Below are 56,152 nucleotides of genomic sequence, written 5' to 3'. Positions count from 1 at the left end.
CTCACCGCGGCGTCCGGCGGCCCATCGGCGCATGCCCGGACGGCAGACCCGAAGAACCGGAATCCGGTCGGCCGACCGATCGGGCACCGCGAGCCCTTCCGTCACTGCCCCCGCACCACCACGGGGACGTAACGTGTGCCCCAACCACACGGAAAGTGAGGCAGCAGCGATGCCCGACCCCCACGAGCACACCCCGCTCGACCGTCCCCAGGGCGACCCCCTCGACCTCGCCGCGGGTGACCCCTTCGGTCCGCACAACCTTCCGTACGGTGTCTTCTCCCCGCCCGCGTCACCCGCCTCCCCCACCGCCCCGGAAGGCGCCGGCGCCCCGGACGAACGCCGGGTCGGCGTGCGCCTCGGGAACCACGTGCTCGACGCCGGGGCGGTCGCCGCCGCGCTCGGTTCGCCCTACGTGTCGCTGCTCGCGCGGCCCACCCTCAACCCGCTGCTCGCGGCCGGACGCACCGCCTGGAGCGACGTCCGGCGCGCGCTGACCGCGTGGGTGACCGTGCCGGCGCACCGGGAGACCGTACGACCGCTGCTGTACCCGCTGTCCGAGGTGACGCTGCACCTGCCGTTCGAGGTGGCGGACTACGTCGACTTCTACGCGTCCGAGAACCACGCGCGCAACGTCGGACGGATCTTCCGCCCCGACGCCGAGGACTCCCTGACGCCCAACTGGAAGCACCTCCCGATCGGTTACCACGGCAGGTCGGGCACCGTGGTGGTGTCCGGGACCGACGTGGTCCGGCCGCAGGGGCAGCGCAAGGGTCCCGACGATCCGGCGCCGGTGTTCGGGCCCTCGGTGAAGCTCGACATCGAGGCCGAGGTCGGGTTCGTGGTCGGCGTCCCCTCCGCACAGGGTTCCCCGGTCGCCCTCGGGGACTTCCGCGAGCACGTCTTCGGACTGTGCCTGCTCAACGACTGGTCGGCGCGGGACCTCCAGGCATGGGAGTACGTGCCGCTCGGCCCGTTCCTGGGCAAGTCCTTCGCCACCTCGGTCGCCGCCTGGATCACCCCCCTCGACGCCCTCGACGACGCCCGGACCGCCCCGCCGCCGCGCACCCACGCACTGCTGCCCTACCTCGACGACTCCCCCGAGGCGTCCGGCGAGCCGGGCGGTCAGGAGCCCGGCGGCTACGACCTGCGCATCAGCGTCGCGATCAACGGCCGGACCGTCGCCGAACCGCCCTTCGCCACGATGTACTGGACGGCCGCGCAGCAACTCGCCCACATGACGGTGAACGGCGCCTCGCTGCGCACCGGCGACCTCTACGGTTCCGGGACCGTCAGCGGCCCGCGGCCCGACCAGCGCGGCTCCCTGCTGGAGCTCACCTGGAACGGGCGGGACGCGCTGGACCTCCCCGACGGCCCGCGCACCTTCCTGCGGGACGCGGACGAGGTGACCCTCACCGCCTGGGCCCCGGGTCCGGACGGCGTCCGGGTCGGCCTCGGCGAAGTGCACGGACGGGTCGTCGCGGGCGGCTGAACGGCTCCCACCGGCTCGGCCGCGCGGCGGACGGGAGCAGCGCGCCCCGCCGGGCGGCCGACCGGGCGGTCAGCCGGGCGGTCACCAGCCGAGGTCGTCCGGCTCCTCCGGCTCGGCGCTCCAGTCGAACGCGTCGTCCGCGGCGGAGGACGCGACGGCTTCCCGGGCGGGGGCCCGGGTGGCGGCCCGCGCGCCCGACGGCGCTCCACCGGCGTCCGGAGCCGGTCCGGCGGGGGCTGCCGGGGCCGACGGACCCCCGCCGTCCGGCGCGCCCGCGCCGGTGGACGCGCCCGCGCCGGCTGAGCCGCCCGCGCCCGCCGCCGCCAGGACACCGAGCACGCCCTCGCCGTAGGTCGCGAGCTTCTTCTCGCCCACGCCGCCCACGCCGCCCAGCTCCGCGACGGTCGTGGGGGCGAGCGCAGCGATCTCCCGCAGGGTCGCGTCGTGGAAGATGACGTACGCCGGCACGCCCTGCTCCCGCGCCTGCTCGGCCCGCCAGGCGCGCAGCGCCTCGAAGACCGGCAACAGCTCCGGGGCGAGGTCGACGGGGGCCTTCGCCTTGCGTTCGCCGGCCGGCGCCCGGGCCGCCCGGGAGGTGGGCCGCTCGGACTCCTTGCGCAGGGGCACCTTGCGCTCCCCGCGCAGGACCGGCCCGCTCCCCTCGGTGAGCACCAGGGTGCTGTACTCGCCCTCGACCCCGATGAGTTCCATGGCGAGCAGCTGCCGCATGACCCCGCGCCACTCGGCCTCGCTCAGGTCCTCGCCGATGCCGAACACCGAGAGCTGGTCGTGGTCGAACTGGATGACCTTGGCCGTCCGGCGCCCCCGCAGGATGTCGACCAGATGGACCGCCCCGAACTTCTGTCGCCGCTCGCGGTCCAGCCGGACGATGGTCGACAGCACCTTCTGCGCGGCCACCGTGCCGTCCCAGGTCTCGGCCGGGGTCTGGCAGGTGTCGCAGTTGCCGCAGCTCTCCTGCTCGGGTTCCTGGCCGAAGTACCGCAACAGCCGCGCCCGGCGGCACTCCACGGTCTCGCACAGGGCCAGCATCGCGTCCAGATGGGCCCCGGCCCGGCGGCGGAACGCCTCGTCGCCGTCGCCGGACTGGATCATCCGGCGCTGCTGGACCACGTCGTTGAGCCCGTACGCCATCCAGGCCGTGGACGGCAGCCCGTCCCGGCCCGCGCGTCCCGTCTCCTGGTAGTAGCCCTCGACGGACTTCGGCAGGTCGAGGTGGGCGACGAACCGGACGTCGGGCTTGTCGATGCCCATGCCGAAGGCGATCGTCGCCACGACGACCAGGCCGTCCTCGCGCAGGAAGCGGGACTGGTGCTCGGCGCGGGTACGGGCGTCGAGACCCGCGTGGTACGGGACGGCGGCGATGCCGTTGCGCACCAGGAACTCCGCCGTCTTCTCCACCGAGGCGCGCGACAGGCAGTACACGATGCCCGCGTCGCCCGCGTGCTCCCGCTGGAGGAAGGACAGCAACTGCTTGCGCTGTTCGGCCTTCGGCACGATCCGGTACTGGATGTTGGGCCGGTCGAAACTCGCCTCGAAGTGCTTGGCCCGGGGCATGCCGAGCCGTGCGGTGATCTCCTGGTGCGTGGCGGCGGTCGCCGTGGCCGTGAGGGCGACCCGGGGGACGTCGGGCCAGCGCTCGCCGAGCACGGAGAGCGCCAGGTAGTCGGGCCGGAAGTCGTGGCCCCACTGGGCGACGCAGTGCGCCTCGTCGATCGCGAAGACCGAGACCTCGCCGCGGGACAGCAGATCGAGGCTGGACTCCAGCCGCAGCCGCTCGGGAGCGAGGTACAACAGGTCCAGCTCGCCCGCGACGAACTGGGCCTCGACCGTCCGCCGCTCGTCGAAGTCCTGCGTGGAGTTGATGAAGCCGGCGCTGACCCCGAGGGCGCGCAGCGCGTCCACCTGGTCCTGCATCAGCGCGATCAGGGGCGACACCACCACGCCCGTACCCCGTCTGACCAGGGCCGGGATCTGGTAGCAGAGGGACTTGCCGCCACCGGTGGGCATGAGGACCACGGCGTCGCCACCGGCGACCACGTGCTCGATGACCTCTTCCTGGTCCCCGCGGAACGCCTCGTACCCGAACACCCGCCGCAGCGTGTCCAGCGCAGCACTGCGCTCACGCTCGGCCACGGCCGTCGTCTGTGCCCCCACCGTCTCCGTCACCCCGGTCACCTGATCCCCGTCCACCTCGTCCACCGCGTCCACCTCGACCACGCACCCCACGATAGGCGCACCCGCCGACAGCGTGACGAGTTATCCACAACCCGGCCGAAGCACGCGGTCCCCGACCACCGACCGATCACCGACCGATCACCGAGCAGCAATAATTGACCGATCGTTCCTGATACCCCTATGGTCATGCCGTGGCCAGGACCAAGGAATTCGATCCGGACGCCGCCCTCCAGTCGGCCCTAGAGCTGTTCTGGCAGCGCGGCTACGAGGCGACCTCGATGACGGACCTCGTCGAGCACCTGGGCATCGGCCGCGCCAGCATCTACGCGACCTTCGGCAACAAGCACGAGCTGTACCTGAAGGCGATGGACCGGTACGTCGAGCTGCGCGACCCGCCACTGCTCGCCGAACTGTCCCAGCCGGGCCCCGTCCTCCCGGCGGTACGGGCGGTGGTGCGGCGCTTCGCCGCGGAGGCCGCCGCCCCCGAGACCCGACGGAACGGCTGTTTCATCACCAACACCGCCGCCGAGCTGGCGTCGCACGACGCCGCGGCGGCCCACCGGGTCGAGCTCAGCTGGGAACACGTCGAGACCCCGCTGCACTCCGCACTGGTGCGGGCCCAGGCCCAGGGCGAGCTGCCCGCGGACCGCGATCCGCGGGCACTGGCCCGGCTGCTCTTCGTGATGCTCCAGGGCGTGCGGATCGTCGGCAAGGCGTCACAGGACCCGGCCCGGGTACGGGACGCGGCCGAGCAGGCGCTGACCCTGCTGGACTGAAACACGCCCCCCACCACCACCGCCCCACCTCACCCCGCCTCGACCACCCCACACCCACGCCACCCACGGAGACCCCGCACCCTGCCCGAATAATGGACTGATCGGTCAAAAATAGGGGGAGGACATGACCGTCACGGGCACCGCCCACCACGCCACCCACCAGAAGCAGAAGCAGAAGCAGAAGCAGAAGCAGCGATACGCCTTCGTCCTGCTCGGCAGCGTCCAGGCCACCCTGATCTTCACCTTCACCTCGATCTCCGTACCGTTACCCCTCATCGAGCGCGAACTCGACCTGCGCCACGCCGACTTGATCCTGCTCAACGCCGCCTACGGGCTGACCTTCGCCGGGCTCCTGCTCTGCGGCGGACGCCTCGCCGACCGCTACGGCGGGCGGCCCGCCCTCACCGCGGGCCTGGTCCTCTTCGGTGCCGCCTCGGCCGCCGCCCTCATCGCCCCCGGCCCGGGAACCCTGCTCGCCGCGCGCTTCGCGCAGGGCACGGGAGCGGCCCTGATCGCCCCCGCCGCCATGGCCGTGCTGCGCACCGTCTTCCCCTCCGCCGCCGCGTACGGCAGGGCGATGGCCGTCTGGGGCGGGCTCTCGGTGCTCGGCGCGACCGCCGGCAACCTGCTCTCCGGCGTCATCGCGACCCTGCTGTCCTGGCGCGGGACCTTCGCCGTACCGCTCGTGGTGGCGGTGGCCGCCCTCGTCCTCGCCCCCCGATTGCCGCTCGCCACCGCCCCGAGCCGGGGCCGGGCGCTCGACCTGACGGGCGCCCTGCTCGCCACCGCGGGCATCACCTCCACCAGTTACGGGCTCGTCGTCACCCACGCCCTCCCCTGGACGTCCGGCAGCGTGCTCGTACCGCTGCTCGGCGGGACCGCGCTCCTGGTCGCCTTCTGGTACGTCGAGCGCCGCGCCCGCGACCCGCTGCTGCCGCCCCGCTTCCTGCTCGACCGGCGCCGGGGCGCCGCGCTCGGGGCCATCGCCCTGAGCGCCTGCGGAACCTCACTGACCTTCCTGGTCTTCTCGCTCCACCTCCAGCAGGAGCGGGACTGGTCACCGCTGCGCACCTCGGCCGCGTTCGTGCCGTTCGCCGTCGTCCTGCTCGCCGCGGGCCGCGCGGCGAGGCCGCTCGTCGACCGGTACGGGGCCCGGACCGTCACCGCCGCCGGGCTGGGCACCGGCGCGGTCGGCCTCGCCCTCCTCGCCCTCACCGGGACCGACGCCCACGTCCCCTACGGCTACGGACTGCTGCCGGGCCTCGTCCTGCTGTCGGCCGGCGCGGCGGCCTCCTTCGCGGGGGCCGCGGTGCTCGCCACCGAAGGCGTGTCGGAGCAGCAGAGCGGGCTGGCGGGCGGCGTGCTGAACACCGCGATGGAGTTCGGCCCGACCGTCCTGTTCGCGCTCCTGCTCGCGCTCGGCGACGACGCCGCGTCCTTGGCCGCGACGGGGGCCGCGCTCGCCGCCGTCGCCCTCCTGAACCACCGCACCCGCTCGTCCACCACTTCCAAGGAGTCACCGCAATGAACCGTTTCCCCGGCAAGACCGTCCTCGTCACCGGCGCGGGGTCCGGCATCGGCCGCGCCGTCGCGCTCGCCTTCGCCGCGGAGGGCGCGTCCGTGGTCGTCGCCGGACGCACCGCGGCGCCCCTGGACGCGACGGTCGCCCTGATCGAGGCGGCCGGCGGCACGGCCGCCGCCGTCACCGTCGACGTCACCGACTCCGACCGGCTCCGCAACCTCGTGCGGGAGGGCGTCGCCCGCTTCGGCTCCCTGGACGTCGCGGTCAACAACGCGGGGATACTCCGCGGCGCCGTGCCCGTCGCGGAGGTGAGCGAGGAGGACTGGGACGCGGTGCTGCGGACCAACGTCACCGGCGTCTGGTTGGCCATGAAGCACGAGATCGCGCACATGCGGGAGAACGGCGGCGGCACCATCGTCAACGTCTCCTCCAACCTGGGCGCCCACCAGCGCATCCCGAACGCCGCCGCGTACCTCACCTCGAAGGCGGCGGTCTCCGCGCTGACCCGGGCCGCCGCGCTGGACCACATCCACCAGGGCGTCCGCATCGTCGCGGTCAGCCCCGGGGCCGTGGACGCCCCGATGTCGCTGCGGCCCGGCGAGACGGCGGCGGACCGTGCCGAGCGGATGAAGACGGAGAACCCGCTGGGCCGGGTCGCCCAGGCGGCGGAGGTGGCGGAGGCGGTGCTGTACCTCGCCTCGCCCGCGGCGGGTTCGGTGGTCGGCGCCGACCTGGTCATCGACAGCGGCGCCTCGGCCTGACCGTCCCCGGCGCCGTACCGGGCGGGGAACACGTCGACGGCCCGCCGGGGGGCGGGCCGTCGAGGTGTCGAGCCGGTGCGGGCCGGGCGGGTCAGCGCACGAACACCCCCGCCTGACCTGCGAGGTCGAGGAAGTACTGGGGGGCGACGCCCAGCACCAGGGTCACCGCGACGCCCACGGCGATCGCCGTGGAGGTCAGCACGGAGGGCACCGCCACGGTCGGCCCCTCGGGGTTCGGCTCGCTGAAGAACATCAGCACGATCACCCGGATGTAGAAGAACGCGGCGATCGCGGACGACAGCACACCGACCACGACCAGCGCCCCGGCGCCCCCTTCGGCGGCCGCCTTGAACACGGCGAACTTGCCCGAGAAGCCGGAGGTCAGCGGAATGCCGGCGAAGGCCAGCAGGAACACCGCGAACACCGCCGCGACCAGGGGCGAGCGCCGGCCGAGCCCCGCCCATTTGGACAGGTGCGTGGCCTCGCCGCCGGCGTCGCGCACCAGGGTGACCACGGCGAAGGCGCCGACGGTCACGAAGGAGTACGCGCCCAGGTAGAAGAGCACCGAGGAGACGCCCTCCGGGGACGCCGCGATGACACCCGCGAGGATGAATCCCGCGTGCGCGATGGACGAGTAGGCGAGCAGTCGCTTGATGTCCGTCTGGGTGATCGCGACGATCGCACCGCCCAGCATGGTGAGGATGGCGATGCCCCACATCACCGGTCGCCAGTCCCAGCGCAGCCCGGGCAGCACCACGTACAGCACGCGCAGCAGCGCGCCGAAGGCGGCGACCTTGGTGGCCGCGGCCATGAACCCGGTGACGGGGGTCGGCGCGCCCTGGTAGACGTCCGGGGTCCACATGTGGAACGGCACCGCGCCGACCTTGAAGAGCAGGCCCATGATCAGCATGGCCGCGCCGACGAGCAGCAGCGCGTCGTTGCCCATGGTCTCGGCGAGCGCGGGGGTGACCTCGGCGACGGTGCCGTCGACGACCTGGGCGATGGTGGCGTACGAGACGGAGCCCGCGTACCCGTACAGCAGGGCGATGCCGAAGAGGGTGAAGGCGGAGGCGAAGGCGCCGAGCAGGAAGTACTTGACGGCCGCTTCCTGGGAGATGAGCCGCTTGCGGCGGGCCAACGCGCACAGCAGGTACAGCGGCAGCGAGAAGACCTCCAGGGCGATGAAGAGCGTCAGGAGGTCGTTCGCGGCGGGGAAGACGAGCATCCCGCCGATCGCGAACAGGGCGAGCGGGAACACCTCGGTGGTGGTGAACCCGGCGCGGACCGCGGCCTTCTCGTTGTCGCTGCCGGGGGTGGCGGCCCCCTGCGCGGCGAAGGAGTCGACGCGGTTGCCGTGGGCGGCCGGGTCCAGGCGCCGTTCGGCGAAGGTGAAGACCGCGACGATCCCGGTCAGCAGGATGACGCCCTGGAGGAACAGGGCGGGGCCGTCGACCGCGATGGCGCCCATGGCGGCGATGCCCGCCTTGGTGGTGGCGTACCCGCTCGCGGCGAGCGCCACCACCGCGGCGAAGGCGGCGGCCAGGGCACCCACCGACAGCAGGAGTTGGGCGTGGTAGCGCGCTTTGCGCGGGACCGCGGCTTCCACGAGGATGCCGAGGACCGCCGCGACGATCACGATCAGGACGGGCGAGAGCTGCCCGTACTCGATCTTGGGTGCGTCGATCTTGTTGAGGGGATCGGCCGCTGTTGTCCACAGGCTGTGGACGGCTGATGCGTTCACTTGGCCGCCTCCACCTCGGGCTGGGGGTCCTTCTTCTGGACGTCGGACATGGTGTGCTCGACCGCCGGGTTGACGATGTCCGTGAGCGGCTTCGGGAAGACGCCCAGGAAGAGCAGCAGGGCGATCAGCGGGGTCACCACCACGAGTTCCCGCACTCGTAGGTCGGGCATGGACGCGACTTCCGGCTTGACCGGGCCGGTCATCGTCCGCTGGTAGAGGACGAGCACGTACAGCGCGGCCAGGACGATGCCGAGGGTCGCGACGATCCCGGCGGCCGGATAGCGCGAGAAGGTGCCGACCAGGACCAGGAACTCACTGACGAACGGGGCCAGTCCGGGCAGCGAGAGGGTGGCGAGACCGCCGATCAGGAAAGTCCCGGCGAGCACCGGGGCGACCTTCTGGACGCCCCCGTAGTCGGCGATGAGCCGGGAGCCGCGCCGAGTGATCAGGAACCCGGCGACGAGCATCAGGGCCGCCGTCGAGATGCCGTGGTTGACCATGTAGAGCGTGGCGCCGCTCTGGCCCTGGGAGGTCATCGCGAAGATGCCGAGCACGATGAACCCGAAGTGCGAGATCGACGCGTACGCGATCAGCCGCTTGATGTCGCGCTGGCCGACCGCGAGCAGCGCCCCGTAGACGATGCTGATCAGGGCGAGGACGATCACCACCGGGGTGGCCCACTGGGACGCCTCGGGGAACAGGCCCAGGCAGAAGCGGAGCATCGCGAAGGTGCCGACCTTGTCGACGACGGCGGTGATCAGCACGGCGACCGGTGCCGTGGACTCGCCCATCGCGTTGGGCAGCCAGGTGTGCAGCGGCCACAGGGGCGCCTTCACCGCGAAGGCGAAGAAGAAGCCGAGGAACAGCCAGCGTTCGGTGCTGGTCGCCATCTCCAGCGAACCGTTGGCGCGGGCCTCGGCGATCTCCTGGAGCGAGAAGCTCCCGGCGACCACGTAGAGGCCGATCACCGCGGCGAGCATGATGAGGCCGCCGGCGAGGTTGTAGAGCAGGAACTTGACCGCGGCGTAGGAGCGTTGGGTGGCCGCGGCCTTGTCGCCGCCCTCGTGGGCCCGGTCCCCGAAGCCGCCGATGAGGAAGTACATCGGGATGAGCATGGCTTCGAAGAAGATGTAGAAGAGGAAGACGTCGGTGGCCTCGAAGGAGAGGATCACCATCGCCTCGACGGCGAGGATCAGGGCGAAGAAGCCCTGTGTCGGGCGCCAGCGGGAGTTGTGGGTCTCCAGGGGGTCGGCGTCGTGCCAGCCCGCGAGGATGATGAACGGGATCAGCAGCGCGGTGAGCGCGATGAGGACCACGGCGATGCCGTCGACCCCGAGTTCGTAGCGCACCCCGAAGTCGCTGATCCAGGCGTGCGATTCGGTGAGTTGGTAGCGGTCGCCGCCCGGTTCGAAGCGGACCAGTACGGCGACCGCGAGGGCCAGGGTGGCCAGCGAGACGAGCAGCGCCAGCCACTTGGCGGCGGTGCGGCGCGCGGCGGGGACGGCGGCGGTGGCGATCGCACCGAGCGCCGGGAGCACCGCCGTCGCGGTGAGCAGGGGAAAGGACATGGCTTCAGACCGCCCTCATGAGCAGGGTCGCGGCGATGAGGACAGCCGCGCCGCCGAACATCGAGACCGCGTACGAGCGCGCGTAACCGTTCTGGAGTCGGCGCAGCCGCCCCGACAGTCCGCCGACGGAGGCGGCGGTGCCGTTGACGACCCCGTCGACCAGGGTGTGGTCGACGTACACCAGGGACCGGGTGAGGTGCTCGCCGCCGCGGACCAGGACGACGTGGTTGAAGTCGTCCTGGAGGAGGTCGCGACGGGCGGCGCGGGTGAGCAGGGAGCCGCGCGGGGCGACCACCGGAACGGGGCGGCGACCGTACATGACGTAGGCGACGCCGGCGCCGAGGACCAGTGCGACGACCGTGGCCAGGGTGACGGTCAGGGCGCTGAGCGGCGGGTTGCCGTGCTCGGTGTGGCCGATGACGGGCTCCAGCCAGTGCTGGAAGCGGTCGCCGATGCTGAACAGGGCGCCCGCGAACACCGAACCGAAGGCCAGGATGATCATGGGGATGGTCATCGAGCGGGGCGACTCGTGCGGGTGCGGCGGGTTGCCGTCCGCATCGGGCTGCCAGCGCTTCTCGCCGAAGAACGTCATGATCATCACGCGGGTCATGTAGAACGCGGTGATGACCGCGCCCAGCAGGGCCGCACCGCCGAAGATCCAGCCCTCGACGCCGCCCTTGGCGAACGCCGCTTCGATGATCTTGTCCTTGGAGAAGAAGCCGGACAGACCGGGGAAGCCGATGATCGCGAGGTAGCCGAGGCCGAAGGTGACGAAGGTGACCGGCATGTACTTCCGCAGGCCGCCGTACTTGCGCATGTCGACCTCGTCGTTCATGCCGTGCATCACGGACCCGGCCCCCAGGAACAGCCCGGCCTTGAAGAAGCCGTGCGTCACCAGGTGCATGATCGCGAAGGCGTAGCCCAGCGGGCCGAGCCCCGCGGCGAGCACCATGTAGCCGATCTGCGACATGGTCGAACCGGCGAGCGCCTTCTTGATGTCGTCCTTGGCGCAACCGACGATCGCACCGAACAGCAGCGTGACCGTGCCGACGATGGCGACGACCAGCTGCGCGTCCGGAGCCGCGTTGAAGATGGCGCCGGAGCGCACGATCAGATAGACGCCGGCGGTCACCATGGTCGCCGCGTGGATCAGCGCGGAGACCGGGGTGGGGCCCTCCATCGCGTCCCCCAGCCAAGACTGGAGCGGCACCTGCGCGGACTTGCCGCAGGCCGCCAGCAGCAGCATCAGGCCGATCGCGGTGAGCGTGCCCTCGGAGACCTCCCCGGTGGACGCCAGGACCGGCCCGAAGGCGAAGGTCCCGAAGGTGGTGAACATCAGCATGATCGCGATGGACAGGCCGATGTCACCGACCCGGTTGACCAGGAACGCCTTCTTGGCGGCGGTCGCCGCGCTGGGCTTGTGCTGCCAGAAGCCGATCAGCAGGTACGAGGCGAGGCCCACGCCCTCCCAACCGAAGTACAGCAGGAGGTAGTTGTCGGCGAGCACCAGCAGGAGCATCGCCGCGAGGAACAGGTTGAGGTAGCCGAAGAAGCGGCGGCGCCGCTCGTCGTGCTCCATGTAGCCGATCGAGTAGACGTGGATCAGGGTGCCCACACCGGTGATCAGCAGGACGAAGGTCATCGACAGCGGGTCGAGCTGGAAGGCGATGTCCGCCTGGAAGCCCTCGACGGGGATCCAGCTGAACAGGTGCTGGTGCAGCGTGCGGTCGTCGGCGCTCCGGCCGAGGAGGTCCGCGAACAGCACCGCACCGATGACGAACGACGCACCGGCGAGGGCCGTGCCGAGCAGATGGCCGGTGCGGTCGAGCCGACGGCCGCCGCAGAGCAGGACCGCCGCTCCGAGCAGGGGCGCCGCGACCAGCAGCGCGATCAGGTTCTCCACGATTCAGGGTCCCCTTACAGCTTCATCAGGCTGGCGTCGTCGACCGAGGCCGAATGCCGGGAACGGAACAGCGACACGATGATCGCGAGTCCCACCACGACCTCGGCGGCGGCGACGACCATCGTGAAGAACGCGATGATCTGCCCGTCGAGGTTGCCGTGCATCCGGGAGAAGGCGACGAGCGCGAGGTTGCAGGCGTTCAGCATCAGCTCGATGCACATGAACACCACGATCGCGTTGCGTCGGATCAGTACGCCGGTGGCCCCGATGGTGAACAACAGGGCGGCGAGGTACAGGTAGTTGATCGGGTTCACTTCGACGCCTCCTCGGGCCGGGTCCGCTCCAGCCGGTCCTCGGAGCTCCGCTCGATGGCCTTCAGGTCGTCGAGCGCGTCCCGGGACACGTCACGGATCTGGCCCCGCGCGCGCAGCGTCTGGTTGACGGTCAGTTCGGACGGGGTGCCGTCCGGCAGCAGACCGGCGATGTCGACGGCGTTGTGCCGGGCGTAGACGCCCGGCGCGGGCAGCGGCGGCACGTGCGTGTTCGCGCGCACCCGCTGCTCGGCCAGCTCGCGCTGGGTCTTCGCCCGCTCGGTGCGCTCCCGGTGGGTGAGCACCATGGCGCCGACGGTCGCCGTGATCAGCAGCGCGCCGGTGATCTCGAAGGCGAAGACGTACTTGGTGAAGATGAGGGCGGCCAGCCCCTCGACGTTGCCGCCGGCGTTGGCCTGGGCGAGGCCCTGCGACTCGGTGATCGCGGCGTTGCCGATGCCCCCGATCAGCAGGGCGCCGAAGCCGAGGCCGCAGGCCACGGCCAACCAGCGCTGGCCCTTGATGGTCTCCTTGAGGGAGTCCGCGGCGGTCACGCCGACGAGCATGACCACGAAGAGGAACAGCATCATGATCGCGCCGGTGTAGACGACGATCTGGACGATCCCGAGGAAGTACGCGCCGTTGGCGAGGTAGAACACCGCCAGGATGATCATGGTCCCGGCGAGGCAGAGCGCGCTGTGCACCGCCTTGCGCATCAGGATCGTGCACAGCGCGCCGATGACGGCGACCGTTCCGAGGATCCAGAACTGGATCGCCTCACCCGTCGACGTGGCGGCGGCGAGCTGGTTCACTCCTGGCTCCCTTCCGCCCGCCGGGCCGCCGAAGCGCGCTGTGCCGACGGCTCGGGCACACCGCCCCCCGCGGCCTGGGCGGACTCGTCGCCCTCGGGCTTCTCGCCCTTGGAGACGGCCGCTTGGGGCACCGTCCCCGGAGCCGCACGGGTGATCAGGCCCTGGTAGTAGTCCTGTTCGTCGGCGCCCGGGAAGATCGAGTGCGGGCTGTCGACCATGCCCTCGTCCAGACCGGCGAGCAGCTGTTCCTTGGTGTAGATCAGGTTCTCGCGGCTGCTGTCCGCCAACTCGAACTCGTTGGTCATCGTCAGCGCCCGGGTGGGGCACGCCTCGATGCAGAGCCCGCACAGGATGCAGCGGGCGTAGTTGATCTGGTAGACGCGGCCGTAGCGCTCACCGGGCGAGTAGCGCTCCTCCTCGGTGTTGTCGGCGCCCTCCACGTAGATGGCGTCGGCCGGGCACGCCCAGGCGCACAGCTCGCAGCCCACGCACTTCTCCAGGCCGTCCGGGTGCCGGTTCAGCTGGTGACGGCCGTGGAAGCGGGGCGCCGTGGTCTTCGGCTGCTCCGGGTACTGCTCGGTCAGCCGCTTCTTGAACATCGCCTTGAACGTCACGCCGAAGCCCGCCACGGGGTTCTGGAACCCCTGCTTGGCCGCCCGGGTGTCGTCCGGCTCGGGGGATCGCTCAGCCATCGGACGCCTCCTTTCCGTCGGTGGTCCCGCCCACGGGTTGCTCGCTCGTCGGGTCCGGCCCGCCGCTGGTGACGAGCTCCCGCTCCCGCCGCGAACGCCTGCGCGGCACGGCCGGCAGCTCCTGGCCGGGCAGCGGGGGCACCGGGAACCCGCCCGCCAACGGGTCGAACGGCGGCGGTTCCACGGCCTGTTCGGCGGCGGTCCGGGCCCGGCCGCGGTCGCGGAAGATGTCCACCACGATCGACAGCAACAACAGGGCGAGGATGCCGCCGCCGACGTAGAGCGCGATGTCGGCGAAGTCGTAGTTCTCGTTGCGCAGGGTCCGCACGGTGGCGACGAGCATCAGCCACACCACGGAGACCGGGATCAGGACCTTCCAGCCGAGCTTCATCAACTGGTCGTAGCGGACGCGGGGCAGGGTGCCGCGCAGCCAGATGAAGAAGAACAACAGCAGCTGGACCTTGACGATGAACCAGAGCATCGGCCACCAGCCCTGGTTGGCGCCCTCCCAGAAGGTGCTGATCGGGTACGGGGCCCGCCAACCGCCCAGGAACAGCGTCACCGACACCGCGGAGACCGTCACCATGTTCACGTACTCGGCGAGCATGAACATCGCGAACTTGATCGACGAGTACTCGGTGTTGAAGCCGCCGACCAGGTCGCCCTCGGACTCCGGCATGTCGAACGGCGCCCGGTTGGTCTCGCCGACCATGGTGACCACGTAGATCAGGAACGACACCGGCAGCAGCACCACGAACCAGCGGTCCGCCTGCGCGTCCACGATCGCCGAGGTGGACATCGAGCCGGAGTACAGGAACACCGAGGCGAACGCGGCGCCCATGGCGATCTCGTACGAGATCATCTGCGCGCAGGAGCGCAGGCCGCCGAGGAGCGGGTACGTCGATCCGGAGCTCCAGCCGGCCAGCACGATGCCGTAGATGCCGACCGAGGCGACCGCGAGCACGTACAGCATCGCGATCGGCAGGTCGGTGAGCTGCATCGTGGTGCGCTGCCCGAAGATGGACACCTGGTTGTCGGCGGGGCCGAACGGGATCACCGCGATCGCCATGAACGCGGGCACCGCCGCGACGATCGGCGCGAGGACGTAGACCACCTTGTCCGCGCGCTTGACGATGACGTCCTCCTTCAGCATCAGCTTGATGCCGTCGGCGAGCGACTGGAGCATGCCCCACGGACCGTGCCGGTTGGGGCCGATCCGCAACTGCATCCAGGCGACGACCTTGCGCTCCCAGACGATGGACACCAGCACGGTCACCATCAGGAAGGCGAAGCAGAACACCGCCTTGATGACCACCAGCCACCACGGGTCGCGGCCGAACATGGACAGGTCTTCCAGGGCGAGCGACGTCAGCGCCGGGGGCGTCATGACTCCACCTCCGTACCCTCCTGTGACGCCGACGCCGGCGGGGCCGCCGGGCCGATCCGGACCAGGGCGCCGGGCAGCGCCCCGGTGTCGGCGGCGACGCCCGCGCCCGCCGAGTTGAGCGGCAGCCACACGACCCGGTCGGGCATCGGGGTCACCTGCAACGGCAGCGCGGTGCTGCCCGCGGGCCCGGTGACGGTGAGGACCTCGCCGTTCGCGACGCCCGCCTCGGCCGCGGTGGCCGCCGAGAGCCGGGCGACCGCGGCGTGCCGGGTCCCGGCGAGCGCGTCGTCGCCGTCCTGGAGCCGGCCCCGGTCGAGCAGCATCCGGTGGCCCGCGAGCACGGCCTCACCGGCGGCCGGGCGGGGCAGCGCGCCGCCGGCGGTCACCGGGTCGTCGGCCCGCGGACCGCTCCAACCGCCGAGCCGGTCCACCTCCCGGCGCAGGGTGACGAGGTCCGGCAGGCCCAGGTGGACGTCCATCGCGTCGGCGAGCATCTGGAGGACGCGCGCATCGGTGGGCGCCACCCGGCGGGACATCTGGTCGGGCTTGAGCGCGGCCTCGAACGGCCGGGCGCGGCCCTCCCAGTTGAGGAAGGTGCCGGCCTTCTCGGCGACCGCCGCGACCGGGAACACCACGTCCGCGCGGTCGGTGACCTCGCTGGGCCGCAGTTCCAGGCTGACCACGAACGCGGCCCCGTCGAGCGCGGCACGGGCGCGCGCCGGGTCCGGGAGGTCCTCGACCTCGACCCCGCCGACCAGCAGGGCGCCGAGCACTCCGTCCGCGGCGGCCGCCACCATCTCGGCGGTGTCCCGCCCCCGGCGGAGCGGGAGTTCGGCGAGGCCCCAGGCCGCGGCGACCTCGCCACGGGCCCGCGGGTCGGTGGCCGGCCGGCCGCCCGGCAGCAGCGTCGGCAGGACGCCCGCCTCGACCGCGCCGCGTTCGCCGGCCCGGCGCGGGATCCACACCAGTCGGGCGCCGGTCGCGGTGGCGGCCCGTGCGGCGGCCGTCAGACCGCCCTTGACCCCGGCGAGGCGTTCGCCGACGACCAGCACGGCCCCCTCGGTGCGCAGCGCCTCGGCGGCCCCGGTGCCCCCGGCCTCCAGACCGATCCCGGTGGCCAGGGCGTCCAGCCACTCGGTCTCGGTGCCGGGGGCGGCCGGCAGCAGGGTGCCGCCCGCCTTCTCCAGTCCCCGGCTGGCGTGGGTGGCGAGCGCGAACACCCGCTGTCCGTGGGTGCGCCACGCCTTGCGCAGCCGCAGGAAGACCCCGGGGGCCTCCTCCTCGGACTCGAAGCCGACGAGGAGCACGGCGGGCGCCCGCTCCAGCGTGCGGTACGTGAGTCCGCTGCCGTCGAGGTCCCGGCCGCGGCCGGCGACCCGGGCGGCCAGGAAGTCGGCCTCCTCGGCGCTGTGCACCCGGGCCCGGAAGTCGACGTCGTTGGTGTCGAGGGCCACCCGCGCGAACTTGCCGTACGCGTAGGCGTCCTCCACGGTCAGTCGCCCGCCGGTCAGCACCCCGGCCCGGCCGCGGGCCGCGGCCAGTCCGCGGGCCGCCGCGTCCAGCGCCTCCGGCCAGCTCGCGGGCTCCAGCTCACCGGTGTCGGCGTTGCGGACCAGCGGGTGGGTGAGCCGGTCGGGCCGCTGGGCGTAGCGGAACCCGAAGCGGCCCTTGTCGCACATCCACTCCTCGTTGACCTCGGGGTCGTCGGCCGCGAGGCGGCGCATGACCTTGCCGCGCCGGTGGTCGGTGCGGGTGGCGCAGCCGCCGGAGCAGTGTTCGCACACGCTGGGCGAGGACACCAGGTCGAAGGGGCGGGAGCGGAACCGGTAGGCGGCCGAGGTGAGCGCGCCGACCGGGCAGATCTGGATGGTGTTGCCGGAGAAGTACGACTCGAAGGGGTCGCCCTCGCCGGTGCCGACCTGCTGCAGGGCGCCCCGCTCGACGAGTTCGATCATCGGGTCGCCGGCGATCTGGTTGCTGAAGCGGGTGCAGCGGGCGCACAGCACGCAGCGTTCGCGGTCGAGGAGCACCTGGGTGGAGATGGGGACGGGCTTCTCGTAGGTGCGCTTCCTGCCCTCGAAGCGGGTGTCCGGGGCACCGACCGACATGGCCTGGTTCTGGAGCGGGCACTCACCGCCCTTGTCGCAGACGGGACAGTCCAGCGGGTGGTTGATGAGCAGCAGTTCCATCACCCCGCGCTGCGCCTTCTCGGCGACCGGGGAGGTGACCTGGGTGCGGACGACCATCCCGTCGGTGCAGGTGATGGTGCAGGAGGCCATGGGCTTGCGCTGGCCCTCCACCTCGACGATGCACTGGCGGCAGGCGCCCGCGGGGTCGAGCAGGGGGTGGTCGCAGAAGCGGGGGATCTCGATCCCGAGGAGTTCGGCGGCGCGGATCACCAGGGTGCCCTTGGGCACGCTGATCTCGACGCCGTCGACGGTCAGGGTGACGAGGTCCACGGGCGGGAGCACCGCGTCGCCGCCCCCGGAGGGGGTGCTCGTGGTGACCGTCATGCGTTCACCTCCGAGGTGTCGGCGGGGTTGTCGGCCCAGGCGGTGGACCGGGCGGGGTCGAAGGGGCAGCCCCGGCCGGTGATGTGCTCCTCGTACTCGGCGCGGAAGTGCTGGAGCGAGGAGAAGATCGGCGACGCGGCTCCGTCGCCGAGGGCGCAGAAGGACTTGCCGTTGATGTTGTCGGCGATGTCGTTCAGCTTGTCGAGGTCGCGCATCAGTCCGCGGCCGGCCTCGATGTCGCGCAGCAACTGGACGAGCCAGTAGGTGCCTTCGCGGCAGGGGGTGCACTTGCCGCAGGACTCGTGGGCGTAGAACTCGGTCCAGCGGGTCACCGCGCGCACCACGCAGGTCGTCTCGTCGAAGCACTGGAGGGCCTTGGTGCCGAGCATGGAGCCGGCGGCGGCGACGCCCTCGTAGTCGAGCGGGACGTCGAGGTGTTCCTCGGTGAGGATCGGGGTGGAGGAGCCGCCGGGCGTCCAGAACTTGAGGCGGTGTCCGGGGCGCATCCCGCCGCTCATGTCGAGCAGTTGGCGCAGGGTGATCCCCAGGGGTGCCTCGTACTGGCCGGGGCCGGCGACGTGGCCGCTGAGCGAGTACAGGGTGAAGCCCGGGGACTTCTCACTGCCGAGCGAACGGAACCATTCCTTGCCCCGGTTGAGGATCGCGGGAACCGAAGCGATGGACTCGACGTTGTTCACCACAGTGGGGCACGCGTACAGGCCCGCGACGGCAGGGAAGGGGGGGCGCAGTCGCGGTTGGCCGCGGCGACCTTCCAGCGAGTCCAGGAGAGCGGTCTCCTCGCCGCAGATGTACGCGCCGGCGCCGGCGTGGACGACGACGTCGAGGCCGCTGCCGAGGACGTCCTTGCCGAGGAAGCCCGCGTCGTACGCCTCGCGCACGGCCTCGTGCAGCCTGCGCAGCACGGGGACGACCTCACCGCGCAGATAGATGAAGGCGTGCTGCGAGCGGATGGCGTAGCAGGCGATGGCGATGCCCTCGATGAGGGAGTGCGGGTTGGCGAAGAGCAGCGGGATGTCCTTGCAGGTCCCGGGCTCCGATTCGTCCGCGTTGACCACGAGGTAGTGGGGTTTGCCGTCTCCCTGGGGGATGAACTGCCACTTCATCCCGGTGGGGAAGCCCGCGCCGCCCCGGCCGCGCAGGCCGGACTCCTTGACGTAGGCGATGACGTCGTCGGGCGACATGGCGAGGGCCTTGCGGAGCCCTTCGTAGCCCTCGTGCCGTCGGTAGACGTCCAGTGACCAGGACTTCTCCTCGTCCCAGAAGGCCGACAGAACCGGTGAGAGCAGTTTCTCCGGGTTGCTGTGGCTGATCTCCGGCGCCAAGGTCATCACGCTCCCTCCTCGGTGTCCCCGCTGGCCGGGCCCGCCGGGTGTGACGGGTCGGGTGCCGGCGTGTCCTGCGGTGTGTGCGGGGTCTGCGGTGTGTGCGGGTCGTGGTGTCCGGCGCGCGGGTGGACGACGCGGGCGGCGGACTCGCCGCGGGCCAGGCGCAGTCCGATCAGGGACGCGGGGCCGGCGCCGCCGGTCGCGTCCACGGCTCCGGCGCGCTCGTCGGGGAAGCCGGCGAGGATGCGGGAGGTCTCCTTGAAGCTGCACAGCGGGGCGCCGCGGGTGGGCTCGACGGTGGCGCCGGTGCGCAGGTCGTCGACGAGGCGCCGGGCGGAGGCGGGGGTCTGGTTGTCGAAGAACTCCCAGTTGACCATCACCACGGGGGCGAAGTCGCAGGCCGCGTTGCACTCGATGTGTTCGAGGGTGACCGTGCCGTCCTCGGTGGTCTCGCCGTTGTCGACGCCGAGGTGTTCCTTCAGGCTCTCGAAGATGGCGTCGCCGCCCATGACGGCGCACAGCGTGTTGGTGCAGACGCCGACCTGGTAGTCACCGCCCTGCTTGCGCCGGTACATCGAGTAGAAGGTGGCGACGGCGGTGACCTCGGCGGTGGTCAGGTCGAGCACGTCGGCGCAGAACCGCATCCCGGTCCGGGTGACGTACCCCTCCTCGGCCTGCACGAGGTGCAGCAGCGGCAGGAGCGCGGAGCGGGAGTCGGGGTAGCGGGCGATCAGTTCCTCGGCGTCCGCTTCGAGTCGGGAGCGGACGTCGGCCGGGTAGTCGGCGGCGGGCAGCTGGGGCATGCCCAGGCCCACCTCTCGGGGTGCGGGGTGAGCGGGTGTGGCGGTCACCGGTCGACGCCTCCCATCACGGGGTCGATGGACGCGACGGCGACGATGACGTCGGCGATCTGGCCGCCTTCGCACATCGCCGCCATGGCCTGGAGGTTGGTGAAGGACGGGTCGCGGAAGTGGACCCGGAAGGGGCGGGTGCCGCCGTCGGACACCACGTGCACGCCGAGTTCGCCCTTGGGCGACTCGACGGCGGTGTACGCCTGGCCGGCGGGGACCCGGAAGCCCTCGGTCACCAGCTTGAAGTGGTGGATCAGGGCCTCCATGGAGGTGCCCATGATCTTCTTGATGTGGTCGAGGGAGTTGCCGAGTCCGTCCGGGCCCTGGGCGAGCTGGGCGGGCCAGGCGATCTTCTTGTCCGCGACCATGACCGGGCCGGGCTCCAGCCGGTCGATGCACTGCTCGACGATCCGCAGTGACTGCCGCATCTCCTCCAGCCGGACCAGGAAGCGTCCGTAGGAGTCGCAGGTGTCGGCGGTCGGGACCTCGAAGTCGTACGTCTCGTAGCCGCAGTACGGCTGGGACTTGCGCAGGTCGTGCGGGAGGCCGGCGGAGCGCAGTACGGGTCCGGTGGCGCCGAGGGCCATGCAGCCGGTGAGGTCGAGGTAACCGACGTCCTGCATGCGGGCCTTGAAGATCGGGTTCCCGGTGGCGAGCTTGTCGTACTCGGGGAGGTTCTTCTTCATCTTCTTGAGGAAGTCGCGCAGGTGGTCGATCGTGCCGGGGGGCAGGTCCTGGGCGAGTCCGCCGGGCCGGATGAACGCGTGGTTCATCCGGAGGCCGGTGATCAGTTCGAAGATGTCGAGGATGAGTTCGCGGTCGCGGAAGCCGTAGATCATGATGGTGGTCGCGCCGAGTTCCATGCCGCCGGTGGCGATGCAGACCAGGTGCGACGACAGCCGGTTGAGCTCCATCAGGAGCACCCGGATCACGGTGGCCCGGTCGGGGACCTCGTCCTCGATGCCGAGCAGCTTCTCGACCGCCAGACAGTACGCCGCCTCGTTGTAGAACGGCGTCAGGTAGTCCATGCGGGTCACGAAGGTGGTGCCCTGGGTCCAGGTCCGGTATTCGAGGTTCTTCTCGATGCCGGTGTGGAGGTAGCCGATGCCGCAGCGGGCCTCGGTGACCGTCTCCCCGTCGATCTCCAGGATCAGTCGGAGCACCCCGTGCGTGGAGGGGTGCTGGGGACCCATGTTGACGATGATGCGCTCGTCGTCGGCCTTGGCGGCGGACTCGACGATCTCGTCCCAGTCGCCACCGGTGACCGTGTAGACGGCGCCTTCGGTCGTTTCCCTCGGGAAGGCAGATGAAGTGGTCATCAGGAGTACGACCTCCGCTGGTCGGGAGCCGGGATCTGGGCGCCCTTGTACTCGACGGCGATGCCGCCCAGGGGGTAGTCCTTGCGCTGCGGGAAGCCCTGCCAGTCGTCCGGCATCATGATCCGGGTGAGTGCGGGGTGGCCGTCGAAGACGATGCCGAAGAAGTCGTACGCCTCGCGCTCGTGCCAGTCGTTGGTGGGGTAGACGCGGACCAGCGAGGGGATGTGCGGGTCGGCGTCGGGGGCCGAGACCTCCAGGCGGATCAACCGGTTGTGGGTGATCGAGCGCAGGTGGTAGACGGCGTGCAGTTCGCGGCCCCGGTCCCCGAGGTAGTGCACCCCGCTGACGCCGGTGCACAGTTCGAAGCGGAGCGCCGGGTCGTCGCGCAGGATCTGGGCGACGCGCACCAGATAGCCGCGCTCGATGTGGAAGGTCAACTCGTCGCGGTCGACGACCGTCTTCTCGATCGCCTCCTCGGGGACGAGACCCTGTTCCTCCAGGGCGCCTTCGAGTTCGTCGGCGACCTCGTCGAACCAGCCGCCGTAGGGGCGGGTGGCCTCGCCGGGCAGCCGCACCGAGCGGACCAGCCCGCCGAAGCCGGAGGTGTCCCCGGTGCCCCCGGCGCCGAACATGCCGCGCTGGACGCGGATCTCCTCGCCGTGGTCGCCGCGCTGGCCCGGGAGGTTCTGGGCGTTGAGTTCCCGGTCGGGGTTCACGCCGTTGCCCTCGCTCATCGCAGCAGCCCCTTCATCTCGATGGTCGGGAGCGCCTTGAGGGCCGCTTCCTCCGCCTCGCGGGCCGCCTCCTCGGCGTTGACGCCGAGCTTGGAGGTCTGGATCTTCTCGTGCAGCTTGAGGATCGCGTCCAGCAGCATTTCGGGCCGCGGCGGGCAGCCCGGCAGGTAGATGTCCACGGGCACGACGTGGTCGACGCCCTGGACGATCGCGTAGTTGTTGAACATGCCGCCCGAGGACGCGCAGACGCCCATCGAGATGACCCACTTGGGGTTCGGCATCTGGTCGTAGACCTGCCGCAGCACGGGCGCCATCTTCTGGCTGACGCGGCCGGCGACGATCATCAGGTCGGCCTGGCGCGGTGAACCGCGGAACACCTCCATGCCGAAGCGCGCGAGGTCGTAGCGGCCCGCGCCCGTCGTCATCATCTCGATCGCGCAGCACGCGAGGCCGAAGGTGGCGGGGAAGACGGACGCCTTGCGCACCCAGCCCGCGGCCTGTTCGACGGTGGTCAGCAGAAATCCGCTCGGCAGTTTCTCTTCGAGTCCCATGGGTGGCTCCTAGACCCTTCTGTCCCTCGCGGGTTTCAGTCCCATTCCAGGCCGCCGCGCCGCCACACGTACGCGTAGGCGACGAAGACGGTGAGCACGAAGAGCAACATCTCCACGAGCCCGAAAAGACCCAGGGCGTCGAAGCTGACGGCCCACGGGTACAGGAAGACGATCTCGATGTCGAAGATGATGAAGAGCATCGCCGTCAGGTAGTACTTGATCGGGAACCGCCCGCCGCCCGCTGGCGTCGGTGTCGGTTCGATACCGCATTCGTACGCTTCGAGCTTCGCCCGGTTGTATCGCTTTGGACCGATAAGCGTGGCCATGACCACGGAGAAGATCGCAAAGCCTGCCCCGAGGGCTCCCAGTACGAGGATGGGCGCATATGCGTTCACCGCTCCTCGCTCCTCTCAGTCGGCATTGACTGCTTCGGCGGTCCCCCCGCGACCACGGGGCCGGGGAGGCTTCGAACCCGTCACCCGCCCCATGCGCCCCACGAGCCCTGCGGAACTCTCCCGTCCCGTAGGCCCCATGAGCCTCTGCCACCTCGGGAAGCCCCCCAGGTCACTCCCGGAGCGCCTACCAAGATCGCGTGCATGTGAAGCAGGTCACAAGCCCAACTGCGGTGCATCCTATGCCTGTGGGTCTGTGATCTGCGACACGGGGGTCTTGATCAGCTTTGTGATCTCCACCACCCGGCGAAGGATCATCAAGTCGGATGAGCAGTGATCTTCGTACGCGAAGCGGCGGTGCGGTCACGAGACGTGACAAGTTGGCTCGTCGGCGCAGGTGAAACGGGGTTTGCACTATCAAGCGATGCACCGTTCAGGCAAATTCGCGCTGGACGCAATGCCTTGATAGTGGAGTCGCGTTCACATCCGCCCTCTTCCGACCCGGCTCTGTGAACGCGATGTGAACACCCGCCCGCCGGGCGCCACTACGCGCTCCCGTTCACGAGCGGCGACGCTTCAGCCACCCCAGAACACCTCTCACGCCACATCCGTCACAGAGGCGATGTCACCGGGACGATCCATCTGAATCAGAACCTTCGGGACGGTCGACGCGACGAGCGCGGCCGCGCGACGCCCACCCCCCGACGACGACACCCCGACAGCGGGTGGTGACGGAGGGCGACGGCGACGCACAGCGACGGAGCTGCCGCGGTGTGCGAGGATGGGAACGAGGGGAGGCACCGACGCGATCGAGCTGCCGGAAGCCGTCCGCGAGCACGACGAGAGGCCCCCTCTGTGACCTCCGTCACACGACACGCCCTGTGTGACTTACCGGGCTTGGCCATCCTCCGTAACCAGTGGTAAGCGCAGGGCAATTCGGACGTAAACAAGAAACCGTGTGATCACAGGCATGATCACCAACGCCCGCATTGTCCGTTACGGCGTCAATAAAGGTCGACACGCCCGGGATTCAGGGCAGCCCCGGCGCAACTGTGGCGCAGGCCACGTTTCTTGAAGGTAACGGTGACCCCCTGATAGCGGTGGAGCATGTCCCACACCGCTCACATACCCAGCCACCGGAAGCCCCGCCGCGGCAACGCCACGAAGCTGCGCGCCGGAGTGGCCGGTGGCGTGCTCAGCACCCTCGCGGTGGCCGGTTCGGCCGGATCGGCGTCCGCCGCCGAGCCCGTGACCGAGACCATCGAACTCCCCACGCTCTCCTCCGACCTGTCCGTGCAGGTCGCCCGTTCGGCGAGCGCCACCCAGCTCACCGCCGCGACCTACGAGCTCCAGGCACAGCAGGAGCAGGTCGAGGCCGAGCGCGACGCGGCCACCGAGAAGGCCGCCAAGCAGGCGAAGAAGGACCGCGACGAGGCCGTCCGCAAGGCGGAGGCGAAGAAGGCCGAGGAGCGCGCCGCCGCCGAGGCCGAGCGCAAGGCCGAGGAGCGCGCCTCCCGCACCTCCGACGAGCGCACCGCGCTCGCCACCGCTTCGGCCCCCGCCGCCGGCGGCTCGTCCGGTTCCTCCGACTCGGGCAACTCCTCCGGCTCCGGCTCCGCCGGCTCGGGCAACTCGTCCTCCAGCGGCAACCAGCAGGGCGCCGCCACCCCGTCCAGCGGCAATCTGAACGCCGTCATCGCCTTCCTCAAGGCGCAGGTGGGCGACGCCTACGTCATGGGTGCCACGGGCCCCAGCTCCTGGGACTGCTCGGGCCTCGTCCAGGCCGCCTTCAAGCAGGCCAACATCAACCTGCCGCGCACCTCGCAGCAGCAGTCGACGGCCGGCACCCAGGTCGGCACGTCGAACCTCCAGGTCGGCGACATCCTCTACTGGGGCGGTGCCGGCTCGGCGTACCACACGGGCGTCTACATCGGTAACGGCCAGTACCTGGACGCCGCGAACCCCGCGAAGGGCGTCGTCATCCAGGACCTGTCGGGCTACCCCGCCGACGGTGCCGTCCGGGTGCTCTGAGCGCCCCGCACCTCCCGCACCACGTCGAAGGCCGTCGCTCTCCCCCGGGTGACGGCCTTCGTGTTCCGCGGGTGCGCTGGGGTTGCCCGCGCAGTTCCCCGCGCCCCCTTCGGGCCCGTCCCGGCGGGCGTGCGCTGCTCGGGAGGAGAGCCCCTTCAGGGGCGCGGGTGGTCGCCCACGCACGCTCAGGCGCGGGGGGTGACCTTGGTGAGGCCGTTGATGATGCGGTCCATCGCATCGCCCCCCGTGGGGTCGGTGAGGTTGGCGAGCATCTTGAGGGTGAAGCGCATCAGCACCGGATGCGTCAGACCGCGCTCGCTCGCGAGCTTCATGATCTTCGGGTTCCCGATCAGCTTCACGAAGGCGCGACCGAGGTTGTAGTAGCCGCCGTACGTGTCCTTGAGGACCTTCGGGTACCGCTGGAGCGCGAGTTCGCGTTGCGCGGGCGTCGTACGGGCGTTGGCCTGGACGATGACCTCGGCCGCGATCTGCCCGGACTCCATGGCGTACGCGATGCCCTCGCCGTTGAACGGGTTGACCAGCCCGCCCGCGTCACCGACGAGCAGCAACCCCCGCGTGTAGTGGGGTTGGCGGTTGAACGCCATCGGCAGCGCGGCGCCCCGGATCGGGGTCGTCATGTTCTCCTCGGTGTAGCCCCACTCCTCGGGCATCGAGGCGCACCACGCCTTCAGCACCTCGCGCCAGTCGAGCTCCTTGAACGAGGCGGTGGTGTTGAGGACGCCGAGACCGACGTTGGACGTGCCGTCGCCCATGCCGAAGACCCAGCCGTAGCCCGGCAGCAGCTTGTCCACCGGGCCGCGCCGGTCCCACAGCTCCAGCCAGGACTCCAGGTAGTCGTCGTCGTGGCGGGGCGAGGTGAAGTAGGTGCGCACGGCGACGCCCATCGGACGGTCCTCGCGCCGGTGCAGCCCCATCGCCAGCGACAGCCGGGTGGAGTTGCCGTCCGCGGCGACCACGACCGGGGCGTGGAAGGTGACGGGCGTCTTCTCGTCACCGAGCTTGGCCTCGACACCGGTGATCCGGCCGGTGCGGGGGTCGGTGACGGGTGCACCGACGTTGCAGCGTTCGTAGAGCCGGGCGCCCGCCTTCTGGGCCTGCTGGGCGAGTTGTTCGTCGAAGTCGTCGCGTTTGCGGACCAGTCCGTAGTCCGGGAAGCTGGCGAGTTCCGGCCAATCCAGCTGGAGCCGGGTGCCGCCGCTGATGATCCGCAGACCCTTGTTGCGCAGCCACCCCGCCTCCTCGGAGATGTCGATGCCCATCGCGACGAGCTGTTTGGTGGCGCGCGGGGTGAGGCCGTCGCCGCAGACCTTCTCCCGCGGGAAGGCGGTCTTCTCCAGCAGCAGTACGTCCAGGCCCGCCTTGGCCAGGTAGTACGCGGTCGTCGAGCCGGCCGGTCCGGCCCCGACGACGATCACATCTGCGCGGTGTTCGGAGAGCGGCTCGGTCACGGCGGGTTCTCCCCAGGGACGTGGATTTCTACGTGCCGTCCGGCACGGGACACGTGCAGTCTATGAGGCGGAACTGACCAGCCAGCCGAAGGGCCGCCCAGTGAGTCAACCCGTACGCCCCGCCGTCCCGTCCGTCGCGCCGTCCGCCGTGTCGCTCCCCGCGGTGCGGCTGCGGGTGCCCACCCACGAGGACGCCCACCACTGGCACCGGGTGTTCGACGACCCGGAGGTGATGCACTTCCTCGGCGGGACGTCGGCGGAACCGTCCGCGTACGAGGAGTTGACCGCCAGGCAACGGCGTCACCACGCGGAACTCGGCTTCTGTCTCTGGACGGTGACCGGTGACGGTGGCGGTGAGGTGCTGGGGTTCGCCGGCGCGCAGCCCTGGCCGCGGGACTGGGGGCCGGTGGGCGAGATGGAGATCGGCTGGCGGCTGGGGCGCGCGCACTGGGGGCGCGGGTACGCGACCGCGGCGGCGCTCGCCGGGCTCGACGCGGTGCGCGGCGCCGGGGTGCGGCACGTGGTGGCGATGGTGGACTCCGAGAACGCCCGCTCGCTCGCGGTGACCGAACGGCTGGGCATGGAGCGGGCGGAGGAGTTCGCCACCCCGGGCGGACGGCTGGCGTACTGCTTCCGGCTCGACCTGTAGGGCCCGGCGCCCGCGGGGCGTGTGCACGGTGCCGGGGGCGCGCCCTGATGAGCGCGCTCCCGTGGGACGGGCATCACGCTCCGCGTACGCGGGGTCGCGGCGCTTCCGGGCGGGCCGGTGTCGGAGCTACCCTTTTCGGTACCACTGGGGGTGAGTTTGTGCGCTTTGCACCCAGAACACATGACGTACGGGTCCCTCGGCTCGTCGGTCTGATGGCCGTGGACGCGAAGGCTGCCGCGCAGGCGCACGGAGTGCTGCTCACCGCGCCCGACCGGCCCGATCTGCAGCATGCCGTCGTCGACTACGTGGTGCGGCAGTACCCCGCGGCCGGGGTCGAGGTGCCGCGGGGCGCCACGGTCACCGTCTGGTTCGACCTGGGGCCCGGGGAGGGGGACGGCGGCTCCGGGGTGCGGGAGCCTCGGCGGCCCGGGCCCGAGCCGGACGGGGTGGGCCGGGAGCGGTCGCCCTGCGGGACGTAGGCTCCGCGGTGGGTTGCGTTTGACGCGTACGGTGCGGTGCGGTGCGCGGTGCCCCCGATCTGGTGCGTCCCGGTGCTCGTGCGCGGTTCAGTCCGCGTGCGCTGGGCGGATGCGCAGTTCCCCGCGCCCCCATCCGGTGCGACCCGCCCGAACTCCGCTGCCCTGCACAGGTGCGCTGTGGTCTCGCGCAGTTCCCCGCGCCCCCGATCCGGTGCGCTCCGCTGGGCGCGCGGGCCCTGACGGGGCGCCTTGCGATGCTGCTGGGCCGGCAGGCGTGCCCCGATAGGGGCGCGGGGAACTGCGCGAAATGCACAGCGCACCCGATCAGGGGCAGCGCACCCGAGCCGGACCGCGCACGCGGGGAACTGCGCGAACGGCCGGCCCGCAGCCGAACACGTACCGCTACCGCTGAGGTGCCCGCACCGTCGGAGGGGAAACCATCCGGACCAGCAACGCACCCACCAGGATGCCGCCGGCGACCCACAGGAGCCCGAAGAGCAGGGCGTCCCCCACCTGAGTACCGATCTCCGTGCCCCCGAAGGACCCGTAGCCGCCGTCGGGACCCTGCTGCTCCATCCCGTAGCTGCCGATCGCCACCAGGACCAGGAGCAGCCCCAGGAACAGCGCGCCCGCCAGCACCCGGTCCGCGGTCCCCGGGTGACGACGGGCCGCGAGGACGCCCAGGAACACCGCGCACACCGCGCCCGCCGTGAGCGAACCGGCGACCGCCCACCCACCGACCGCATCGCCGAGTTCGGAGAGGCCGAAGGTCTCGCGCTCCCGTCCCCCGCCGCTGCCGGCCTCCACCCCGGTGGCGGCGCCCCAGGAGAAACCGAGCCCGGACACCGCGAAGTTCAGCAGCAGGAGCAGGGCGACGGTGTACGAGGAGTAGTCGCCGCCCAGCGAACCGCCGTCCTCGAACTCGTCGTGTTGCAGGTAGACGACGAGCAGGATCACGGCGCACAGGCCCAGTGCGAAGCCCATCGCCCGCAGGGCGGTGCCGAACGCCTGGGTGAACCGCAGCAGGCCCGGCCGGGCGGCGAGCCAGCCGGCGTGTTCGTCACGGCCGAGGACGACCGCCGACAGCACCGCGCTCAGCAGCAGCGCGCCCGGGACCGCCCACAGCGCCCCGGACATCTCGACGTCCTTGATGGAGGGCCGGGCGAACAGGGCCAGCACCAGCACCCCGCCGGCGACGAGCACGCTGACCCGCACGGCCGCTTCGAGCCCGGAGGTGGCGCCCCGGGTCCACGGCGTGGCCGCCGCCCAGGGGTCCGCCGGGGCGCCGGGCGCCGGGAAGCCGAGGGCGGACCGTTGCCGGGTCCGGGTGCGCAGGGCCCGCAGTCCGCCGTAGAGGGCGAGCAGCCACAGGGCCGTGACGGTGAGCGGGACCAGCGATATCTCGACCTTCTCGCCGTCCGTGCCGTCCGTGCCGCCGAGCGCCGAGGAGTCCGATCCGTACGTGTCCCCGTAATCGTCGCCGTATTCGTCCCCGTACTCGTCGCCCTCCGATCGGGACTCCTGGAACGTGACGTCCCCGCCCACCGACTGGAGCACCATGCCGAGGCTGACCTGGAAGCGGTCGCCGAAGCCCACGGCGTCCGGGTCGGACGTGTCCTGACCGTAGGTGGGCGCGGCGAGCGCGAAGGTGACCGCCACCAGGAGCACCAGCGGCCACACGGCGGCCTGGAGCGCCCCGCCCCAGTCTCCGCCGAAGGCCCGCCGCAGGAACGGGCCCGCGCTGGACGGCGGGGCCGGGGGCGGCGGCAGTACGTGACCGGGCGGGTGGGCGGTGAACCCCGGTGCGGCCGGGGGGACCTGTCCGACGGGAGGCGGCGGCGGTGCGCTGGAGGCGATGAGTTCGGGCTCCCCGACGGCCCCGCCGGGAGCCGGCGGGGGCGGGACGGGTACGGGCGGCGTGGGTGAGGGTGGGGCGCCGGGCGGCGCGGGCGGGACCTTCGCCGTCGACACCTGGCCGGTGGGCACCTGGCCGGTGGGCGGGCCGGTCGGCACGGGCGGGGCCTGGGGCGCCGGTGGCGCCGTCGGGGGGTCGGGCACGAGCGGGCGTTCCCGCCCGCAGCTCATGCAGAAGCGACCCTCTTCGGGAGCGGGTGTTCCGCAGTACGGGCAGTACGACGCCATCAGGGCACGCTCCGTCGTCCGGGACCGGGAGTGAGACACCCGCTACGGGGCGCGATCACGTAGTCAACGGACACATCTTCGGTGCCACCGGTTCCCGTCATCCAGACATCTGCGCAAGGAAGTTGGGCCGATTCGACCGGGAGTGGACGGCCCCGTACCGCAACGGGGTGCGAGCGACGGGGGCTCAGCCCTGCTTGAAGCCCCGGTGCAGGGTCACGATCCCGCCCGACAGGTTCCGCCAGGCGACCCGCGACCAACCCGTGTCCTGCAGCATCGCGGCCAACCGGGGCTGGTCCGGCCAGTCGCGGATGGACTCGGCGAGGTACACGTACGCCTCGGGGTTCGAGGACACCGCGCGGGCCACCGGCGGCAGGGCGCGCATCAGGTACTCGCTGTAGGCGGTGCGCAGCGGGGCCCAGGTGGGGTGGGAGAACTCGCAGATGACGACGCGTCCGCCGGGCCGGGTGACGCGCAGCATCTCGCGCAGGGCCCGCTCGGTGCCGTGGACGTTGCGCAGCCCGAAGGAGATGGTGACCGCGTCGAAGGTGTCGTCCTTGAACGGCAGTCGGGTCGCGTCGCCCGCCGTGAGCGGCAGCCAGGGGTTGCGCCGCTTGCCGACCTTGAGCATGCCGAGGGAGAAGTCGCAGGGCACGACGTAGGCGCCGGCGCGGACGAACGGGAGGGAGGAGGTGGCGGTTCCGGCGGCCAGGTCCAGGACCTTCTGCGCGGGCCGGGCGTCCACCGCCTTGGCGACCTCGCGGCGCCAGATCCGGTCCTGTCCGAGGGACAGCACGTCATTGGTGAGGTCGTAGCGTTCCGCGACGTCGTCGAACATCGAAGCGACGTCGTGCGGCTGCTTGTCCAGGGATGCGCGGGTCACCCCCCCATTGTCGCAGCCCCCCGCCGCCCGCCCGGGACGGGGGCGCTATCGGCGGCGGTGCACGATGCGGCCGGCGCAGACCGTGACGAGGCATTCGCCCGGGGCGCCCCCGAGCGGGTCGCCGTCGAAGGCGGCGAGGTCCGCGCGGGCCGACTCGGCGAGCGCCAACGGCCGTCCGTCGGGGCGGACGAGGACCCCGGCCCGCTCGGCCGCGGACCGCAGGGCCGGATCGGTGAGGTGGCCGGCCACCACGGCGACGCCGCCCGTGGTGAGCACCGCGTGCACCCGCTCCCGGGGCGAGGGCGCCCCGGGCAGTGCGCCGTCGTGCACCCGCCCCGGACCGAGCACCCCGGGCCAGGACCGCACCCGGGCGGTGGGGAACCGCTCCCGCAGGACGTCGAGCGCGCCGATCGCGGCGATCCGGTCCCCGCGTACGGCGACCGCGCCGTGCGGCACGGACGGGCCGCCGTCCCAGTCGAGGACCAGTTCCCGGCCGGTGTGGAGGGTCAGCACCGGCGGGTCAGTTGCTGCTGAGGAGCTTGAGTTCGGGGTGCGCGGTGCCCCCGGCGATGGCGGTCGAGGAGATGTGCGACTGCACCCGCTCGTCCACCGGGTCGTTCGCCGGGTCGTCGTGCACCACCAGGTGCTCGTACGTGGTGGCCCGCTGCGCGGGGACCCGCCCGGCCTTGCGGATCAGGTCGATGATCTCCAGCCGGTTGGACCGGTGCTTGGCCCCGGCCGAGGAGACGACGTTCTCCTCCAGCATGATCGACCCGAGGTCGTCCGCGCCGTAGTGCAGGGAGAGTTGGCCGACCTCCTTGCCGGTGGTCAGCCAGGAGCCCTGGATGTGCGCGACGTTGTCGAAGAAGAGCCGGGCGATCGCGATCATGCGCAGGTACTCGAAGAGGGTGGCCTGCGTACGGCCCTTGAGGTGGTTGTTCTCCGGCTGGTACGTGTACGGGATGAAGGCGCGGAAGCCGCCCGTGCGGTCCTGTACGTCCCGGATCATCCGCAGGTGCTCGATGCGCTCGGCGTTGGTCTCGCCGGTCCCCATGAGCATGGTGGACGTGGACTCGACGCCCAGGCCGTGCGCCGTCTCCATGATCTCCAGCCAGCGCTCGCCGCTCTCCTTGAGCGGGGCGATGGCCTTGCGCGGGCGGGCCGGCAGCAGCTCCGCGCCGGCCCCGGCGAACGAGTCCAGCCCGGCCGCGTGGATGCGGGTGACGGCCTCCTCCACGGAGACCTTGGAGATCCGCGCCATGTGCTCGACCTCGGAGGCGCCGAGGGAGTGGATGACGAGCTGCGGGAACGCCCCCTTGATCGCGGCGAAGTGCTCCTCGTAGTACTCGACGCCGTAGTCGGGGTGGTGGCCGCCCTGGAACATGATCTGGGTGCCGCCGAGTTCGACGGTCTCCGCGCAGCGGCGCAGGATGTCGTCGAGCTCGCGCGTCCAGCCCTTCTTCTTGTCCTTGGGGGCCGCGTAGAAGGCGCAGAACTTGCACGCCGTCACGCACACGTTGGTGTAGTTGATGTTCCGCTCGATGATGTACGTCGCGATGTGCTCGGTCCCCGCGTACCGCAGCCGGCGGACGGCGTCGGCGGCGGAGCCCAGGGCGTGCAGCGGCGCGTCCCGGTACAGGTCGAGGGCTTCCTCGGGCGTGATCCGGCCACCCGCGGCGGCACGGTCGAGGATGGGCTGGAGGCCGGCCTTCTCGGTCACCGGGCGGTCCCTTTCGGCAGGGGTTGGTCGGTCCGATCCAGCGTACGTCAGCGGGGTGCGGCTCCCGGGAACGGGCCGCCGTCAGGCCCCGTACCCGCCGAGCAGGACGCCGACGAGGGCCCCGCCGAGCAGGAACGGCCCGAAGGGGATGGCCGTGCGCCGGGTCGCGCGCCGCCGCACCACCAGCACCGCCCCGTACAGCGCGGCGAACAGGAACCCGGCGAAGGTGCCGACGAGGACGGCGCCCCAGCCGTACCAGCCGAGGGCGGCGCCGAGCGACAGGGCGAGCTTCACGTCGCCAAAGCCCATGCCGTCGGGGTTCACCAGGAACAGGACGAGGTATCCGGCGCCCAGCACCAGCGCACCGAGCAGGGCGCCCGGCCAACTGCCCCCGTGGCCGGGGAGCAGGGCGGCGGCGCCCAGGAGCACCGGCGCGGCGGCGGCGAGCGGCAGGGTCAGCACGTCGGGCAGCCGCTTCACCGCCAGGTCCACGAGGGCGAGCAGCACCGCCGGCGGCACCAGCAGCAGCCAAACGGCGACTTCCGGCCGTACTCCGGTGGTGCCCGCGAGCAGCGCGCAGACGACCGCCGTCACCCCTGCGACCAGCGGCGTCCCGGGGCCCAGGCGGCCCTCGGCGCAGCGCGCCGGGCCCAGCCAGCCGCGCACCCCGCGGGGCAGCGGGCGCCCGTGCGGGTCGTGCGCGCGCCAGGGTTCGCCGGGCTCCACCGACAGGCGGTACGCCACCCGGGGGAGCAACGCACCGGCGGCGAGCCCCCACAGCGCCGCCACCACCGTCACGACCGCCCCGCCCGTACCCATGCCGCCCCCGCTCCCCCGGCGGTCGGCCCGCTGCCCACCGCTCGCGGGGTCCACCCTGGCCACCCCGGCGCCCGCCTGGATACCGTTTCCGCGTCCCGGGACGGACGTTGGCCGAAATCACACCGTCAGGGGAAGGGCGCAACCGTGGGCCCGGTTCCCGTCGTCACCGCACGGGAGACCCCGACCCGCGGGTGGGGGGCCTCTCCGGGGGCACGCAGCGAGGAGACGACACATGCGCACGGTCACGACGGGGTCCGGCGGCGGGCTCCGGGGCCCCGGGTGGACGGCACGGTCCGCCGCGGCGTTCGGGCTGGCGACGACCCTGCTGCTCACAGGCTGCGCAGGCGGGTCGAAGGACGGGGCGACGCAGCGGGCCGCCCCCACGCCCACGCTCAGCGCCTCCGTCGCGCCGCTCGAAACCGGCAGCGCCCTGCCCCGCACCGAACGCCCCGACGTCACCCTCCCCCGTGACCTCACGGAGCGGTACGAGACCTGGGTGACCCACGACTCCGAGCGGGACCTGCTGCTGGGCGACGCCGGTCTGGCGCGGGGCGCGGTGCTGGACGCGCTGGTCAGCGGCGAGACCACCACGGGGGCGGTGGAGTTCTTCTTCACCGGGAAGGCCCTGTCGACCGTCCGCGCGCACACCCGCGACGGCGTCGCCTCCGGCTCCCGGCCCACGGGCTTCGTCCGTTACTTCAAGCCGGACCTCGACCTCCCCGACGGTCTGCTGGACCTTCCGGACCGGCCCCGCGCGGCCCTGTCCTTCTGCGCCGACGAATCGAGGCTGTCCCCCAAGAACCGGGTGACCGGCAAGGTCGGCCCGGCCCCGCGCGGGGCGGACGCCCACGTGCTCTACGAGACCCGGCTACGGCTGAGCGAGCGGGGCGTGTGGCAGACCTTCGAGCTCACCACGGAGCGCGGCGCCGCGGAGTGCGCCCCGTAACCCGAGGACCTTCCCCGCAGCTCAGGAGACCTTCCTCAGTCGGGCCGTGGGGTTGCCCGCCCGTGCGTTGTCGGACTCGTAGCGCAAGCCCTCCTCGGTCGGCACCAACCGGACCTCGTGGGCCCCGGTCGTGCACTGGTACGGGTTCGACTCCAGGGGACGGCCGGTGGCGACGAGGCGCTTCGCGTCGGCGCTGCGCAACACCAGGACGTTCTCGCAGACCCCTTCGATCGGGTCGACCTGCCGGAACGTCCCGACCGTGGCGCCCTTCGCGGCCTGCCGGACGGTGACGGTGAAGGTGCCCATCGGCAGGGTGTCGGACAGGGCGAAGCCCTCGCCCTCCCAGGTGCCGAGGTACCGCTCGGGCACGGCCGGTCGTTTGGCGTCGGAGGAGCCCGGCGCACGGTCACCCGAACTGCCCCCGCCGAGCAGGTCGAACCAGAACGTCGAGCCCACCGAGACGGCGGCCAGGGCGCCCACCACGACCAGGGCGATCGTGCAGCTCACCCGGCGACGGCGGCCGCGGACGTCCGCCGTGCGTTCGGCGCTCGCCTCGACGGAGATCCGGCCGGGCGGCGCGGTGTCGATCGGGGCCTCGGCGGGGACGGCGGCCGGCGCCGGGGGGACGGCCGCGGGCGGGAAGGGCGGCGGCGGCCCCACCCGACCACCGCCGGGCAGGGTCGTGCCGGGGCCGCCCACGGACGGGCTGGTGAAGGGGACCGGGCCGGTGGGGCCGGCGGCGGGTGCCGGGGGTTCCCGGTGCGGGACCGCGTCCAGGTCCAGCAGGCCCACCGCCACCCGGCTCACCTCGGCCACCAGCGCCGTCGGCAGCCAGCCGGCGGCCACCAGCGGGGCGGTGCCCCCGGGCGCCAGTCGCCGCACCAGTTCCGCGGCGTCCGGCCGGTCGTCGGGGTCCTTCGCCAGACAGGCGGCCACGACCTCGCGCAGTTCCCCGGTGACCCCCGTCAGCTCCGGCTCCTCGTGGACGACCCGGTAGAGCAGCGAGGCCGAGGAGTCCCCGGGGAACGGGGACGCACCGCTCGCGGCGAAGGCCAGGACCGCGCCGAGCGAGAAGACGTCCGCCGCGCCCGTGACGTCCCCGCCGAGGATCTGCTCGGGCGCCATGTAGCCGGGTGAGCCGATGGAGACGCCGGTGGAGGTGAGGGTGGTGGTGCCGTCGGTCGCCCGGGCGATGCCGAAGTCGATCAGCCGCGGACCGTCGAGGGTGAGGAGCACGTTCGAGGGCTTCACGTCGCGGTGGACGAGCCGCAGCCCGTGCACCCGGACCAAGGCTTCGGCGAGCCCCGCACCGAGGGTGCGGACCGTGTGCGCGGGAAGCGGTACGGGCCCGTCCGGGCCGCCGACCGCGCGGGCCAGCGAGGGGCCCGCGACGTAACCGGTCGCCACCCAGGGCACCGCGGCGGTCGGGTCGGCGTCCAGGACGGGGGCCGTCCAGGCACCGCCGACCCGCTGGGCGGCGGCCACCTCACGGCGGAACCGGGCCCGGAACTCCTCGTCGCGAGCGAAGTGCGGGTGCACGACCTTGACGGCGACCGTCCGGCCGCCGGCGCTGCGCCCGAGGTAGACCCGGCCCATCCCGCCGGAGCCGAGGCGGCCGACCAGGCGGTAGGGGCCGATGGCGGTCGGTTCGTCGACGTCGAGTGGTTGTACGGTGCCCGGCTGCACGACGTCGGCCTCCCCCAGAAGCACATGGCTGTGCGCAGCAGCGTAGCCCCGCGCGGTACGGGGGCGGTGCGGGGCCGTCGGGTCGGCGTCCGGGCGGATACGGATTCGACCCGTGCCGCGGGAGTCCCCCCGGGCCCGGACGCCCCCTCAGTCGCCGTTCAGGGAAAACCCGTTGCCGGGGACGTTCCCGTTCGTCCCGCAAATGCCCCCGTAATTGACGCCGGACATGATTGGCGCGTCGAACGGGACCGTCCCGTTCCGCGCGGAGCGGGGACCGTGCCCGGTTGCGTCCCCCCGGGCCCGGGGTCGGAAGGCCCGCCGGGGGTTAGGGAAATGCACGGTGACGCCCCGGGGAATTCCAGGACGCCGTCAGCACGCTTTGACGCCGCTAAAGCGATTCACGCGGAATGCGCACGACCAGCGCACGACCAGCGCGCGGAAACCCGGTACCGCGCGGTTCCGTCGTGTTCCGTCGTGTTCCGTTCCGTCGTGCTCCGTTCCGTTGCGTTCCGTTCCGACCCGTTCGGGTTCGTTGCGCGGCGTTCGGGTCCGGTGCACGGCGTTCGGGTGCGGTGCTCGGCGTTCGGCTGCGGTGCAGGGTGCCGGCTTCCGGCGGGAGGGGGCGGTGGCCCGGCCGGACGCGGTCCGCTCACGACGGGAGGAGTCGCACCCGGACGTCCGCCGGGAAGCCGGTCGTCGGGCCCACCCGACGGGCGAACTCGGAGACGGCGGCCAGCTGCGGAGCGGCAAAACGGAAGTCGAGCGTCCGGAAGTACCGTTCCAGTACCTCCGTGTCGAACGTCTCCCACCGCGCGGCCTGTTCGGCCACCTTGGTGACCTCCTCCAACGACAGGTCACGGGAGGCGAGGAACGCCTCGTGCACCTGGCGCACCACCTCGGGCTCCCGCTCCAGGTAGTCACGACGGGCCGCCCACACGGCGAACACGAAGGGCAGCCCCGTCCACTCCTTCCACAACTCACCCAGGTCGTGCACCTGGAGCCCGAGCCGGGGCGCGTAGTGCAGGTTCGCCCGCAGGGCCGCGTCCCCGATCAGGACCGCCGCGTCCGCCTCCTGCATCATCAGGCCCAGGTCCGGCGGGCAGGTGTAGTAGTCGGGGCGCACTCCGAAGCGCTCGGCCAGCAGGAGTTGCGCCAGGCGCACGGAGGTCCGCGAGGTGGAACCCAGGGCGACCCGGGCCCCGTCCAGCCGGTCCAGCGGCACTTGGGAGACGATCACGCAGGACATGACCGGGCCGTCGCAGCCCACCGCGATGTCGGGGAAGGCGACCAGGTCGTCCGCGTGCTTCAGGAACTCCACGAGGGTGATGGGCCCGATGTCCAGCCGGCCCTCCACGAGGTGCTCGCTCAGCTGTTCGGGGGTGTCCTTCATCAGTTCGAGGTCGAGGAGCGTTCCGGTCCGCGCGAGCCCCCAGTACAGGGGTACGCAGTTCAGGAACTGGATGTGCCCGACACGGGGCCGGGTACGGCCGGCGGCCGAGGGCGCGGTGGCGTCCTGGACCGGCAGGGGTGCCGCGGGAGAATTGTCCACATCGCGAGGCTAGCCCGCGGGGGCGCGCGGCGGGCGCAGGGGGGCGCCCGTCACGGTGCGCCGGAGGGCGTTCCGGACGGTGTTCCGGACGGCGGGACGGGAGTGCGCCGAGGGCGAGCCGGGGGTGCCGGCCGGGCCTCGCGAGCCGGCGGCAAGGGGCAACGGGTTATGCCCCGTCGCCTTGCCGGCTATTGACTCCGACAGGACCCCGACAACACCCCGACAAGACCCCCGGCAGGGTCTGCGGAGGGCTTCGACAGGGGCTCCGACGTCACCTCGGCGCGGCTCCGACACGACACCCCCGCGTCAAGGCCAACGGCCCGACTCAAACATCCGGGTGACGTGATCTTGACCTCTATCGCTTTCCCGGGGCTCCGTGCTAAGCTCAACGCAAGTTGCAGTTTGGTTTCCCTTGCAGTACAGAGCCTGCGGAGCATGTAACCCGCAGGCTTTTGTCGTTTTCAGACTTTTGCAGTTGTTACAACAGCAGGTTCTGGAGCAGGGCAACCCTTTGGCCCAAGGAGGGCTTATGGCTACCGGAACCGTGAAGTGGTTCAACGCCGAAAAGGGCTTTGGTTTCATCGCCCAGGAAGGCGGGGGCCCCGATGTCTTCGTCCACTACTCCGCGATCAACGCGGCCGGGTTCCGCTCCCTTGAGGAGAACCAGGCCGTGAGCTTCGACGTCACGCAGGGCCCGAAGGGCCCGCAGGCGGAGAACGTCACCCCGCTGTAGCGGGACTCCCGAGGTCACTCGGGGACCGATCCGGAACGGATAGCAGTACCCAAGGAGCCCCGCTCCCTCCGCGCCTGCCGCGGCGGGAGGCGGGGCTCCTGCCTGTTCACCCGGACCCGGTCCAGCAGTGTCCAGGAGTGTTCAGGAGTGGGGCCGCGTTCAGGAGCCGGGCAACAGGGCGGGGTCCACCGGGTCGGCGGGGCAGGAACGCCCCGAAGCGGGCAGGTCCCCCTCCAGGAAGAACGCGTCCACCACCCGCTTCACGCACTTGGACGAGAGGTAACCGCCGTGGCCCTCGCCCCGGTTGTCCAGGACGACGGCCGAGTCACCGAGGCGGCGGGCGGTCTCGACGGTCCACCGGTAGGGCGTCGCGGGGTCCCCGCGCGTGCCCACCAGCAGGAACTTCGGCGTCGGAACGTCATGGATCGAGCGGACGAAGTCACTGCCCGGCGGGTAGCCCGTGCACAACAGGACCTGACTCAGCTGGGCGGGACCGAAGACGGGCGAGGCGGCGGTGTAGTCGGCGAGCAGCCGTTCGTACGCCGGACCGGACAACTCGGCGGCGGTCGGCCGGTCGGGGTCGTCCGCGCAGTTGACTGCGGTCAGCGCGGCCGATCCGTTGTCCAGGGGCACGGCGGGCACCTCCCTGCCCCGGGGGTGGGGGGCGCCGGTGACCGGGACCGGCATGGAGGTCGCCAGCAGCGGGATCGGGTCGTCGTCCTCGATCAGCGAGGTCAGGGCGAGGGACAGCGCCGGCCAATTGGACTGGCTGTACAGCGTGGCCGACAGCGCGGAGACCAGTGTGTCGACCGTGAACAGCGAACCGTCGTAGAGGGTGATCGGCTCGGCCGTGACGCGCTCGACCAGTCGGGTGACGGCGAGCTTGGCGTCCCGGGCGTTGGTCCCCAGCGGACAGTCACTGCGGGTGGCGCACCAGGTGGCGAAGTCGTCCAGCGCCCGCTGCCGCCCCTCCGCGGTCACCAGGCCCTGTTCGACCAGCGGCTCGGTGAGGGTGTCGACGCCGTCGAGGACCATCCGGCCGACGCGGTGCGGGAACTCGGCGGCGTACGCGGCACCGAGCCGGGTCCCGTAGGAGAAGCCCAGGTAGTTGAGGCGGTCGTCCCCGAGGGCGTGCCGGATGACGTCCAGGTCACGGGCCGTGTTGATGGTCCCCACGTACGGCAGTACGGGGCCCGAGGCGCGGCGGCACTCCTCGTAGTGGGCGTCCGCCTGCTCGGCGAAGGCGTCCGGGTCCGCGCCGGTGAAGACGGGCGGGGCGCTGTCGCCGCAGCTCACGGGGGAGCTCCGGCCGACGCCGCGCGGATCGAAGGTGACCACGTCGTACGCGTCGGTGAACTCGTTGAAGGTCCTGCCGAAGCCGGCGAGGGTGACGATGCCGGGGTCGCCCGGGCCGCCGAAGTTCAGCAGCAGCGAGCCTTCGGGGTCGTCGGTGGCGGCCGTGATGCGGGCCAGGGCGATGCGCAGGGTGCCCTGGTCCGGGGCGGCGTAGTCGAGGGGGACGGTGACCTCCGCGCAGGTCATGTCCTCCGGGTTCTGCGGTAGGTCCTCGCAGGGGTGCCAGGTGACGCGTTGCTCGTAGAACGGGCGCAGGTCCGGCTGCTCGGCCTGCTCTGCTCGGCCCGGCCGGTCGGCTCGGTCGGGGCTGGCCGGCTGCGCCGGGGCGGTCACCGTGAGTAGCGTCGCGACCAGGGCTGCGGAACGTATCCGTAGCGTGCGCTTCGCGCCCATCGCGCCCTCCAGTGGGGGGGGGGAAGGTGCACTCACCTCACCATAGGAGCGGTGGGGTGACCCCGCGCTACGAAGTCCCGTACGGTGCGCTGCGCACAGTGCTGTGCGGGTGCGCCGGGGTGCTCGCGCAGTTCCCCGCGCCCCTGAACAATCCGCTGAACGCCCCGACCGCCAGGTCACCCGACAGGGGGCGCCCCGACAGGGGCGCGGGGAACTGCGCGATCCCACAGCGCACCCCGCAGGACCACGCACGCGCAGCGGAACGTACCGACGGCCGGGCTCAGGGGGCGAACACCTGGAGGAAGTCCCGTTCGACGGGGCGCAGGGCCGCGACCAGGGCGTCGAGCGGGTAGGAGCCGACGAAACGGCACCGGGTCGCGGTGACGAGCAGCACGGCGAGCGGCCGGTCACCGTGCAGGGGCAGGTCGGGGTAGACGTCGCCGCCCCAGTACATGACCGGCGCCGCGACGCCAGCGTGCGCGAACCGCCCCGCACCGGCCAGCATCAGCAGCGCGGTATGCGTACCGGTCTCCTCCCCGTAGTAGTCGTACAGGTAGACCTCCAGCGCCTCGTCACGGTGACGGAGCAGCACGGCTCCCCGGTCGGCGGCCCGGGAGGCGAGCAACTGCCGGGGGGTCTTGGCCCGGTCCGCGCGGATCTCGGCGAGCGCCGCCGGGTAGTGGACGGCGGTCCCGGTCAGGTCCCAGTCCGGTGCGTCGCCGTCGCAGGCCCAGCCCGCGTACATCGCGGACGGGTTCTCGATGACGTCGAGCTCCGGCAGGGGCGTGTCCCACCACTCGTCGAAGCCGGCCCGGGACATCGGTATCCGGGCCGCGATCATGAACGAACGAGCACCCATCGGGCGCCTCCTCAGGGCAAGGGCGGCGTCAACGGCCCCGCGCGACGGCCGCGTCCGCCGGGCGTTCCGCGGAGGGTATCCCTGTTCGGGGCAGGAGGATTCCCGGGATCCGCGCGACGATGGGCCCGTGGTCACCACAGGAGCGAACGACCTCGGCGGATTCCTGCGCAGCAGGCGCGAACGTCTGACGCCGGAGGCGGCGGGCATACGACCGGGCCTCAGCCATCGGCGCGTACCGGGACTGCGCAGGGAGGAACTGGCCGAGCTCGCCGGAGTCAGCACCGGCTACTACACCCGGCTCGAACAGGGGGCCAGCAGCAGCGCTTCGCCCGCGGTCGTCGACGCGCTGGCCGCGGCGTTACGACTGGACCCCTCCGAACACGAACACCTGCGCGTCCTCGCCGCCCCGAGACGACCGACCCGGTCCCGGGCGCACCGGAGCAGGCTGCGGCCGTCGGTGCGCGACCTGCTGGCCGCCGTCCCCACAGCGGCGGCGATCGTGATCGACCACCGCGCCGACGTCCTGGCGTGGAACCGTCTCGGTCACGCCCTGCTGGCCGGTCACGTCGACGTCGACGCCCCGGACGCACGCATCCGGCCGAACATCGCGCGCATGCTGTTCCTCGATCCGCACCACCGCGCGCTGTACCGCGACTGGGCCGACAAGGCGCAGGTCACGGTCGCGGCCCTGCACCAAGCGGTCGCCCGGCACCGGGCCGACGCCGGGCTCGAACGCCTCGTGGGCGGACTCGTCGCCGAGAGCCCGGAGTTCGCCCGGATGTGGGCGAAGCGTCCCGTCCGCACCTGCTCGTCCTCCGTGCGCGCACTCGACCATCCCGTCGTCGGACGGGTGACCCTGTCGAACGAGACGGTCACCCTGCCCGACGACGACCAGCAGCTCGGGCTGTTCTACGCCCGCCCCGACACCCCCGACGCCGATGCCCTCGTCCTCCTGGCGCAGAGCATCGACCCGGCACCGAGCATCGACCGACGGTCCGCGTCGGACGCCCCGTCTCAGCAGGAGGACGCACGATGAAGATCGTCACAGTGGGCGGCGCCGGCACCATCGGGCGCCGGCTGGTGCCCGCGCTGCGGGCCCGGGGCCACGAGGTCGTCGTGGCCGGACGCACCTCGGGCGACGTCCACGTCGACCTGACCTCGCACGGGACCATCGAGGCCATGTACCGCGAGGTCGGGGCGGTCGACGCGGTCGTGAGCATCGCGGCGCACGGCGAACTCGACGACTTCCGGACGCTGACGCGGGACGCGCTGTACGCGAACATGCGCGCCAAGTTCTTCGGCCAGGCCGATCTGGTCCTCACCGGTCAGCACCACGTCGCCGACCGCGCCTCCTTCACCCTGACGTCCGGCATCTTCGCCGACCAGCCGTGGCCGCACGTCACCGGAGGCGGCGTCATCAGCGGCTCCCTGCACGGCTTCGTCCTGTCGGCCGCGATCGAGTTGCCGCGGGACCTGCGGATCAACGTGGTCAGCCCGACGCTGATCGGCGACTCCGTCGACCACTTCGGCGCGCACTTCCCGGGCATGCGACCGGTGCCGATGGACGAGTTGGTCGAGCATTACGTGACCTGCGTCGAAGGCGACGGCACCGGTCTGATCATCCGCGCGTACGGCCCTGATTCCGCGAAGGCCCACGAAGGGGGCGCGCACCTGGGATCGTCGGGAGGATGACACGGATACGCCCGCGGCTGACCACCGCAGTCCCGTCCCTCGCCCTGCTCGCCGTCACGGCGGCCGGCTGCGGCCTCCCGAACGCGGACCCCGACTCCGCCGCTCCCCCGTCGGCGCCCCCGCCGTCCGTCACGGACCAGCCGTCCGTCACGGACCAATGGACCGAGCGGGTCGCGGAGAACCACGCGTACCGCAAGCAGGCGTCGATCACCGCCGAGCAGCAGCGGGAAGCAAAGCCCAGGGCCGAGGCGTTGGCCACGGCCCTGCGGAAACTCGCGGACTCCGACAGCACCACCGAAGCGGCCCTGCGCACCGCGACCGCCCGGGCGCTCGGCTTGCGGCCCGAGCAGGTCGAGTCGGTGGGCGACCGGTTCACCCCGCTGCGCACGGCGCTGGTGGGCGGCGGCGAGGGCCGCGTGTGCGTCAACGGCACGGTCCACGCCACCGGCAAGGTGGATACGGAGGTCGTCGGCCGCACCGCGGACGGCACCTGCATCCCCGGCCTGGGCAAGTACTGACCCCCGACCGGCTGACCGCCCCGAAAGGGGCGCGGGGAACTGCGCGAATCGCACCGCGCACCCGCACCGCACCACGCACCCCACCGGAACGCCCCCGAAAGGTGCGCGGGGAACTGCGCACCGCCACCGCGCACCGCGCAGAGCAGCGCACCCCCACCCGGACGCACCCGCAGGGGCAGCGCACCGCAGGAGCATCGCACCCGCAGGCCCGTGCCGAAACGCCCGTGGGGCCCACCGAGAACGGCGAGCCCCACGGGCGTGAGCGGCACCCCGGGAACCCGGGGGTCAGAGGTCAAGCAGTGGCGGGAGCCGGGCCCCGGTCCTGCGGGACGGGAGCAACAGCGTCCGCCTCGTCGATCGGCGAGGCCGACGCGTTGTCGTACGCGTCGTGGTCGAGGATCTTCTCGCGGGCCGAGACGATCACCGGAACCAGCGCCTGACCGGCGACGTTCGTGGCGGTACGGATCATGTCGACGATCGGGTCGATCGCGAGGAGCAGGCCGACGCCCTCGATCGGCAGGCCCAGCGTCGACAGGGTCAGCGTCAGCATGACCGTGGCGCCGGTGAGACCGGCCGTGGCCGCGGAGCCGACCACCGAGACGAAGGCGATCAGGATGTAGTCACCGAGGTTGAGGTCGACCTTGAAGATCTCCGCGACGAAGATCGCGGCGATGGCCGGGTAGATCGCGGCGCAGCCGTCCATCTTGGTCGTGGCACCGAACGGCACGGCGAAGGACGCGTACTCCTTCGGGACGCCCAGGCGCTCGGTGACGCGCTGGGTCAGCGGCATCGTGCCCACGGAGGAGCGGGAGACGAAGGCGAGCTGGATCGCGGGCCAGGCGCCCTTGAAGAACTGGAGCGGGTTGACCTTGGCGACGACCGCCAGCAGCGTCGGGTACACGCCGAAGAGCACCAGGAGGCAGCCGACGTACACGGCGGCGGTGAAGACGGCGTAGTCGCCGATCAGGTCCCAGCCGTAGGTGGCGATGGCGTAGCCGATGAGGCCGACGGTGCCGAGCGGGGCGAGCTTGATGACCCACCACAGGGCCTTCTGGAGGAGTTCGAGGACGGCCTCGCTGAGGCTGAGGATCGGCTTGGCGCGGTCACCGATCTTCAGCGCGGCGATACCGGCGACGGCGGCCAGGAAGACGATCTGGAGGACGTTCAGCTCGGTGAACGGCGTGATCACGTCGGTCGGGACGATGCCGGTGAGGAAGTCGATCCAGGAGCCGGTGTTCTTCGGCTCGCCGCCGTCCTTGGGGGTCAGGCCGGTGCCCGAGCCCGGGTTGGTCACCAGGCCGATGACCAGGCCGATCGCCACCGCGATCAGCGAGGTGATCATGAACCAGAGGAGTGTGCGGGAGGCCAGTCGCGCGGCGTTGTTGACCTTCCGGAGGTTGGTGATCGACACCAGGATGGCGAAGAACACCAGCGGGCCCACGGCGAGCTTCAGCAGCCCGACGAAGATGTCACCGATCTTCTCCAGCGTGGTCTGCAGCCACGAGATGTCGAAGTGTCGGGACAGCCAGCCCAGGGCCACACCGAGTACGAGACCGATGAGTATCTGGGCCCAGAAGGGCACCGGGAACTGCCGCTTGGCCGGTGTCACCGGCTGTGACGGCGTGTTCGTGGCGGGGACGGACACGAGGACACTCCCTTGGGGGGTGATGGGGGTCGGGGGGTGGTGCTGGCGGCGCGGCGCTGCCCTGGGGAACGGGTGCCCGGGGGTTGCGGGCAGGGGCGGGAAGCACCACCGGATCGGCCGGCGGTCGCGCACGGGGGTCCGGACGGGCCAGGGAACGGGGCGGGTCCGGCGGGGAACTCAGAAGCGGCGACAGGCCGCGCGGGGGTGACGACAGGCCGCGGAGAGACAGCGGCACAGGTCCACGTGCAGGCGCGCCACGAGCGGGACGCCCGTGGTGGTCATGGGCGACGGACCCATGACGGAGCGGCGCGCGGCGGTGGACTTCATGCCGCACACGTTAACACTTGTACTTTCAGGTCCTCAAAGCCCCACTTTGACCTCAGTGCCGGGCCCCGCACTCTCGGTTCCATGCCCTGATGGTCCCCAACAGCCCCCGCACGCACACCACATGAAACAGGCCGACTCCTCGTCACGGCGAGGAGCCGGCCTTTCACCTGAGACATACCTCACGCCCGCAGAACGCGGAACGGGGCCGCGATCCGGGGGCCGCCGACCGCGGCCCGGGGACCGCTGAGCGCGGTTCACGCGCGGGTGGGACCCGCGTCCTCCACGAGGTCCACCAGGTGGTCCTCCTGCCTGGCGGAGCGGTCGAACCCGGCCTTGGCCTGGTCGACGCGGTTGACGATCTGTCCGGAGGCGACGTCCCGCTGCTTGCGCAGCACGACGAAGCTGATCGGCGCGGAGACCACCATGGCGAGCAGCAGGATCCACAGGCCGTTGGAGGAGCCGAGCCCGCGGGGGAGCAGACCCGCGTAGACGAGGGCCCAGACGAGCCCGAAGCAACCCGCGAAGATCCCCAGGCGCATCAGTGTGTAGCGGAGCATGATCCACTCTTCCGTTCCGACAGTGGGCGCATATCAGTGAAGCACTACGCCCTCGGCGGCCGTCAGCCGGGTGCGGCGCTCGGCGCGCCGGAGCCGCCCGTCCGGCCCTCGACGGTCACCCTCGGTGGTCAGGTGAGCGGCAGCAGCATCGTGATGTCGTCGCGGTCGTCCCCCGGGGCGACCCGGATCGCGCCGGGCACCCGCCCGACCTCCTTGTACCCGCAGGAGGCGTAGAACCGCTCCAGGCCGAGACCGCCGCGGCAGGTCAGCCGGAGGGCTTCGACGCCCGGCACGGCGCGCGCCGTGTCCGCGGCGGCGGCCATGAGGTCCCGCCCGTAGCCCTTGCCCTGGTGCCGGGGGTGGACCATCACCGTGTACAGCCACAGCCAGTGGTGCATCAACCGGTGCTGGTTGGCGGTGAGGAACGCGGTCGCGGCGACCTCGCCGCGGTCGTCGCGGCCGATGAGCAGGCGGGTGCGACCCTCGGCCATCGTCGCGAAGTGTTTGACCACCTCGGGCCGGACCTCCCGGGCGGTCACGGGCGGCACGAAGCCCACCGCGCCGCCCGCGTTGGACACGTCCGTCCAGAGGCCGACCAGCCCGTCACGGAGCTCCTCGTCAAGGGACGGGTCCCTAGTGAATGTAAGGGTCATGGCAGCATTCTAGCCATTACGTCAGCATGGTCGTTCCGTGTGCCGCCGGGCACCGCGCCTCCCCCGGGAACGACCGTGCCCCCGTACGCGCTTCGACGGGCGAGGCGCGTACGGGGGCACGGGGCGCGGGGCACGCGGCTTCCACTCGGACCCGCGCGGAGGGTTCGGACCCGCGCGGACGTTCAGACCCGCATCGGCTGCGGCGACTCCCGCCGCCCGGGGTCGGGACCGTCGTACTCGCGGATGATCTCGTACCGCGTGTTCCGCTCCACCGGCCGGAATCCGGCGTCCCGGATCAGCTCCAGCAGGTCGTCCCGGGTCAGCTTGTTGGGGGTGCCGAAGTCGTCCGCGTCGTGCGTGATCTTGTACTCGACGACCGAGCCGTCCATGTCGTCGGCGCCGTGCAGCAGGGCGAGCTGCGCGGTGTGCAGTCCGTGCATCACCCAGAAGCACTTCACGTGCTGCACGTTGTCGAAGAGCAGTCGGGAGACGGCGAAGGTCTTCAGGGCCTCCGCGCCGGTGGCCATGGTGGTCTGCGCCTGGATGCGGTTGCGGACCTTGCCGTCCTTCACGTCCACGAAGTCGTGCTGGTAGCGCAGCGGGATGAAGACCTGGAAACCGCCGGTCTCGTCCTGGAGCTCACGCAGCCGCAGTACGTGGTCGACCCGGTGGCGCGGCTCCTCGATGTGGCCGTACAGCATCGTCGACGGGGTCTTGAGCCCCTTCTCGTGGGCCAGCCGGTGGATGCGCGACCAGTCCTCCCAGTGCGTGCGGTGGTCCACGATGTGCTGGCGGACCTCCCAGTCGAAGATCTCCGCCCCGCCGCCGGTCAACGATTCGAGGCCGGCGTCGATCAGCTCGTCCAGGATCTCGCTCGCGGTGAGCCCCGAGATCGTCTCGAAGTGGTGGATCTCGGTGGCGGTGAACGCCTTCAGCCCGACGTTCGGCAGGGCCTCCTTGAGGGCCCGCAGCGAACGCGGGTAGTACCGCCACGGGAGCGAGGGGTGCAGACCGTTGACGATGTGCAGCTCGGTGAGGTGGTCGCCCTCCATCTCCTTCGCGAGCCGCACGGCCTCCTCGATGCGCATGGTGTACGCGTCCTTCTCCCCCGGCTTGCGCTGGAAGGAGCAGTACGCGCACGACGCGGTGCACACGTTCGTCATGTTCAGATGACGGTTGACGTTGAAGTGGACCACGTCACCGTTCTTGCGGGTGCGCACCTCGTGGGCGAGACCGCCGAGCCAGGCCAGGTCGTCGCACGCGTACAGCGCGACACCGTCCTCGCGGGTCAACCGCTCACCGTCGCGGACCTTCGCCTCCAGCTCGCGCTTCAGCCCGACGTCCATGCCCCTGCCTCTCTCGCCCTGCCTGCCGTGTGCGGCCCCGTCCGCGGTGCCGGTGCGGTGGGCCCGTTCGGTCCGCCCACCGGGAGCGTCCGTCCGGAGCGCACGCGCGCTCCACCGTACGCCTAGACCTCTTCGGGCAGGTCCCCGACCCGGTTCTCCCACTTGGTGGAGAGCACGATCGTGGTCCGGGTCCGGGAGACGCCCTTGGTGCCGGACAGCCGCCTGATCGTCTTCTCCAGCCCGTCGACGTCCCCGACGCGCACCTTCAACATGAACGAGTCGTCGCCCGCGATGAACCAGCAGTCCTCGATCTCGCTGAGGTCCCGCAGCCGCTGGGCCACGTCCTCGTGGTCGGCCGCGTCGGAGAGCGAGATGCCGATCAGGGCGGTGACGCCGAGCCCCAGCGATGCCGAATCGACGCTCGCGCGGTAGCCCGTGATGACCCCGGCCGCCTCCAGCCGGTTGATCCGGTCGGTCACGCTGGGGCCGGAGAGCCCCACGAGGCGACCCAGTTCGGCGTAGGAGGCCCTGCCGTTCTCCCGCAGGGCCTGGATGAGCTGCCTGTCCACGGCGTCCATGAAATCCGAGCCTTTCATTATTCAGCAGTCCCGCGAGTTTACGTCTGAGATCAAAGGCACGTCGGCCGGACACCCTACGAATCTCACCTGGTGGAATGCCGGGAGCGTACGGGGCGTCTGCGGCGCGGAACGGGCCGCCCGGGTCAGGGCGCGGCGGACGGAGGACCTACGCCACCGCCGTGTTGCTCCCGCCCCCCACCCAGCGATCCGTCCCAGCGCCGGTACAGCCCGTGCCGCACGCCCACCGCGTCGAGGGCCCGGCCGGCGACGAAGTCCACCAGGTCCTGGATGTGCACGGCTCCGGCGTAGAAGGCGGGCGACGCGGGCAACACCACCGCGCCCGCCTCGTCCAGGGCCACCAGCTGCCGCAGCGTCTGACCGCTCAGCGGCGTCTCCCGCACGGCCACGACCAGCGGCCGGCCCTCCTTGAGGGTCACGCTCGCGGTCCGCTGGAGGAGGTCCTTCGACAGCCCCAGCGCGACCCCGGCCACGCACGCGGTGGAGGCCGGCACGATGATCATGCCCCGGGCCGGGTACGAGCCCGAGGACGGCCCGGCGGCCAGGTCCCCGGCGGCCCAGTACCGCACCTCGTCCAACGGCGGCGGGTCGAACGCGTCGGGCTTGCCGTCGGCGCCCCGCGCCAACCACTGCGCGAGGTCGTCCCGCCAGTGGGCGTCCCGGAAGGCGATGCCCGTCTCGTCGAGCAGGGTCAGCCGCGAGGCGCGCGAGACCACGAGGTCGACGCTCTCGCCCGCCGCGAGCAACGCCCGCAGCAAGGACGCGGCGTACGGCGTTCCCGATGCGCCGGACACCCCCACGATCCAGGGGCGCCGGGTGGTCTTCTCTGACTGCTCCACGCCTTCGAGCCTATCCGGCGCCCCCGCGCGCCCCGCCCCCCGGTGCACGTCGGCCGCCGGGGAACGCGCCGGGCGCGCAGTGCGTTGGAGGTGCACGGGGGAGGCTCCCCGGGCAGCCTCCGTACGGGGCCGGCGACCGCGCCGGCGGACCGGCCCGAGCAGCGACCCGGACAGCGACCCGGACGCGGCACGGGAACGGCACGGAAGCAGCACGGGAACCGCGCGGCAACGGCGGGCGGACACATCGGCGAGCGGGGAAGGACCCATGGCACTCGACACACCGGGAAGCAGCACGACCCGCGGCGCCGCCCTGCCCGCGGCCAAGCTGATGCTGCTGTGGGTGGGACTCCTGTGGGTCCTGGAAGCGGTGGACACCGCCCTCGGCCACCGGCTGGACACCTACGGCATAACGCCCCGGGCGGCCGGCGAGCTGTGGGACGTCGTACCGGCGGCCTTCCTGCACGTCGGCTGGGACCACCTCGCCTCCAACACGGTCCCGCTGCTGGTCCTCGGATTCCTCACCGCCCTGGCGGGCCTGCGCAAGTTCGTCGGCGTGGTGCTGACGATCACCCTGGTCAGCGGGATCGGCGTCTGGCTGACCTCCCCGCCGGACACGGTGACCCTCGGCGCCTCCGGCGTGGTCTTCGGACTCCTCGGCTACCTCGTGGTCCGCGGGCTGGTCGACCGTCGACCGTGGGAGATCGTGATCGGCGCGGTCGTCGCCGTGTTCTACGGGTCACTCCTGTGGGGTGTTCTGCCCACCGACTCCGGCGTCAGCTGGCAGGGCCACCTGTTCGGGCTCCTCGGCGGTGTTCTCGCCGCCTTCGCCTTCCGCCGCACCCGCCCCGCCGTCAACTGACCGCCGTCCGCGGGGCCCCGGCCGCGGACCGGACACCGCCGGCCGGGTGACAGCGGATCACGGCGCACGGCAGACTGTCCCGTCCATCGACCGGACGGAAGGGGGCTCCTGTGAGCGCGCCCACGGTGCGCCGGCGCAGGTTGGGCGCGAAGCTGCGGGCCCTGCGCGGTGACCTCACCCTCGACGAGGTGGCGGAGAAGTCGGCCGGCGGGTTCATCACCTCGAAGCTGTCCCGGATAGAGACGGCGAAGAGCGCCGCCAAGTCCAGCGACGTGGAGGCACTGCTCGACCTGTACGCCACCCTGGGCCGGGACGTCACCGACGAGCTGCGCGCCGCGATGGTCGCCCTCACCAAGGACACCACCCAACGGGGCTGGTGGCACTCGTACCGGGGGGTGCTGTCCCCCGTCTACGAGGACCTGATCAGCCTGGAGGCCGAGGCCGAGTCCGTCTCCACCTGGCACCTGGGGGTCATCCCCGGGCTGCTCCAGACCGCCGAGTACTCCCGCGAGATCATCCGCGCCACCGCCATGACGGAGGCGGTCGAGGCCCGGGTCGACGCCCTGGTCGAGGTGCGGCTCGCCCGGCAGGCGGTGCTCACCCGGGACCGGCCGCTCGCCCTGTGGGCGATCATCTCGGAACAGGCGCTGCGCTCCTCGGTGCCCGGCAACGGCGTGATGTACGACCAGCTCGGCAAGTTGCTGTCGATGGGGCGGCGGACCAACGTCAACATCCAGATCCTGCGCTCCGACGCCCCGCTGCACGCCGGCCAGATGGGCTCGTTCAGCATCCTCGGCTTCGGCACCCACGCCGACCTCGACGTGGTCCACGCCGAGAGCCTGACCGCCGCGCTGTACATCGAGGAGCCGGACAAGGTCGCCATGTACAAGGACGCGGTGCAGCGCCTGACCTCCGCCGCGGAGTCCGTGGAGGCGTCCGTCGAACTGCTCGCCCGGCTGCGGAAGGACCACGAGCCGTGCTGAGGACGCCGCCGTCCGGCCCGTGATCCGGCCGCAGACCCCACCTGAGCCGGACCCCGCCCGGGCCGGACCCCGCGCCGGGCGCTCAGAGCGAGAGGCCGCGCACCACCAGGTCGAGCAGCGCACAGACGAACAGGGCGATGCCGATGAACCCGTTGACCGTGAAGAACGCCCGGTTCAACCGGGACAGGTCGTGCGGCCGGACCACCCGGTGCTCGTAGACGAACGCCACGGCGACGACCAGCAGCCCCAGCCAGAGGAAGAACCCGGCGTCGGTGAGGAACGCGTACCAGACGAGCAGTCCCATCGTCACCGCGTGGCAGGCCCGCGCCCCGTACAGGGCCGCCGGGATGCCGAAGCGGGCCGGGACGGACAGCACGCCCGTCGCCCGGTCGGCCTGCACGTCCTGACAGGCGAAGATCAGGTCGAAGCCGCCGATCCAGATGCCGACCGCGAGCCCGAGGACCACCGCGTCCCAGGACCAGGTGCCGGTGACCGCGAGCCACGCCCCGATCGGACCGATCGCCTGCGCCACGCCCAGGATGGCGTGCGGGAAGTGGGTGAAGCGCTTCCCGTACGGATAGACCACCATCGGCACCACCGCGACCGGGGCGAGCACCAGGCACAGCGGGTTGAGCAGCGCCGCCGCACCGAGGAAGACCGCGAGGGCGATGATCGCGCCGGTCCACGCGGAACGCACGGACACCGCGCCGGTCACCAGCTCCCGGCCCGCGGTGCGGGGGTTGCGGGCGTCGATCTCCCGGTCGATGATCCGGTTGCAGGCCATCGCGAAGGTCCGCATGCCGACCATCGCCACGGTGACCAGCAGCAGCGTCCCCCAGTGCACGGTGCCGTCGACCTGGAACATCGCGGTCAGGGTGGCGATGTAGGCGAACGGCAGCGCGAAGATCGAGTGCTCGATCATCACCAGCCGCAGGAACGCCCGGGTCCCGCCCTTCGGGGCGGCCGGACCCGGCCCCCCGATGACGCCCTCGGCGGCCGACATCAACGCTCCCCGCCGGTGCGCACGGTGCTCACAGTCCGTACTCCTTCCAGCGGCGGTCGACCATGGCCGCCGTCGCCGGGTCCGAGGAGACCATCTCGGGCCAGCCGCCGTCGCGGGTGTACCCCTCCTCGGGGAGCTTGCGGGTGGCGTCCACGCCCATCTTGCCGCCCCAGAACTTCTGGTACGAGGCGTGGTCGAGGTGGTCGACGGGACCCTCGACGTGGGTGACGTCCCGGGCGTAGTCGACGTTGCCGAGCGCCCGCCACGCGACCTGTTCGACGTCGTGGACGTCGCAGTCGGCGTCCACCACCACGATCAGCTTGGTCAGGGACATCATGTGGGCGCCCCAGATGGCGTGCATGACCTTCTGCGCGTGCTTCGGGTACTTCTTGTCGATGGAGATCAGCGCACAGTTGTGGAAGACGCCCGCCTCGGGCAGGTGGTAGTCCACGATGTCCGGGACGACGACCTTCAGCAGCGGCAGGAAGAAGCGTTCGGTGGCGCGGCCCAGCGGCCCGTCCTCGGTCGGCGGGCGGCCGACCACGATCGACTGGAGCAGCGGACGCTTGCGCATGGTGATGCAGTCGATGGTGAGGGCCGGGAAGTCCTCCTGCGGGGTGTAGAACCCGGTGTGGTCGCCGAAGGGGCCCTCCGGGAGCATCTTCCCCGGCTCCAACCAGCCCTCCAGCACGACCTCCGCCTGCGCGGGGACCTGGAGCGGCACGGTCTTGCAGTCGACCATCTCGACCCGCTTGCCCTGGAGGAAGCCGGCGAGCATGTACTCGTCCATGTCGCCGGGCAGCGGGGCGGACGAGGCGTACGTCACGGCCGGCGGACAGCCGAAGGCGATGGCCACCGGCAGCCGCTCCCCGCGCCGGGCGGCGACCTGGTAGTGGTTGTGGCTGTTCTTGTGGATCTGCCAGTGCATCCCGATGGTGCGCTTGTCGTGGCGCTGGAGCCGGTAGAGCCCCAGGTTGCGCACCCCGGACTCGGGGTCCTTCGTATGGGTGAGACCCAGGTTGAAGAACGAGCCGCCGTCCTTGGGCCAGGTGAAGAGCGCGGGCAGCGCGTCGAGGTCCACCTCGTCGCCGTGCAGCACGACCTCCTGCACCGGGCCGTCCTTGACCTTCTTCGGCGGGACGTGGGACATGGCGCCCAGCTTGCCGAACGCCTCCCGGACCCCGACGAAACCGTTCGGCAGCTCGGGCTTGAGCAGCCCGCCGATCTTCTCGGTGATCTCCTCGTACGACTTCAGCCCCAGGGCCTTCAGCAGGCGCCGGTCCGTCCCGAAGACGTTCATCGCCAACGGCATCGACGAGCCCTTGACGTTCTCGAAGAGGAGCGCGGGGCCCTTGGCCTTCTGCACCCGGTCGACGATCTCGCCGACCTCCAGGTACGGATCGACCTCGACCTTGATCCTCTTGAGATCACCTTCGCGTTCGAGCGCCCTGAGCAGAGACCGGAGATCGTCATAAGCCATGCTGTCCAGTATCCGGTACCGGTTACCCTGGCCCCGTCACCGGGGCCGCACCACGGCCCGCCGCCGCTCGCTGGGGGGTCACACCACCAATGCTCAGGGCCCTTCCCTTCCTGCTGATCCTCGCGCTGTGGATCTACGCCTTCATCGACTGCCTGAACACGCCGGAGAAGGAGGTCAAGCACCTGCCCAAGATCGCGTGGGTGATCATCGTCCTGCTCTTCGGCCAGGTCCTCATCGGCCCCATCGCCTGGTTCGTGGCGGGCAAGGAGCGCAAGGGCGCCCTCGCCGGCGGGCCCGGGCGCCGCGGGAGCGCCCCGTGGGTGGCGCCCGACGACAACCCCGAGTTCCTCAAGTCCCTCGGTGAGGAGAACCGGCGCAAGGCCGCGCCGGACCCGACGGACCCGACGGACCCGGCCGGCTCCGCGGACCCCACCGACCCCGCCGACCCGGACCGCCAGGACCCGAAGGGCGACGCGCCCAAGTAGGCTCCGCCGACCCCGGGCCCCGGTGGGGCCCGGTCAGGGGCTCGGGGCCGCTGTCACCGGCTCCGAGCCCCCTCCGCGGACCAGCCGCCGGGGTCCTACGGGACGTCAGGGGCGCTGCTCGCGCTTGTCGACGACCTCGCGGTCGAGGAGGGCGGCGGTGCCCTGCACGTCCCCCTTCTTCAGACCGGTCTCGGCGTGGTCCTCGGTGGTGACCACGCGCTCGCCCAGGTACTGCTTGGTCTTCGGGTCGAAGATCAGCTGCCGCTGGGCCGTCGGGCCCTCGTCCCGGACGACCGCGATGCCGGTGCGGCCCGCCGCGTCCTTGACGTCCTTGACCACCTCGACGTCGGGCACCTTGGCCACGGCCCGGTAGAGCGCGGCGGCCTGCGCCGGCGGCACCAGGGACTCCCGCACCAGGTCACCGACGAAGGTGAACACCTGCTCGTCCTTCTGGTTGTCGCCCTGCTTGTTCTTGTACAGCCACTTCAGCATGGCGTCGGGGTCGGTCGGCAGGGTCTTGAGGTTCTTGTAGTTGGTGTTGCTGGGGATGCCGGGGGTGTCGGCCTCCAACTCGATGCGTCCGTTGCGGTTGTCCTCGACCAGCAGCCCGGGCCGCGTGCCGTCGACGGCGAACCAGATCTCACGGTCGTGCACCGGGTCCAGCTTCGCCTTCTTGCCCAGCTCCTGCGAGGTGTAGCCGACGACGCTCTTGATGTAGACGTACTGGTCGTCGCGGATCTCGTCCGGGGCGTCCTCCTTGGCTGCGGCCAGCGCGATGTCCTCCAGCAGCGCCGCCGCGTCGTTGGGCGCCGCGTCGGCGGTGGTGCCCTTGCCGCCCGCGGGCAGCGCGACCAGCACGCCCGCGGCGACGGCCGCGGCCGCCGCGCCGATGAGGACGGGACGCAGCCAGGGGCTACGGCGGGGACGGCTCTCGGCGGCCTGGGTTTCCTGCCGGATCTCGGTCATCAGATGCTCCTTGAGGAGTCGGTGACGGCCCGGCGGGAGGTCCTTCTCGGGAAGAACGCTCATCGGTTTCCCTCCTGGGTGGGCCCGGCCGCAGGAACGCGGCCACCTCTCATCTGTCCGTACCTGAAGGGGAGTTCCCCACGTCGTTCGGGAGTTTCGGAGCGGAGCGCGCCGACGGCCGTCGCGAGCTTCTTGCGGGCGCGCGACAGCCGGGACCGCACGGTCCCCACCGGTATGCCGAGGGCCGCCGCCGCCGAGCCGTAGTCGAGGCCCGACCAGACGCACAGCGCCAGCACCTCCCGCTCCGCGCGCCGCAACTTCGCCAGTGCGGCGCGCACCAGGGCGAGCTGTTCGGCGTCGTCGATGCGTTCGGCGAGTTCGTCAGCGAAGTCCGGTACCGCCTCCGCCCGCGGCAGTCGGGCCACCGCCGCCGCGTGTCTGCGGGCGGTGCGGCGGGTGTTGCGGGTCACGTTGGTGGCGACGCCCAGGAGCCAGGGCCGTAGGGAGCCGCCGTCCGGGTCGATCTTTCCCCGCAGCCGCCATGCCTCCAGAAAGGTCAGTGAAACGATGTCCTCGGCCGAGGCCCAGTCCCCCGTCAGCCGGAACCCGTGGTTGTAGACGGAGCGGGCGTACGCGTCGAAGAGTTCGCCGAAAGCGTCGGCGTCCCCGTCCCGTACGCGGGCCCTGATCCGCCGCGTGTTGGTGTCCACGCCCCCTCACCTGTCCGCACGGGCCACTCGGGTTCCCGTACGCCACGGGCCGGTCCCCATGACCCGTGTCACAGGAACCGGCCCGATGCGTGCGGAACCGTCAGACGCCGCCGTACGAGTGCTTGCCGCTGACGAAGATGTTGACGCCGTAGTAGTTGAACAGCCAGCAGCCGAAGGCCAGCAGCGCCAGGTACGCGGCCTTGCGGCCCTTCCACCCGGCGGTGGCCCGGGCGTGCAGGTAGCAGGCGTAGGCGACCCAGGTGATGAACGACCAGGTCTCCTTGGGGTCCCAGCCCCAGTAGCGGCCCCAGGCGTCACCGGCCCAGATGGAACCGGCGATGATCGTGAACGTCCACAGCGGGAAGACCGCCGCGTTGACCCGGTACGCGAACTTGTCGAGGGTGGCCGCGGCCGGCAGGCGGGACAGCACCGAGCTGGCGAACGTGCCGGGCGTCTTGCCGCTCACGAGCTTGTTCTCGTAGGAGTCGCGGAAGAGGTAGAGGACGGTCGTCACCGCGCCCACGTAGAACACGGCCCCGCAGAAGATCGCGGTGGAGACGTGGATCCACATCCAGTACGACTTGAGCGCGGGGACCAACTGGGCGCTCTCGGTGTACAGGACGGTGACGGCGAGCCCGAGGTCGAGCAGGACCGAGGTGGTCAGCGGCAGGCCGATCCAGCGGACGTTCTTCTTCGCCACGAGGAGCCCGAGGTACACGCCGGTCGCCACGCACGAGAACGTGATGTTGAACTCGTACATGTTGCCCCAGGGGGCACGCTGCACGGACAGGGCGCGGGTGAGGACGCCGCCCACGTGCACGGCGAACGCCAGGAAGCTGAGGGCGATCGCGATCCGCCCGTACAGGTCGCCCTGCTCGGTGCCGCCCGCGGCGCCCGGCCCGTCCGGGAGGTCCCGCG

52 protein-coding genes (1 of these 52 cut by a window edge) are annotated in these 56,152 nt (G+C 71.7%); 15 read left to right on the top strand and 37 right to left on the bottom strand.

Going from position 1 to position 56,152, the window contains the following annotated elements; all coding sequences use genetic code 11:
• The first annotated feature begins 169 nt into the window (after positions 1 to 169).
• Positions 170 to 1,489, top strand: coding sequence for a fumarylacetoacetase (fahA, locus tag ACFYOU_RS18905; RefSeq protein ID WP_391306950.1), 1,320 nt, complete (start codon positions 170 to 172; stop codon positions 1,487 to 1,489).
• Between the two features lie 81 nt (positions 1,490 to 1,570).
• Here fahA and recQ read toward each other — a convergent pair whose 3' ends face one another.
• Positions 1,571 to 3,685, bottom strand: coding sequence for a DNA helicase RecQ (gene recQ, locus ACFYOU_RS18900; RefSeq protein ID WP_391307238.1), 2,115 nt, complete (start codon positions 3,683 to 3,685; stop codon positions 1,571 to 1,573).
• A 191-nt stretch (positions 3,686 to 3,876) separates the two neighbouring features.
• Between recQ and ACFYOU_RS18895 the strand changes: the two genes are divergently transcribed.
• The 3 genes from ACFYOU_RS18895 (at position 3,877) to ACFYOU_RS18885 (ending at position 6,744) form a co-directional block, all read left to right on the top strand.
• On the top strand, positions 3,877 to 4,461 hold the full coding sequence (locus ACFYOU_RS18895; protein WP_391306948.1) for a TetR family transcriptional regulator: 585 nt from the start codon (positions 3,877 to 3,879) through the stop codon (positions 4,459 to 4,461).
• A gap of 124 nt (positions 4,462 to 4,585) precedes the next feature.
• Positions 4,586 to 5,989 carry an MFS transporter gene (locus ACFYOU_RS18890; RefSeq protein ID WP_391306946.1) on the top strand — a complete coding sequence of 468 codons (1,404 nt, stop codon included), beginning with the start codon at positions 4,586 to 4,588 and terminating at the stop codon, positions 5,987 to 5,989.
• A complete protein-coding gene (locus ACFYOU_RS18885) occupies positions 5,986 to 6,744 on the top strand; it encodes an SDR family oxidoreductase (RefSeq protein WP_391306944.1) in 759 nt (252 codons plus the stop codon). Before ACFYOU_RS18890 ends, ACFYOU_RS18885 begins: the two co-directional genes overlap by 4 nt.
• 91 nt (positions 6,745 to 6,835) lie before the next feature.
• Here the strand turns inward: ACFYOU_RS18885 and nuoN are convergent, their stop codons facing one another.
• From nuoN to ACFYOU_RS18815, 14 genes are read right to left on the bottom strand one after another with little or no spacing between them, the layout of a single operon-like run.
• A complete protein-coding gene (gene nuoN, locus ACFYOU_RS18880) occupies positions 6,836 to 8,485 on the bottom strand; it encodes an NADH-quinone oxidoreductase subunit NuoN (RefSeq protein ID WP_391306942.1) in 1,650 nt (549 codons plus the stop codon).
• Positions 8,482 to 10,053: an NADH-quinone oxidoreductase subunit M gene (locus tag ACFYOU_RS18875; protein ID WP_389768481.1), complete on the bottom strand. Its 1,572-nt coding sequence runs from the start codon at positions 10,051 to 10,053 to the stop codon at positions 8,482 to 8,484. The genes nuoN and ACFYOU_RS18875 overlap by 4 nt, the downstream gene beginning before the upstream one ends.
• 4 nt (positions 10,054 to 10,057) lie before the next feature.
• Entirely contained in the window at positions 10,058 to 11,956 is a 1,899-nt protein-coding gene (gene nuoL, locus ACFYOU_RS18870) for an NADH-quinone oxidoreductase subunit L (RefSeq protein WP_391306940.1), read from the bottom strand.
• A 14-nt stretch (positions 11,957 to 11,970) separates the two neighbouring features.
• Positions 11,971 to 12,270 carry an NADH-quinone oxidoreductase subunit NuoK gene (nuoK, locus tag ACFYOU_RS18865; RefSeq protein ID WP_385494999.1) on the bottom strand — a complete coding sequence of 100 codons (300 nt, stop codon included), beginning with the start codon at positions 12,268 to 12,270 and terminating at the stop codon, positions 11,971 to 11,973.
• Positions 12,267 to 13,079, bottom strand: a complete 813-nt coding sequence (locus ACFYOU_RS18860; RefSeq protein WP_385494998.1) for an NADH-quinone oxidoreductase subunit J — start codon at positions 13,077 to 13,079, stop codon at positions 12,267 to 12,269. The genes nuoK and ACFYOU_RS18860 overlap by 4 nt, the downstream gene beginning before the upstream one ends.
• Entirely contained in the window at positions 13,076 to 13,771 is a 696-nt protein-coding gene (nuoI, locus tag ACFYOU_RS18855; protein WP_391306939.1) for an NADH-quinone oxidoreductase subunit NuoI, read from the bottom strand. The genes ACFYOU_RS18860 and nuoI overlap by 4 nt, the downstream gene beginning before the upstream one ends.
• On the bottom strand, positions 13,764 to 15,158 hold the full coding sequence (gene nuoH, locus ACFYOU_RS18850) for an NADH-quinone oxidoreductase subunit NuoH (RefSeq protein ID WP_389768492.1): 1,395 nt from the start codon (positions 15,156 to 15,158) through the stop codon (positions 13,764 to 13,766). The genes nuoI and nuoH overlap by 8 nt, the downstream gene beginning before the upstream one ends.
• Positions 15,155 to 17,671: an NADH-quinone oxidoreductase subunit G gene (locus ACFYOU_RS18845; RefSeq protein WP_391306936.1), complete on the bottom strand. Its 2,517-nt coding sequence runs from the start codon at positions 17,669 to 17,671 to the stop codon at positions 15,155 to 15,157. Before ACFYOU_RS18845 ends, nuoH begins: the two co-directional genes overlap by 4 nt.
• On the bottom strand, positions 17,668 to 19,023 hold the full coding sequence (gene nuoF / locus ACFYOU_RS18840; RefSeq protein WP_391306935.1) for an NADH-quinone oxidoreductase subunit NuoF: 1,356 nt from the start codon (positions 19,021 to 19,023) through the stop codon (positions 17,668 to 17,670). The genes ACFYOU_RS18845 and nuoF overlap by 4 nt, the downstream gene beginning before the upstream one ends.
• Complete coding sequence (nuoE, locus tag ACFYOU_RS18835; protein ID WP_391306933.1) at positions 19,020 to 19,820, bottom strand: NADH-quinone oxidoreductase subunit NuoE; 801 nt, start codon at positions 19,818 to 19,820, stop codon at positions 19,020 to 19,022. Before nuoE ends, nuoF begins: the two co-directional genes overlap by 4 nt.
• A 44-nt stretch (positions 19,821 to 19,864) precedes the next feature.
• A complete protein-coding gene (locus tag ACFYOU_RS18830) occupies positions 19,865 to 21,187 on the bottom strand; it encodes an NADH-quinone oxidoreductase subunit D (RefSeq protein ID WP_387003646.1) in 1,323 nt (440 codons plus the stop codon).
• On the bottom strand, positions 21,187 to 21,921 hold the full coding sequence (locus ACFYOU_RS18825; protein WP_389768506.1) for an NADH-quinone oxidoreductase subunit C: 735 nt from the start codon (positions 21,919 to 21,921) through the stop codon (positions 21,187 to 21,189). The genes ACFYOU_RS18830 and ACFYOU_RS18825 overlap by 1 nt, the downstream gene beginning before the upstream one ends.
• The gene (locus ACFYOU_RS18820) at positions 21,918 to 22,472 is read right to left on the bottom strand and encodes a NuoB/complex I 20 kDa subunit family protein (protein WP_385494988.1); all 555 of its coding nucleotides are present in this window, start codon (positions 22,470 to 22,472) and stop codon (positions 21,918 to 21,920) included. Before ACFYOU_RS18820 ends, ACFYOU_RS18825 begins: the two co-directional genes overlap by 4 nt.
• Before the next feature lie 35 nt (positions 22,473 to 22,507).
• Positions 22,508 to 22,867: an NADH-quinone oxidoreductase subunit A gene (locus ACFYOU_RS18815; RefSeq protein WP_073792966.1), complete on the bottom strand. Its 360-nt coding sequence runs from the start codon at positions 22,865 to 22,867 to the stop codon at positions 22,508 to 22,510.
• A gap of 1,104 nt (positions 22,868 to 23,971) precedes the next feature.
• On the opposite strand from ACFYOU_RS18815, the gene ACFYOU_RS18810 reads away from it, so the two are divergent.
• Positions 23,972 to 24,895, top strand: coding sequence for a C40 family peptidase (locus ACFYOU_RS18810; RefSeq protein ID WP_389768509.1), 924 nt, complete (start codon positions 23,972 to 23,974; stop codon positions 24,893 to 24,895).
• 185 nt (positions 24,896 to 25,080) lie between these two features.
• Here the strand turns inward: ACFYOU_RS18810 and ACFYOU_RS18805 are convergent, their stop codons facing one another.
• Positions 25,081 to 26,364, bottom strand: a complete 1,284-nt coding sequence (locus ACFYOU_RS18805) for a geranylgeranyl reductase family protein (protein WP_385494982.1) — start codon at positions 26,362 to 26,364, stop codon at positions 25,081 to 25,083.
• Between the two features lie 100 nt (positions 26,365 to 26,464).
• On the opposite strand from ACFYOU_RS18805, the gene ACFYOU_RS18800 reads away from it, so the two are divergent.
• Together ACFYOU_RS18800 and ACFYOU_RS18795 are read left to right on the top strand one after the other, a co-directional pair.
• Positions 26,465 to 27,013 carry a GNAT family N-acetyltransferase gene (locus ACFYOU_RS18800; protein WP_389768514.1) on the top strand — a complete coding sequence of 183 codons (549 nt, stop codon included), beginning with the start codon at positions 26,465 to 26,467 and terminating at the stop codon, positions 27,011 to 27,013.
• 158 nt (positions 27,014 to 27,171) lie between these two features.
• Entirely contained in the window at positions 27,172 to 27,492 is a 321-nt protein-coding gene (locus tag ACFYOU_RS18795; RefSeq protein ID WP_389768516.1) for a PASTA domain-containing protein, read from the top strand.
• A 402-nt stretch (positions 27,493 to 27,894) separates the two neighbouring features.
• Here ACFYOU_RS18795 and ACFYOU_RS18790 read toward each other — a convergent pair whose 3' ends face one another.
• The 5 genes from ACFYOU_RS18790 to ACFYOU_RS18770 all read right to left on the bottom strand — a co-directional run bounded on the left by ACFYOU_RS18790 (position 27,895) and on the right by ACFYOU_RS18770 (position 33,053).
• Positions 27,895 to 29,634 carry a zinc ribbon domain-containing protein gene (locus tag ACFYOU_RS18790; RefSeq protein WP_391306929.1) on the bottom strand — a complete coding sequence of 580 codons (1,740 nt, stop codon included), beginning with the start codon at positions 29,632 to 29,634 and terminating at the stop codon, positions 27,895 to 27,897.
• Between the two features lie 184 nt (positions 29,635 to 29,818).
• The gene (locus tag ACFYOU_RS18785; protein WP_391306927.1) at positions 29,819 to 30,514 is read right to left on the bottom strand and encodes a demethylmenaquinone methyltransferase; all 696 of its coding nucleotides are present in this window, start codon (positions 30,512 to 30,514) and stop codon (positions 29,819 to 29,821) included.
• Positions 30,515 to 30,559: 45 nt separating this feature from the next.
• Positions 30,560 to 31,027 (bottom strand): hypothetical protein, encoded by a 468-nt coding sequence (locus tag ACFYOU_RS18780; RefSeq protein ID WP_391306925.1) that lies wholly within the window; start codon positions 31,025 to 31,027, stop codon positions 30,560 to 30,562.
• 7 nt (positions 31,028 to 31,034) lie between these two features.
• Positions 31,035 to 32,234, bottom strand: a complete 1,200-nt coding sequence (gene mqnC, locus ACFYOU_RS18775) for a cyclic dehypoxanthinyl futalosine synthase (RefSeq protein ID WP_391306923.1) — start codon at positions 32,232 to 32,234, stop codon at positions 31,035 to 31,037.
• Between the two features lie 81 nt (positions 32,235 to 32,315).
• A complete protein-coding gene (locus ACFYOU_RS18770; RefSeq protein WP_391306921.1) occupies positions 32,316 to 33,053 on the bottom strand; it encodes a prepilin peptidase in 738 nt (245 codons plus the stop codon).
• A gap of 232 nt (positions 33,054 to 33,285) precedes the next feature.
• On the opposite strand from ACFYOU_RS18770, the gene ACFYOU_RS18765 reads away from it, so the two are divergent.
• Positions 33,286 to 33,999 (top strand): hypothetical protein, encoded by a 714-nt coding sequence (locus ACFYOU_RS18765; RefSeq protein WP_391306919.1) that lies wholly within the window; start codon positions 33,286 to 33,288, stop codon positions 33,997 to 33,999.
• 21 nt (positions 34,000 to 34,020) lie between these two features.
• On the opposite strand, the gene ACFYOU_RS18760 is transcribed toward ACFYOU_RS18765, so the two are convergent.
• Positions 34,021 to 35,685 (bottom strand): protein kinase, encoded by a 1,665-nt coding sequence (locus ACFYOU_RS18760; RefSeq protein ID WP_391306917.1) that lies wholly within the window; start codon positions 35,683 to 35,685, stop codon positions 34,021 to 34,023.
• A 649-nt stretch (positions 35,686 to 36,334) separates the two neighbouring features.
• Positions 36,335 to 37,210, bottom strand: coding sequence for an MqnA/MqnD/SBP family protein (locus ACFYOU_RS18755; RefSeq protein ID WP_391307237.1), 876 nt, complete (start codon positions 37,208 to 37,210; stop codon positions 36,335 to 36,337).
• Between the two features lie 553 nt (positions 37,211 to 37,763).
• Between ACFYOU_RS18755 and ACFYOU_RS18750 the strand changes: the two genes are divergently transcribed.
• Positions 37,764 to 37,967: a cold-shock protein gene (locus tag ACFYOU_RS18750; protein WP_385494970.1), complete on the top strand. Its 204-nt coding sequence runs from the start codon at positions 37,764 to 37,766 to the stop codon at positions 37,965 to 37,967.
• Between the two features lie 159 nt (positions 37,968 to 38,126).
• On the opposite strand, the gene ACFYOU_RS18745 is transcribed toward ACFYOU_RS18750, so the two are convergent.
• A complete protein-coding gene (locus tag ACFYOU_RS18745; protein WP_391306915.1) occupies positions 38,127 to 39,716 on the bottom strand; it encodes an alpha/beta fold hydrolase in 1,590 nt (529 codons plus the stop codon).
• A gap of 280 nt (positions 39,717 to 39,996) precedes the next feature.
• Positions 39,997 to 40,575: a hypothetical protein gene (locus ACFYOU_RS18740; RefSeq protein WP_391306913.1), complete on the bottom strand. Its 579-nt coding sequence runs from the start codon at positions 40,573 to 40,575 to the stop codon at positions 39,997 to 39,999.
• Between the two features lie 127 nt (positions 40,576 to 40,702).
• Here ACFYOU_RS18740 and ACFYOU_RS18735 point away from each other — a divergent pair, with 127 nt between their 5' ends.
• Genes ACFYOU_RS18735 through ACFYOU_RS18725 form a run of 3 tightly spaced genes read left to right on the top strand, consistent with a single transcriptional unit; the run spans position 40,703 to position 42,785 of the window.
• A complete protein-coding gene (locus ACFYOU_RS18735; protein WP_391306912.1) occupies positions 40,703 to 41,611 on the top strand; it encodes a helix-turn-helix domain-containing protein in 909 nt (302 codons plus the stop codon).
• Positions 41,608 to 42,267: a short chain dehydrogenase gene (locus ACFYOU_RS18730; protein ID WP_389768547.1), complete on the top strand. Its 660-nt coding sequence runs from the start codon at positions 41,608 to 41,610 to the stop codon at positions 42,265 to 42,267. The genes ACFYOU_RS18735 and ACFYOU_RS18730 overlap by 4 nt, the downstream gene beginning before the upstream one ends.
• Entirely contained in the window at positions 42,264 to 42,785 is a 522-nt protein-coding gene (locus tag ACFYOU_RS18725; RefSeq protein ID WP_391306909.1) for a precorrin-3B C(17)-methyltransferase, read from the top strand. The genes ACFYOU_RS18730 and ACFYOU_RS18725 overlap by 4 nt, the downstream gene beginning before the upstream one ends.
• 292 nt (positions 42,786 to 43,077) lie before the next feature.
• Here ACFYOU_RS18725 and ACFYOU_RS18720 read toward each other — a convergent pair whose 3' ends face one another.
• The 7 genes from ACFYOU_RS18720 to ACFYOU_RS18690 all read right to left on the bottom strand — a co-directional run bounded on the left by ACFYOU_RS18720 (position 43,078) and on the right by ACFYOU_RS18690 (position 48,748).
• Positions 43,078 to 44,430 carry a cation:dicarboxylate symporter family transporter gene (locus ACFYOU_RS18720; protein ID WP_391306908.1) on the bottom strand — a complete coding sequence of 451 codons (1,353 nt, stop codon included), beginning with the start codon at positions 44,428 to 44,430 and terminating at the stop codon, positions 43,078 to 43,080.
• Between the two features lie 177 nt (positions 44,431 to 44,607).
• The gene (locus ACFYOU_RS18715) at positions 44,608 to 44,757 is read right to left on the bottom strand and encodes a hypothetical protein (RefSeq protein ID WP_391307260.1); all 150 of its coding nucleotides are present in this window, start codon (positions 44,755 to 44,757) and stop codon (positions 44,608 to 44,610) included.
• A gap of 254 nt (positions 44,758 to 45,011) precedes the next feature.
• The gene (locus ACFYOU_RS18710; RefSeq protein WP_391306906.1) at positions 45,012 to 45,314 is read right to left on the bottom strand and encodes a DUF4229 domain-containing protein; all 303 of its coding nucleotides are present in this window, start codon (positions 45,312 to 45,314) and stop codon (positions 45,012 to 45,014) included.
• A 128-nt stretch (positions 45,315 to 45,442) separates the two neighbouring features.
• On the bottom strand, positions 45,443 to 45,967 hold the full coding sequence (locus ACFYOU_RS18705) for a GNAT family N-acetyltransferase (RefSeq protein WP_391306903.1): 525 nt from the start codon (positions 45,965 to 45,967) through the stop codon (positions 45,443 to 45,445).
• A 182-nt stretch (positions 45,968 to 46,149) separates the two neighbouring features.
• A complete protein-coding gene (mqnE, locus tag ACFYOU_RS18700) occupies positions 46,150 to 47,313 on the bottom strand; it encodes an aminofutalosine synthase MqnE (protein ID WP_389768561.1) in 1,164 nt (387 codons plus the stop codon).
• A 122-nt stretch (positions 47,314 to 47,435) separates the two neighbouring features.
• The gene (locus ACFYOU_RS18695; protein ID WP_385494957.1) at positions 47,436 to 47,891 is read right to left on the bottom strand and encodes an Lrp/AsnC family transcriptional regulator; all 456 of its coding nucleotides are present in this window, start codon (positions 47,889 to 47,891) and stop codon (positions 47,436 to 47,438) included.
• 143 nt (positions 47,892 to 48,034) lie between these two features.
• Positions 48,035 to 48,748, bottom strand: a complete 714-nt coding sequence (locus ACFYOU_RS18690; RefSeq protein ID WP_391306901.1) for a UbiX family flavin prenyltransferase — start codon at positions 48,746 to 48,748, stop codon at positions 48,035 to 48,037.
• Positions 48,749 to 49,013: 265 nt separating this feature from the next.
• Between ACFYOU_RS18690 and ACFYOU_RS18685 the strand changes: the two genes are divergently transcribed.
• Complete coding sequence (locus ACFYOU_RS18685) at positions 49,014 to 49,607, top strand: rhomboid family intramembrane serine protease (protein WP_391306899.1); 594 nt, start codon at positions 49,014 to 49,016, stop codon at positions 49,605 to 49,607.
• A gap of 110 nt (positions 49,608 to 49,717) precedes the next feature.
• Positions 49,718 to 50,590 carry a Scr1 family TA system antitoxin-like transcriptional regulator gene (locus ACFYOU_RS18680; RefSeq protein WP_391306898.1) on the top strand — a complete coding sequence of 291 codons (873 nt, stop codon included), beginning with the start codon at positions 49,718 to 49,720 and terminating at the stop codon, positions 50,588 to 50,590.
• Between the two features lie 82 nt (positions 50,591 to 50,672).
• On the opposite strand, the gene mqnP is transcribed toward ACFYOU_RS18680, so the two are convergent.
• Together mqnP and ACFYOU_RS18670 are read right to left on the bottom strand one after the other, a co-directional pair.
• Positions 50,673 to 51,593 carry a menaquinone biosynthesis prenyltransferase MqnP gene (mqnP, locus tag ACFYOU_RS18675; RefSeq protein WP_389768571.1) on the bottom strand — a complete coding sequence of 307 codons (921 nt, stop codon included), beginning with the start codon at positions 51,591 to 51,593 and terminating at the stop codon, positions 50,673 to 50,675.
• A 28-nt stretch (positions 51,594 to 51,621) separates the two neighbouring features.
• A complete protein-coding gene (locus ACFYOU_RS18670) occupies positions 51,622 to 53,073 on the bottom strand; it encodes a menaquinone biosynthesis decarboxylase (RefSeq protein ID WP_391306895.1) in 1,452 nt (483 codons plus the stop codon).
• A gap of 89 nt (positions 53,074 to 53,162) precedes the next feature.
• Here ACFYOU_RS18670 and ACFYOU_RS18665 point away from each other — a divergent pair, with 89 nt between their 5' ends.
• Positions 53,163 to 53,558, top strand: a complete 396-nt coding sequence (locus ACFYOU_RS18665) for a PLDc N-terminal domain-containing protein (RefSeq protein ID WP_391306893.1) — start codon at positions 53,163 to 53,165, stop codon at positions 53,556 to 53,558.
• A gap of 105 nt (positions 53,559 to 53,663) precedes the next feature.
• On the opposite strand, the gene ACFYOU_RS18660 is transcribed toward ACFYOU_RS18665, so the two are convergent.
• From ACFYOU_RS18660 to ccsB, 3 genes are all read right to left on the bottom strand, one after another.
• A complete protein-coding gene (locus ACFYOU_RS18660) occupies positions 53,664 to 54,587 on the bottom strand; it encodes a CU044_5270 family protein (RefSeq protein WP_389768575.1) in 924 nt (307 codons plus the stop codon).
• Positions 54,584 to 55,234 (bottom strand): sigma-70 family RNA polymerase sigma factor, encoded by a 651-nt coding sequence (locus ACFYOU_RS18655; protein ID WP_391306891.1) that lies wholly within the window; start codon positions 55,232 to 55,234, stop codon positions 54,584 to 54,586. Before ACFYOU_RS18655 ends, ACFYOU_RS18660 begins: the two co-directional genes overlap by 4 nt.
• Positions 55,235 to 55,334: 100 nt before the next feature.
• Positions 55,335 to 56,152, bottom strand: the 3' portion of a protein-coding gene (gene ccsB, locus ACFYOU_RS18650) for a c-type cytochrome biogenesis protein CcsB (RefSeq protein ID WP_385494946.1). Its footprint extends 262 nt past the window's final position; 818 of the gene's 1,080 nt are visible here — the last part of the coding sequence; its start codon lies beyond the right edge, outside the window; it ends in the stop codon at positions 55,335 to 55,337.

It is taken from the genome of Streptomyces sp. NPDC005955, assembly GCF_042871255.1.
Taxonomy (GTDB): Bacteria; Actinomycetota; Actinomycetes; order Streptomycetales; family Streptomycetaceae; genus Streptomyces.
Note: the sequence above shows the minus strand (reverse complement) of the source record. Positions and strands in the feature narration are given on the sequence as shown.

What these genes read in the sequence shown, in the direction of transcription:
- ACFYOU_RS18810 (WP_389768509.1), top strand. Translation starts at nt 23,972, where the DNA reads ATGTCCCACACCGCTCACATACCCAGCCACCGGAAGCCCCGCCGCGGC.
- fahA (WP_391306950.1), top strand. Translation starts at nt 170, where the DNA reads ATGCCCGACCCCCACGAGCACACCCCGCTCGACCGTCCCCAGGGCGAC.
- ACFYOU_RS18790 (WP_391306929.1), bottom strand. Translation starts at nt 29,634, where the DNA reads ATGGCGTCGTACTGCCCGTACTGCGGAACACCCGCTCCCGAAGAGGGT.
- ACFYOU_RS18695 (WP_385494957.1), bottom strand. Translation starts at nt 47,891, where the DNA reads ATGGACGCCGTGGACAGGCAGCTCATCCAGGCCCTGCGGGAGAACGGC.
- mqnE (WP_389768561.1), bottom strand. Translation starts at nt 47,313, where the DNA reads ATGGACGTCGGGCTGAAGCGCGAGCTGGAGGCGAAGGTCCGCGACGGT.
- ACFYOU_RS18685 (WP_391306899.1), top strand. Translation starts at nt 49,014, where the DNA reads ATGGCACTCGACACACCGGGAAGCAGCACGACCCGCGGCGCCGCCCTG.
- ACFYOU_RS18820 (WP_385494988.1), bottom strand. Translation starts at nt 22,472, where the DNA reads ATGGGACTCGAAGAGAAACTGCCGAGCGGATTTCTGCTGACCACCGTC.
- nuoI (WP_391306939.1), bottom strand. Translation starts at nt 13,771, where the DNA reads ATGGCTGAGCGATCCCCCGAGCCGGACGACACCCGGGCGGCCAAGCAG.
- ACFYOU_RS18715 (WP_391307260.1), bottom strand. Translation starts at nt 44,757, where the DNA reads ATGAAGTCCACCGCCGCGCGCCGCTCCGTCATGGGTCCGTCGCCCATG.
- ACFYOU_RS18875 (WP_389768481.1), bottom strand. Translation starts at nt 10,053, where the DNA reads ATGTCCTTTCCCCTGCTCACCGCGACGGCGGTGCTCCCGGCGCTCGGT.
- ACFYOU_RS18765 (WP_391306919.1), top strand. Translation starts at nt 33,286, where the DNA reads ATGCGCACGGTCACGACGGGGTCCGGCGGCGGGCTCCGGGGCCCCGGG.
- ACFYOU_RS18890 (WP_391306946.1), top strand. Translation starts at nt 4,586, where the DNA reads ATGACCGTCACGGGCACCGCCCACCACGCCACCCACCAGAAGCAGAAG.
- ACFYOU_RS18670 (WP_391306895.1), bottom strand. Translation starts at nt 53,073, where the DNA reads ATGGCTTATGACGATCTCCGGTCTCTGCTCAGGGCGCTCGAACGCGAA.
- ACFYOU_RS18665 (WP_391306893.1), top strand. Translation starts at nt 53,163, where the DNA reads ATGCTCAGGGCCCTTCCCTTCCTGCTGATCCTCGCGCTGTGGATCTAC.
- mqnP (WP_389768571.1), bottom strand. Translation starts at nt 51,593, where the DNA reads ATGTCGGCCGCCGAGGGCGTCATCGGGGGGCCGGGTCCGGCCGCCCCG.
- ACFYOU_RS18710 (WP_391306906.1), bottom strand. Translation starts at nt 45,314, where the DNA reads ATGCTCCGCTACACACTGATGCGCCTGGGGATCTTCGCGGGTTGCTTC.
- ACFYOU_RS18745 (WP_391306915.1), bottom strand. Translation starts at nt 39,716, where the DNA reads ATGGGCGCGAAGCGCACGCTACGGATACGTTCCGCAGCCCTGGTCGCG.
- ACFYOU_RS18885 (WP_391306944.1), top strand. Translation starts at nt 5,986, where the DNA reads ATGAACCGTTTCCCCGGCAAGACCGTCCTCGTCACCGGCGCGGGGTCC.
- nuoE (WP_391306933.1), bottom strand. Translation starts at nt 19,820, where the DNA reads ATGCCCCAGCTGCCCGCCGCCGACTACCCGGCCGACGTCCGCTCCCGA.
- ACFYOU_RS18750 (WP_385494970.1), top strand. Translation starts at nt 37,764, where the DNA reads ATGGCTACCGGAACCGTGAAGTGGTTCAACGCCGAAAAGGGCTTTGGT.
- ACFYOU_RS18830 (WP_387003646.1), bottom strand. Translation starts at nt 21,187, where the DNA reads ATGACCACTTCATCTGCCTTCCCGAGGGAAACGACCGAAGGCGCCGTC.
- ACFYOU_RS18740 (WP_391306913.1), bottom strand. Translation starts at nt 40,575, where the DNA reads ATGGGTGCTCGTTCGTTCATGATCGCGGCCCGGATACCGATGTCCCGG.
- ACFYOU_RS18845 (WP_391306936.1), bottom strand. Translation starts at nt 17,671, where the DNA reads ATGACGGTCACCACGAGCACCCCCTCCGGGGGCGGCGACGCGGTGCTC.
- ACFYOU_RS18730 (WP_389768547.1), top strand. Translation starts at nt 41,608, where the DNA reads ATGAAGATCGTCACAGTGGGCGGCGCCGGCACCATCGGGCGCCGGCTG.
- ACFYOU_RS18660 (WP_389768575.1), bottom strand. Translation starts at nt 54,587, where the DNA reads ATGAGCGTTCTTCCCGAGAAGGACCTCCCGCCGGGCCGTCACCGACTC.
- ACFYOU_RS18825 (WP_389768506.1), bottom strand. Translation starts at nt 21,921, where the DNA reads ATGAGCGAGGGCAACGGCGTGAACCCCGACCGGGAACTCAACGCCCAG.
- ACFYOU_RS18725 (WP_391306909.1), top strand. Translation starts at nt 42,264, where the DNA reads ATGACACGGATACGCCCGCGGCTGACCACCGCAGTCCCGTCCCTCGCC.
- ACFYOU_RS18770 (WP_391306921.1), bottom strand. Translation starts at nt 33,053, where the DNA reads ATGGGTACGGGCGGGGCGGTCGTGACGGTGGTGGCGGCGCTGTGGGGG.
- ACFYOU_RS18705 (WP_391306903.1), bottom strand. Translation starts at nt 45,967, where the DNA reads ATGACCCTTACATTCACTAGGGACCCGTCCCTTGACGAGGAGCTCCGT.
- nuoH (WP_389768492.1), bottom strand. Translation starts at nt 15,158, where the DNA reads ATGACGCCCCCGGCGCTGACGTCGCTCGCCCTGGAAGACCTGTCCATG.